This window comes from Actinoplanes sp. TBRC 11911 (assembly GCF_012933445.1).
Classification (GTDB): Bacteria; Actinomycetota; Actinomycetes; order Mycobacteriales; family Micromonosporaceae; genus Actinoplanes.
The window spans coordinates 629,028-681,460 of sequence record NZ_JABBNC010000001.1; the positions used below are offsets into that span (position 1 = coordinate 629,028).

The 52,433-nt window shown below is 69.0% G+C and carries 50 protein-coding genes, 1 tRNA gene and 2 pseudogenes (1 of these 53 only partly in view); 23 read left to right on the top strand and 30 right to left on the bottom strand.

The genetic code is table 11. From position 1 onward, the window contains the following. Positions 1-447: the 3' portion of an ABC transporter permease gene (locus tag HH310_RS02715; RefSeq protein WP_169173730.1), read on the top strand. Its footprint begins 357 nt before the window's first position; the window shows 447 of its 804 coding nt (coding positions 358-804); the start codon falls outside the window, past its left edge; it ends in the stop codon at positions 445-447. Beyond that, a complete protein-coding gene (locus tag HH310_RS02720; RefSeq protein WP_169173731.1) occupies positions 448-1,398 on the top strand; it encodes an ABC transporter substrate-binding protein in 951 nt (316 codons plus the stop codon). Between the two features lie 29 nt (positions 1,399-1,427). Here the strand turns inward: HH310_RS02720 and HH310_RS02725 are convergent, their stop codons facing one another. From HH310_RS02725 to HH310_RS02770, 10 genes and pseudogenes are all read right to left on the bottom strand, one after another. Continuing rightward, positions 1,428-3,107, bottom strand: a complete 1,680-nt coding sequence (locus HH310_RS02725) for an MOSC and FAD-binding oxidoreductase domain-containing protein (protein ID WP_169173732.1) — start codon at positions 3,105-3,107, stop codon at positions 1,428-1,430. Continuing rightward, positions 3,100-3,528, bottom strand: a complete 429-nt coding sequence (locus tag HH310_RS02730) for a VOC family protein (protein ID WP_169173733.1) — start codon at positions 3,526-3,528, stop codon at positions 3,100-3,102. The genes HH310_RS02725 and HH310_RS02730 overlap by 8 nt, the downstream gene beginning before the upstream one ends. Before the next feature lie 2 nt (positions 3,529-3,530). Next, positions 3,531-4,391: a DUF427 domain-containing protein gene (locus HH310_RS02735; RefSeq protein WP_169173734.1), complete on the bottom strand. Its 861-nt coding sequence runs from the start codon at positions 4,389-4,391 to the stop codon at positions 3,531-3,533. A gap of 12 nt (positions 4,392-4,403) precedes the next feature. Beyond that, positions 4,404-6,296 carry a Na+/H+ antiporter NhaA gene (locus HH310_RS02740; protein WP_248293562.1) on the bottom strand — a complete coding sequence of 631 codons (1,893 nt, stop codon included), beginning with the start codon at positions 6,294-6,296 and terminating at the stop codon, positions 4,404-4,406. Then, positions 6,296-7,171 (bottom strand): alpha/beta fold hydrolase, encoded by an 876-nt coding sequence (locus HH310_RS02745; RefSeq protein WP_169173735.1) that lies wholly within the window; start codon positions 7,169-7,171, stop codon positions 6,296-6,298. Before HH310_RS02745 ends, HH310_RS02740 begins: the two co-directional genes overlap by 1 nt. 150 nt (positions 7,172-7,321) lie before the next feature. Next, a pseudogene (locus HH310_RS02750) lies at positions 7,322-7,444 on the bottom strand (MqnA/MqnD/SBP family protein); the annotation flags it as partial. A 43-nt stretch (positions 7,445-7,487) separates the two neighbouring features. Further along, positions 7,488-7,886 (bottom strand): glycine cleavage system protein GcvH, encoded by a 399-nt coding sequence (gene gcvH / locus HH310_RS02755; RefSeq protein WP_169173736.1) that lies wholly within the window; start codon positions 7,884-7,886, stop codon positions 7,488-7,490. A gap of 337 nt (positions 7,887-8,223) precedes the next feature. Continuing rightward, complete coding sequence (locus tag HH310_RS02760; RefSeq protein ID WP_169173737.1) at positions 8,224-8,604, bottom strand: nuclear transport factor 2 family protein; 381 nt, start codon at positions 8,602-8,604, stop codon at positions 8,224-8,226. Between the two features lie 35 nt (positions 8,605-8,639). Further along, a complete protein-coding gene (locus HH310_RS02765; protein WP_169173738.1) occupies positions 8,640-9,545 on the bottom strand; it encodes an esterase-like activity of phytase family protein in 906 nt (301 codons plus the stop codon). Between the two features lie 195 nt (positions 9,546-9,740). Next, complete coding sequence (locus HH310_RS02770; RefSeq protein WP_169173739.1) at positions 9,741-10,382, bottom strand: sigma factor-like helix-turn-helix DNA-binding protein; 642 nt, start codon at positions 10,380-10,382, stop codon at positions 9,741-9,743. Positions 10,383-10,642: 260 nt separating this feature from the next. Between HH310_RS02770 and HH310_RS02775 the strand changes: the two genes are divergently transcribed. The 4 genes from HH310_RS02775 (at position 10,643) to HH310_RS02790 (ending at position 14,995) form a co-directional block, all read left to right on the top strand. Next, positions 10,643-11,242: a sulfite oxidase-like oxidoreductase gene (locus tag HH310_RS02775; RefSeq protein ID WP_169173740.1), complete on the top strand. Its 600-nt coding sequence runs from the start codon at positions 10,643-10,645 to the stop codon at positions 11,240-11,242. 62 nt (positions 11,243-11,304) lie between these two features. Further along, entirely contained in the window at positions 11,305-11,934 is a 630-nt protein-coding gene (locus HH310_RS02780) for a TetR/AcrR family transcriptional regulator (protein WP_169173741.1), read from the top strand. Between the two features lie 134 nt (positions 11,935-12,068). Continuing rightward, positions 12,069-12,524 (top strand): GNAT family N-acetyltransferase, encoded by a 456-nt coding sequence (locus HH310_RS02785; protein WP_169173742.1) that lies wholly within the window; start codon positions 12,069-12,071, stop codon positions 12,522-12,524. 68 nt (positions 12,525-12,592) lie between these two features. Further along, positions 12,593-14,995 (top strand): bifunctional diguanylate cyclase/phosphodiesterase, encoded by a 2,403-nt coding sequence (locus tag HH310_RS02790; protein WP_169173743.1) that lies wholly within the window; start codon positions 12,593-12,595, stop codon positions 14,993-14,995. Here the strand turns inward: HH310_RS02790 and HH310_RS02795 are convergent. Both HH310_RS02795 and HH310_RS02800 read right to left on the bottom strand, forming a co-directional pair. Further along, on the bottom strand, positions 14,981-17,212 hold the full coding sequence (locus HH310_RS02795) for an FtsX-like permease family protein (protein WP_169173744.1): 2,232 nt from the start codon (positions 17,210-17,212) through the stop codon (positions 14,981-14,983). The genes HH310_RS02790 and HH310_RS02795 overlap by 15 nt on opposite strands. Continuing rightward, complete coding sequence (locus HH310_RS02800) at positions 17,209-17,865, bottom strand: ABC transporter ATP-binding protein (protein WP_169173745.1); 657 nt, start codon at positions 17,863-17,865, stop codon at positions 17,209-17,211. The genes HH310_RS02795 and HH310_RS02800 overlap by 4 nt, the downstream gene beginning before the upstream one ends. A 133-nt stretch (positions 17,866-17,998) precedes the next feature. On the opposite strand from HH310_RS02800, the gene HH310_RS02805 reads away from it, so the two are divergent. The 4 genes from HH310_RS02805 (at position 17,999) to HH310_RS02820 (ending at position 25,183) form a co-directional block, all read left to right on the top strand. Then, positions 17,999-19,318: a histidine kinase gene (locus HH310_RS02805; RefSeq protein WP_312033780.1), complete on the top strand. Its 1,320-nt coding sequence runs from the start codon at positions 17,999-18,001 to the stop codon at positions 19,316-19,318. Continuing rightward, positions 19,311-19,961, top strand: a complete 651-nt coding sequence (locus HH310_RS02810; RefSeq protein WP_169173747.1) for a response regulator transcription factor — start codon at positions 19,311-19,313, stop codon at positions 19,959-19,961. Before HH310_RS02805 ends, HH310_RS02810 begins: the two co-directional genes overlap by 8 nt. Positions 19,962-20,077: 116 nt before the next feature. After that, entirely contained in the window at positions 20,078-22,393 is a 2,316-nt protein-coding gene (locus HH310_RS02815) for a transketolase-like TK C-terminal-containing protein (RefSeq protein ID WP_169173748.1), read from the top strand. A 75-nt stretch (positions 22,394-22,468) separates the two neighbouring features. Continuing rightward, entirely contained in the window at positions 22,469-25,183 is a 2,715-nt protein-coding gene (locus HH310_RS02820) for a LuxR C-terminal-related transcriptional regulator (RefSeq protein ID WP_169173749.1), read from the top strand. 218 nt (positions 25,184-25,401) lie between these two features. Here HH310_RS02820 and HH310_RS02825 read toward each other — a convergent pair whose 3' ends face one another. Genes HH310_RS02825 through HH310_RS02835 form a run of 3 tightly spaced genes read right to left on the bottom strand, consistent with a single transcriptional unit; the run spans position 25,402 to position 27,910 of the window. Next, a complete protein-coding gene (locus HH310_RS02825) occupies positions 25,402-26,586 on the bottom strand; it encodes an MFS transporter (protein WP_169173750.1) in 1,185 nt (394 codons plus the stop codon). A 2-nt stretch (positions 26,587-26,588) separates the two neighbouring features. Further along, positions 26,589-27,107 (bottom strand): cupin domain-containing protein, encoded by a 519-nt coding sequence (locus HH310_RS02830; RefSeq protein WP_169173751.1) that lies wholly within the window; start codon positions 27,105-27,107, stop codon positions 26,589-26,591. Between the two features lie 29 nt (positions 27,108-27,136). Then, on the bottom strand, positions 27,137-27,910 hold the full coding sequence (locus HH310_RS02835; RefSeq protein WP_169173752.1) for an SDR family NAD(P)-dependent oxidoreductase: 774 nt from the start codon (positions 27,908-27,910) through the stop codon (positions 27,137-27,139). 275 nt (positions 27,911-28,185) lie between these two features. Between HH310_RS02835 and ctaD the strand changes: the two genes are divergently transcribed. Together ctaD and HH310_RS44675 are read left to right on the top strand one after the other, a co-directional pair. Next, positions 28,186-29,778 carry a cytochrome c oxidase subunit I gene (gene ctaD / locus HH310_RS02840; RefSeq protein ID WP_248293653.1) on the top strand — a complete coding sequence of 531 codons (1,593 nt, stop codon included), beginning with the start codon at positions 28,186-28,188 and terminating at the stop codon, positions 29,776-29,778. 93 nt (positions 29,779-29,871) lie between these two features. Beyond that, complete coding sequence (locus HH310_RS44675; RefSeq protein ID WP_282438366.1) at positions 29,872-30,006, top strand: hypothetical protein; 135 nt, start codon at positions 29,872-29,874, stop codon at positions 30,004-30,006. Positions 30,007-30,008: 2 nt separating this feature from the next. Here HH310_RS44675 and HH310_RS02845 read toward each other — a convergent pair whose 3' ends face one another. Genes HH310_RS02845 through HH310_RS02855 form a run of 3 tightly spaced genes read right to left on the bottom strand, consistent with a single transcriptional unit; the run spans position 30,009 to position 32,847 of the window. Further along, positions 30,009-31,520 carry a GMC family oxidoreductase gene (locus HH310_RS02845; RefSeq protein ID WP_169173754.1) on the bottom strand — a complete coding sequence of 504 codons (1,512 nt, stop codon included), beginning with the start codon at positions 31,518-31,520 and terminating at the stop codon, positions 30,009-30,011. A gap of 30 nt (positions 31,521-31,550) precedes the next feature. Beyond that, positions 31,551-32,141 (bottom strand): TetR/AcrR family transcriptional regulator, encoded by a 591-nt coding sequence (locus HH310_RS02850; protein ID WP_169173755.1) that lies wholly within the window; start codon positions 32,139-32,141, stop codon positions 31,551-31,553. A 4-nt stretch (positions 32,142-32,145) separates the two neighbouring features. After that, positions 32,146-32,847, bottom strand: a complete 702-nt coding sequence (locus tag HH310_RS02855) for an alpha/beta fold hydrolase (protein ID WP_169173756.1) — start codon at positions 32,845-32,847, stop codon at positions 32,146-32,148. Between the two features lie 218 nt (positions 32,848-33,065). Between HH310_RS02855 and HH310_RS02860 the strand changes: the two genes are divergently transcribed. Next, the gene (locus HH310_RS02860) at positions 33,066-34,325 is read left to right on the top strand and encodes a serine hydrolase (protein ID WP_169173757.1); all 1,260 of its coding nucleotides are present in this window, start codon (positions 33,066-33,068) and stop codon (positions 34,323-34,325) included. A gap of 18 nt (positions 34,326-34,343) precedes the next feature. Here the strand turns inward: HH310_RS02860 and HH310_RS02865 are convergent, their stop codons facing one another. The 3 genes from HH310_RS02865 to HH310_RS02875 form a co-directional block, all read right to left on the bottom strand. Next, positions 34,344-36,335 carry a M3 family metallopeptidase gene (locus tag HH310_RS02865; RefSeq protein WP_211191630.1) on the bottom strand — a complete coding sequence of 664 codons (1,992 nt, stop codon included), beginning with the start codon at positions 36,333-36,335 and terminating at the stop codon, positions 34,344-34,346. 10 nt (positions 36,336-36,345) lie between these two features. Then, positions 36,346-37,767, bottom strand: coding sequence for a sensor domain-containing diguanylate cyclase (locus tag HH310_RS02870; protein WP_169173758.1), 1,422 nt, complete (start codon positions 37,765-37,767; stop codon positions 36,346-36,348). 135 nt (positions 37,768-37,902) lie between these two features. Next, positions 37,903-39,153, bottom strand: a complete 1,251-nt coding sequence (locus HH310_RS02875; protein ID WP_169173759.1) for an EAL domain-containing protein — start codon at positions 39,151-39,153, stop codon at positions 37,903-37,905. Between the two features lie 449 nt (positions 39,154-39,602). Between HH310_RS02875 and HH310_RS02880 the strand changes: the two genes are divergently transcribed. The 3 genes and pseudogenes from HH310_RS02880 to HH310_RS02890 form a co-directional block, all read left to right on the top strand. Beyond that, the gene (locus HH310_RS02880; protein WP_169173760.1) at positions 39,603-39,929 is read left to right on the top strand and encodes a plasmid stabilization protein; all 327 of its coding nucleotides are present in this window, start codon (positions 39,603-39,605) and stop codon (positions 39,927-39,929) included. A 34-nt stretch (positions 39,930-39,963) separates the two neighbouring features. Continuing rightward, complete coding sequence (locus HH310_RS02885) at positions 39,964-40,584, top strand: TetR/AcrR family transcriptional regulator (RefSeq protein ID WP_169173761.1); 621 nt, start codon at positions 39,964-39,966, stop codon at positions 40,582-40,584. Positions 40,585-40,697: 113 nt separating this feature from the next. Continuing rightward, a pseudogene (locus tag HH310_RS02890) lies at positions 40,698-40,910 on the top strand (SDR family oxidoreductase); the annotation flags it as partial. A 33-nt stretch (positions 40,911-40,943) separates the two neighbouring features. On the opposite strand, the gene HH310_RS02895 reads toward HH310_RS02890, so the two are convergent. From HH310_RS02895 to HH310_RS02910, 4 genes are read right to left on the bottom strand one after another with little or no spacing between them, the layout of a single operon-like run. After that, a complete protein-coding gene (locus tag HH310_RS02895) occupies positions 40,944-41,609 on the bottom strand; it encodes a response regulator (protein ID WP_396027485.1) in 666 nt (221 codons plus the stop codon). Continuing rightward, positions 41,588-42,667 carry a histidine kinase gene (locus tag HH310_RS02900; protein ID WP_169173762.1) on the bottom strand — a complete coding sequence of 360 codons (1,080 nt, stop codon included), beginning with the start codon at positions 42,665-42,667 and terminating at the stop codon, positions 41,588-41,590. Before HH310_RS02900 ends, HH310_RS02895 begins: the two co-directional genes overlap by 22 nt. A gap of 38 nt (positions 42,668-42,705) precedes the next feature. Next, positions 42,706-43,293 carry a hypothetical protein gene (locus HH310_RS02905; protein ID WP_169173763.1) on the bottom strand — a complete coding sequence of 196 codons (588 nt, stop codon included), beginning with the start codon at positions 43,291-43,293 and terminating at the stop codon, positions 42,706-42,708. Continuing rightward, positions 43,290-44,306, bottom strand: a complete 1,017-nt coding sequence (locus tag HH310_RS02910; protein ID WP_211191631.1) for a hypothetical protein — start codon at positions 44,304-44,306, stop codon at positions 43,290-43,292. The genes HH310_RS02905 and HH310_RS02910 overlap by 4 nt, the downstream gene beginning before the upstream one ends. Before the next feature lie 686 nt (positions 44,307-44,992). Here HH310_RS02910 and HH310_RS02915 point away from each other — a divergent pair. The 3 genes from HH310_RS02915 to HH310_RS02925 all read left to right on the top strand — a co-directional run bounded on the left by HH310_RS02915 (position 44,993) and on the right by HH310_RS02925 (position 46,677). Further along, a tRNA-Leu gene (locus HH310_RS02915) sits at positions 44,993-45,079 on the top strand. 258 nt (positions 45,080-45,337) lie between these two features. Beyond that, the gene (locus HH310_RS02920) at positions 45,338-45,658 is read left to right on the top strand and encodes an AbrB/MazE/SpoVT family DNA-binding domain-containing protein (RefSeq protein ID WP_169173764.1); all 321 of its coding nucleotides are present in this window, start codon (positions 45,338-45,340) and stop codon (positions 45,656-45,658) included. Beyond that, positions 45,655-46,677: a site-specific integrase gene (locus tag HH310_RS02925; protein ID WP_169173765.1), complete on the top strand. Its 1,023-nt coding sequence runs from the start codon at positions 45,655-45,657 to the stop codon at positions 46,675-46,677. The genes HH310_RS02920 and HH310_RS02925 overlap by 4 nt, the downstream gene beginning before the upstream one ends. Before the next feature lie 239 nt (positions 46,678-46,916). Here the strand turns inward: HH310_RS02925 and HH310_RS02930 are convergent, their stop codons facing one another. After that, positions 46,917-47,123, bottom strand: coding sequence for an AlpA family transcriptional regulator (locus HH310_RS02930; protein ID WP_248293563.1), 207 nt, complete (start codon positions 47,121-47,123; stop codon positions 46,917-46,919). 519 nt (positions 47,124-47,642) lie between these two features. Between HH310_RS02930 and HH310_RS02935 the strand changes: the two genes are divergently transcribed. Beyond that, positions 47,643-47,873: a hypothetical protein gene (locus tag HH310_RS02935; RefSeq protein WP_169173766.1), complete on the top strand. Its 231-nt coding sequence runs from the start codon at positions 47,643-47,645 to the stop codon at positions 47,871-47,873. Positions 47,874-47,962: 89 nt separating this feature from the next. Here the strand turns inward: HH310_RS02935 and HH310_RS02940 are convergent, their stop codons facing one another. Continuing rightward, positions 47,963-48,568, bottom strand: a complete 606-nt coding sequence (locus HH310_RS02940) for a hypothetical protein (protein ID WP_169173767.1) — start codon at positions 48,566-48,568, stop codon at positions 47,963-47,965. 2 nt (positions 48,569-48,570) lie between these two features. Then, complete coding sequence (locus HH310_RS02945; RefSeq protein ID WP_169173768.1) at positions 48,571-48,972, bottom strand: hypothetical protein; 402 nt, start codon at positions 48,970-48,972, stop codon at positions 48,571-48,573. Between the two features lie 3 nt (positions 48,973-48,975). On the opposite strand from HH310_RS02945, the gene HH310_RS02950 reads away from it, so the two are divergent. Beyond that, entirely contained in the window at positions 48,976-49,221 is a 246-nt protein-coding gene (locus HH310_RS02950; RefSeq protein ID WP_169173769.1) for a hypothetical protein, read from the top strand. Between the two features lie 61 nt (positions 49,222-49,282). Further along, positions 49,283-49,441, top strand: coding sequence for a hypothetical protein (locus HH310_RS02955; RefSeq protein ID WP_169173770.1), 159 nt, complete (start codon positions 49,283-49,285; stop codon positions 49,439-49,441). 488 nt (positions 49,442-49,929) lie between these two features. Here the strand turns inward: HH310_RS02955 and HH310_RS02960 are convergent, their stop codons facing one another. Further along, complete coding sequence (locus HH310_RS02960) at positions 49,930-50,271, bottom strand: hypothetical protein (RefSeq protein ID WP_169173771.1); 342 nt, start codon at positions 50,269-50,271, stop codon at positions 49,930-49,932. Further along, positions 50,261-50,665, bottom strand: coding sequence for a YbaB/EbfC family nucleoid-associated protein (locus tag HH310_RS02965; protein WP_169173772.1), 405 nt, complete (start codon positions 50,663-50,665; stop codon positions 50,261-50,263). Before HH310_RS02965 ends, HH310_RS02960 begins: the two co-directional genes overlap by 11 nt. A 673-nt stretch (positions 50,666-51,338) precedes the next feature. On the opposite strand from HH310_RS02965, the gene HH310_RS02970 reads away from it, so the two are divergent. Continuing rightward, on the top strand, positions 51,339-52,433 hold a 1,095-nt coding region (locus tag HH310_RS02970), incomplete at its 3' end, for a hypothetical protein (protein WP_211191632.1).

Below are 52,433 nucleotides of genomic sequence, written 5' to 3' on the forward strand. Positions count from 1 at the left end.
ATCCTCGCCGTGCCACCGATGCTGACCAACACGTACGCGGGCATCCAAGCGGTCGACCCGCGGGCGGCCGACGCGGCACGCGGCGCCGGGATGAGCCCGCTGCAGGTCGCGCTGCGCGTGGAGATCCCCTGCGCGATGCCGCTGATCCTCGCCGGCCTGCGCAGCGCCACCCTGCAGGTCATCGCCAGCCTGACCGTCGCCGCCTACGCCCCGCTGGTCGGCGGGCTGGGCCGGCTCATCGTCGACGGCCAGCAGAATCTCATCGACCCGAGCCTCGGCTATCCGGCCATGCTCGGCGCCGGCATCACCGTCGCGGTCCTCGCGCTGGTGGCCGACGGCGCCTTCGCGCTGGCCGGGCGCTACGTCATCTCGCCCGGTGTCAGCGGACGCCGGATCCGCGGCCGCGGCACCGCCGCACCCCAGCAATCGACACTTACGGAGTCATAGATGAAGCGCCCGGTCCTGGCCACCGCTACGGCCCTCGTCCTCGCCACCACCACGCTGAGCGCCTGCGGCAGCCCCGGCAGTTCCGCCGCCCCACCGGCCCAGGCCGGCACCGGTTCCGCGGTGGCCGCCGGCCCGTTGCCGAGCCAGCCCGGCTCGATCACGCTGGGCTCGGCCGACTTCCCCGAAAGCGAAATCCTCGCCTACCTCTACGCGGACGCCTTCAAGGCCAAGGGCGTACAGGTGAAGGTGCACGCCAACATCGGCGAGCGGCCGGTCTACACCGCCGCCCTCAGTGACGGCTCCATCGGCGGCGTCGTCGACTACAGCGGCGCCATGCTCGACTACCTCAACCACGGCAACCCGGCGCACACCCCGCAGGACGTGTACACGCAGCTCCAGAAAGCCGCGAGCGCACACGGATTCGCCGTCTCCGCGTACGCCCCGGCACAGGATGTCGACACCATCACCGTCACCCGCGCGACGGCGACCAAATACCACCTGACCACGATCGCCGACCTGCAACCGGTGGCGAGCAAGCTGGCCCTCGGCGCACCCGCGCCGTTCCAGACCGTGTCGTACGGAACGAAAGCCCTCGCCGCCTCCTACGGCGTCAAGTTCGGACGCTTCGTCGCCCTGCAGCCCAGCGGCAGCATCACCCAGACGGCCCTGAAGAACGGCACCGTCGACGCCGCCGACATCTTCTCCACCGACCCGTCGATCAGCCGCGACAACTTCGTCACCCTCACCGACCCGAAATCCATCTTCGCCGCCGAGAACGTCGTACCCGTCTTCAAAAACAACGCCCTGACGCAGCCGATGGCCGACGCCGCGAACGCCGTGTCGGCGCAACTCACCACCGACCAACTGCAAAGCCTCGACACCGCGGTGGCCGGCGGCAAGGACCCCGCCACGGTCGCCGCCGCATGGGTCGCCGCGCACGGTCTCGGCTGAGACTCCATCGGGGAGCCCACGACCAACCGTCATAGGTCGAGCACGACGTCCTCGGTCGGCCGGGCGCAGCACACCAGGATCTGCCCGGCCGCCGGGGCCTCCAACGGGTCGGGGTCGTACGAGACCGAGCCGCTGACCAACGGGGTGACGCAGGTGTGGCAGACGCCGGTCCGGCAGGCGAATCGGGTGGGCACGTCACACGCCTCGGCCAAGTTGAGCAGCGACGTCTGCGAGTCGGGCCACCGCACCGAAAGACCCGCCCGCGCGAACGTCACCTCCGGGCCGGTGCCCACCGGACCGGGCGGTTGGTGCGGGGCGACCGCCCGCGCACCGACCAGCCCGGGGTTGATGGCCGAGCGACCACCGAAAAGCTCCGTGTGCACGCGTCCCGGGTCAAGACCGGCGCCGACGAGAGCCTTCGTCATATCGTCCATGAAGGACGGTGGCCCACAGATGTACGCGCTCGCGCCGGCCGGCAGCCCCAGGGCGGCCACGGCTTCGGCGGTGAGGCGACCGCCGTCGCTGCTCAGGAAGACCCGCTCGTGCGCGTCGGCAAACGACGCGAGAAGCTGATGCGACTCCCCCGCGAACGCCTGCTGCTTCTCATCGTGGGCGGTGTGCAGCCACCAGACCTCGCGGCCGGTGTGCTCGGCCGCCAACTGGTGGAGCATCGCCAGCACGGGTGTCACACCGACCCCGGCCGACATGAGAACGACCGGTTCGCTCCCGTCCTGCAGGACGAACTCGCCCCGGGGCGCCGCCACCTCGATCGTGTCGCCCTCGATCAGCTTGGTGTGCAGGTATGTGCTGACCCGGCCGTCCAGCTTGACGCTGATGCGGTAGGTCTTCTCCCCCGGTCCTGAGGACAGCGAGTAGCTGCGTACGGGAGCCGGGTCGCCGGGCACGCGAACCGTTATGTAGTAACCCGGCTGAGGCGTCGGCAGCGGCCGATCGTCCGAGGCGGCGAGGCGTATCGACACGATCGTCGAACTCTCCCGGACAATTTCCGTGACACGCAACGGCCGGAACCCGGTCCACCCCGGCTCGACACCCACGGCCGGCGCGGCACCGCCGCCGATGAGCTCGCGGAACGACTGCCGCCAGCCCGGACTCAACGCCGGGATGTCCACCGCGGCCCGCAGCCGATCCGGATCCCGATCCGGCAGATACAGCAGCGCGTCGATCTCGGCAACGGTCATCTGATGCGGGCCGCGCCGGGTCCGCACGATCTCGTCGCCGGCCTCCACCGGTCCCTCGGTGATGACCCGGAAATAGAACCCCGGCCTGCGCTGTGCGACAAGCAACGACGGCAACGTGGGCGCGTTCATCCGCATGCCGAGTCGATAGCAGGTCACCCGGGGCTGCGTGACCTCGAACTCGGCACCACCGATGCGGTAGCGGTCCCCGATGCAGACCTCGTCGTCGGCGAGCCCCTCGACCGTGAAGTTCTCACCGAACTCACCGAACTCGTACGAGTCCCGCCCGAGATGCCGGCGCCAATGCTCGAGCGAATCGACCTGATAGACCATGACGGCGCGGATCTCGCCGCCGTGACCGGCGAGATCGCCCTGGCCGTCGCCGTCGATATTGAGGGTACGGGCCATCCGCGGCCCGTTCACCGGCGTCTTCACGATGCCGGTGTGCACGGTCTTGCCGCGCCATGCCAGGTCTTGAGGCATGCCGACGTTGACCGACAACAACTTAGGCACGAGCCGGGAAGCCCCTTTCCTGCAACGTCCACCGGTTGCCGTCCGGGTCCTCGAAATCGGCGAAGCTGGCGTAGTCGCGGCGATCCGGGTCCAGACCGGGTGCGTAATCGCCCTGCCAATCGGCCGAGGCCTTGTGCCGGATCGGTCCGACCGCCACCCCTCGCGCGACGAGCTCGCGCCGCGCTTCCTCGACGTCGGCGACGACAAGGCAGAGGCCCGCGATGCCGGGCGGCGCCGCGTCCAGGCCGACACCGAACTGCAGCGAGCACGACGACCCGGGCGGCGTCAGCTGAACGACGCGGTACTTGCTGTTCGGGCCGTAGTCGACATCGAGCCGGAACCCGGCCTGGTCACGATAGAAGCCGATCGAACGGTCGACGTCGCTCACCGAGATGACCACGACTTCCAGGGAGAGGTCCATGGTCACCTTCCCAGGATTTCGCCGATGTCCAAGCCCCGGTCGAGGCCGTGCGCGATCACACTCTGGCCGGGCTCGAGCCTCAGCTGCTCGTCGTCGACAAACACATCGATCTTGTCGGGTTCGAACGACAACGCGCCGGCAATCCTGGCGACCTCGGGCCAGGCCTCGGGATACCCCCACACCGCCCCGGCACGGTCGCCGATGTCGTAGTACTCCGCGATCCCCTTGTACGGGCAGAACGTCTGGGTCGCGATCTTCGTCAGCATGGTGAGGTCGACGTCGTCGCGCGGCACGTACCAGCGCGGGGCGAAACCCGACTCGTAAAGAACCATCGCCGCTGTCGAGTCGGCGATCACGCGATCACCGTCGAGCACCCGCACATGCCGCGAGCTACGGCGAATGTCGATGCGGTGGTACGGGTCGGCGGCGTGTCCGACGATGCGCTCGTCCTCTTCGTAGAAGGCATCCATGGCGCGCCACGCGAACGCCACCCGGTCACGCATTTCGTCGGCGTGTTTCGGCGGGTCGGCGTGCTGCCAGGCGGCGCGCTCGGCCTTCACGTCACCGGTTTCTACGGTGAACCATTCGGTGCGCCCCAGTTCCCGATGTTGCGTGGTGCGGGCCGTCGCCACCAGCACGCCGTCGCGGATCGAGTCGCGAGGGAAATAGGCGACCGGGTAATGGCCCGGTTCGTGCAGCAGCAGGACGTCGTCGCTTTCCGCGATCCAGGTCCCGTTGAAACGCACGCGCATCCGGCGCCGCAGACGTTCCGCGAACAGCATCCGCTCGGGCAGCGGTTCGGCGACCAGAAAGCGCCCGACCGGGTGAGCCGAAAGCGGCCCCTGTTGCCATGCGAGTCCCATTTTCACTTCTCCTTAAGAGCTTTTCGTGTACGCCTGGGCACGTGCTTCGCCGATGACGCGGTTGAGGGTGGCCAGGTCTTGCGGACCGTCGTGACGCTGACCGTTGATGAAGAACGTCGGCGTGCCGGCGACGCCGCTACGGTCCGCGGAGGAGATGTCGCGGGTGATCCGGTTCGCGTACCGATGGCTGTCCAGTTCCGTCCGGAACCGGTCCAGGTCGAGCCCGAGCCGGCCGGCGTACACGATGACGTCGTCGGGCCCCAGCCGGTTCTGGTGCGACAGCAGCAGCTCGTGCATGGCCCAGAACGCGCCCTGCCCGTTCGCCGCTTCGGCGGCCTCCGCGGCCAGCTGGGCGCGCGGGTGCACGTCGCGCAGCGGGAGGTGCCGCCACACATACCGCACATCCGCGTTGCCTTCGAGAAGCTCGTCGGTCGTCGGGCCGACCATCGCCGTCCACGGGCATTCGAAATCGCCGTACTCGACCACGGTGACCGTGGCGTGCGCGGCACCGCGCACGTGGTCGTAGCCGTCGTCCACCGGCTCGGCCAGGTCGATCAGCCGGCCCGCGCTGCCGTACAACGCCCGCGCCCGGAGCCGGGCCGGCAGTGCCCCGATCACCCGGTACACGATCAGGCTCAGCAGCGCCGCTGCCACGGCGGCCGCGAGGGTTCCGATCTTCGCCTCGTCCAGCGCGTCGCCGGTGAACGCGAGATCGGCGATCAGCAGCGATACGGTGAAGCCGATGCCGGCGATGGTGCCACTGCCGAGCACCGCCCCCCAGCCGACCGGGGGCCGCACCGATCCGCGGCTCAGCCGATCGATCAGCCAGGCCATCGCCACCACGGCAACCGGCTTGCCGGCCACGTACGCCAGGAAGATGCCGATGGTGATCGAGGAGTGCGCGGCCCGGGCCAGTAACGAGCCGTCGACGACGATGCCAGCGTTCGCGAGGGCGAACAGTGGGACGATCACGAAGCTGGTCGCGTGCTGCAGCCGCTGCCGCAGCCGGGCGTTGGCCGACAGCGTTCCGGTGAGGCTGCGCGACGCGGCCCGGGCCAGCTCCGGCGACGGCTGTTCCCGGAACAACCGGACCAGCCGCGTCGCCTCCTCCAGCTCCTGCCGGTTCGGCGCGTACGCCGAGGTAGCGAGGCCGGCCGCCAGCCCCGCGACGACCGGGTCGATACCGGAGGACAGCAGCCCCGCCCAGGTGATCACGGTCAGCACCGCGAAGGCCCAGGCACGGTACTGCTGCGGTATCTTGCGGCTGGCCACCAGTGCGCTGTACGCGATGATCGCCACGACCAGCCCGGCCGGGGTGACCTGCGTGCTGTAGGCGACAGCGATGACGATCAGCGCGACCAGGTCGTCGACGACGAAGACGGTGAGCACGAAGGTGCGGATTCGCGCCGGCGCCCGCCGCGCGACAAGGCTGAACGCGCCGAGCGCGAGGGCCGTGTCGGTCGACATGGCGGCGCCCCAGCCATGCGCACCCGGCCCGCCATGGTTCACCAGCAGGTAGATCGCGACGGGAAGCACCATGCCGGCCGCCCCCGCCAGCACCGGCAACACGATCTGCCGACGATCCCGCAGATCGCCCAGGTCGAATTCGCGGCGTGCCTCGAGACCCACGACCAGGAAGAAGAAGGTCATGAGACCGCTGTTGACCCACGTACGCAGGTCCAGGGCGGCCGACCAGGGGCCGACCCGCACGGTGCCCACCCACGCCCAGACCGCCTCATAGCGCAACGCCGGGATGTTCGCCCAGATCATGGCCAGCACCACGGCCGTGACCAGGACCGCCGCGCTCGTCGAGCCGCCGCGCAGCAACGCCCGCGGCGGAACGGCGCGGGGTCCCATGGACATGCCCATCGGCATGTCCATGGACGTCATGGTCTCCGATTGCATCAGCTCGAAACCCTGAGCCGGCGGCCCAGGAAGTCCCGGATGATCGCGGCGGCCTCGTCACCGGCGCTCTCCAGCAGGAAATGGCCACCTTCGAGCAGATGGATCTCCGCGTCGGCCGCGTCGGCGGCGAACGCCTCCGCACCGGCCGGGCCGAAGATCTCGTCGCCACGGCCCCACACGGCCAGCACCGGCACGCTGCTGGACCGCAGGTATTCGTGCAGGCGCGGGTACAGCGGCGGGTTGGTCGCGTAGTCACGGAACAACGCGAGCTGGATCTCGTCGTTGCCGGGCCGGCTGAGCAGGTCGAAGTCGTGGTGCCAGGCGTCCGGGCTGACCAGCGTCTCGTCCGGCACCCCGGTCACGTATTGCCAGCGGGTCATGTCCAGCGTCAGCGCCTGCCGGATCGCGGCCTCGGTCTCCGGGGTCTGCTCCTTCTGATACGCCCGTACGCCGCTCCAGAAGCTCTCGACGAACCCGGCGTCGTACCCGTTGCCGTTCTGGGTGATGAGCGCCGTGACCGCGGTCGGCTGACGCAACGCCAGCCGGAAGCCGATCGCGGCACCGTAATCCTGGACATACAGCGCGTAACTGGCGACGCCGAGCTGTTCGAGCAGGCCGGCGGTGAGGTCGGTCAACGCCTCGAAGGTGTAGTCGAACTCTTTCACCGACGGGGCGTCCGACAGACCGAACCCGAGGTAGTCGGGCGCAATCAGGTGATATCGGTCAGCAAGCGCGGGGATGAGATTGCGGAACATGAAGGACGACGTCGGGAATCCGTGCAGCAGCACGATCACCGGCGCGTCCTGGGGGCCGGCCTCGCGGTAGAACAGCCGCTGACCGTCAACGGTGAGGTATCGATGATGAACCTTCGACATCGCGGCTCCTTCAATCTGTGCCATGAATCCGGCCGTAAGCGTCGCCCCAGGCTGGTTTGTTCGCTTCCGAAGGACTACTGGTCAACCCCGGGCACGACCCCGGGTCTATGAGTCCCGCCTAGAGATGGACGAATGCCGGGCCGTCGGCCGGAGGTCCTTGGACCGCTGGAAGGCCTCGTGAACGTCCTTGACCTGACCCGAAAAGGCTTCGGCGAAGTCCCGCCGCACCGCCCAGACCGCGAACACCATGGGCAGCCCGGTCCACTGCTTCCATGGTCACCATCCGGTGACCCGGTGGCCTCTCTCACGTCAGGGCTCAACTGCCGGAGCTCAGCTTGAAGTACTCCGCGGCGCTCAGCAGACCCGGCGTGGCCTCGTCACCCTCTCCGCCGGTCACCGAGACCTCGAAGAGCCACCCTTCCCCGTACGGATCGGTGTTGATCAGCTCCGGCTGGTCGACCAGCGCGTCGTTCACGGACGTGACGATCCCACTGACCGGGGCGACGAGGTCACTGACGCTCTTGGTCGACTCGACCTCGCCGCACGGCTGGCCGGCCGCGATGTCGACGGACACCGCCGGCGGGTCCACGGCGACGATGTCGCCCAGCGATTCCTGGGCGAAATCGGTCAGCCCGACGACAGCCTTCCGACCCGCCGCCGCCCGGACCCACAGGTGGTCACTGCTGTACCGGATACCCTCTGGCGTTTCTGTCACGGTCCATCTCCTTATCGCGTCCGTACGCCTTTGCGAGCCACCATGTGGCCAAGGATCCCGGCGAGTTCACCGCCTCGAATCCGTGTCTTCACTGGTGGGCCCTCGGGGTCGCCGGTGATCGATGGGGAAATCCGTACATGTGATAGCGCCCCACCTCGTGGAAACCCAGCGCACGGTAGACGGCGGTTCCCTCAGCGCTGCTTCAAGGCCTTCGCCCGGCTCGGGATCACGTCACGCGCCAAGCTCAGAGGCGTGATGAGCGGGCGTCCAATTGGCCGATAAGTCGCGTGTCCCTGGCCGGGATCGATGCCGACCAGGGACACTGCCGATCAAGAGGTCAGGCGCCGGGGGCGATCGCGCAGGCCGCGACGCAGAGCCAGGTGCCTTCGCGCTTCTGGTACACGTCCGTGTACAGCGCCTCGCGCTCCTCGCCGCTGTCGACCATGAAGTAGGTGACCCGGCCGTGGATCAGCGCGACGTCGCTGAGGATGCGGATATTGGCGTCGTGCAGGGTGATGTTCCGGATGGGGCGCGGCTTGGCGATGTATTCGAGGTACTCGTCGCGGTTGCGCGTGATACCGGGGGTCTGGGTGAGGAAGTCGTCGGACAGGAATTCGCTGAAGCGCTTGGCGTCGCTGTTCTCGTCCGAGCGGATGTAGTCGAGATTGAGCTGTTCGAGGATTGCCAGATCCTCGTCGTGCTGCGTGTTGTCGTTCACTTCTTGCTCCTTTTTCCTTACGGGAGACGGTTTCGTTACGGGAGACGGGCGGACAGGGTCAGCACCCGCGTGATCTGCGTGGCACCGAAGTTGTCGTCGCTGATCACGTGCACGGTGTCCGCGGTGCCGCCCGGCACGATCGCCATGCCCTCGTAGTTGTCCATCAACGGATTGGTCTGGAACTCCTTGGCCGTCGCGCCCAGCGTCGGGCACTTCACCAGGTCGGCGACCAGCGTCTTGCGCACCGACGGGCGCTTTCCCGCGTCGGCCACCTTCGTGATGTCCGGCGACGCGGAGAACTTCGGCACGGCGTACAGGGAAATGGTGTTGCCGGTCTCGGCGGTGAATGCCGCCTCCATGACCAGAACCGAATCCCTTCCGTACGCCTGGACCTCCGCGACGCGGTTGCCCGGCGCCGTGCGGTAGGCCGTTTCCTTGGCGAGTGACCAGCGTCCGTGCCGGTCCTTGTCGTAGGTGAGGAAACGGTGCAGCGTCGCGTCGGTGTCGCCGGAGAGCGGGCCCTCCATCGACGCGATGATCCGGTTGCCGCCGTCGGTGACGGTCAGGCCCTCGAAGGTGGCGTTCGCGGTGGACTGGCCGGCCGGCGCGACCACGAACCGGGCGGGCACCGGAAGCGAGGCGCGCTGCACGCCGTCGCGACCGAAGACCCGGATCGACGGCTCGGTCTCGGAGCCGACCAGGTACTCGCCGTCGGGCAGCACGGCGAGGCTTTCGTTGTCCGCGGTCAGCCCGTCGTAGGGGGTGCCGTCCGGCTTTTTGAGCACCAGTGGGGCACCGACGACGTGGGCGTGCGCCGGATCGCTCCAGAACCAGATGCGCGACGGGTCGGTCGTGTGGTTGTCCACGGTGGACGCCCACGCGTGCCGGCGTGGATCCCACGCCATGTCGGACAGGCCGCCGACGGTCGTTCCGCCGATCACCGCCTTGTCCAGGCCGTCGCTGAACGAAACCGCGGTGGCGCGCGGCGAACAGGCCGCATTGTTCGCGGCCAGAGCGGGTGCCGCCGGAATCGCCAGAGCGGGGCGAGCAAGGCTGGAACAACCAGCAGCTTGCTGATTCGCGCGTGCATTGGGGTGACTGTCTCCTTGAGTTCGTGAATGGTGTCATCGGGGGACTCATCCGGTTTCCGGCTGCCATGCCTCCTGAATGTCGGTGGGGACCACCGCGTCGACGAAGGCGGTCATGTCGGACCGCCCGTCTTCCGCGGAGCGGGTGGCATAGAGGAACGCGGCCAGCAGACGCCGCTGCTCGTCGCTCGAGGGCGACCGGCTGGGCTTACCCCGCAGCCGCAGGCGGGCCCGCCGGATCATCTGCCGGGCGTTGGCCTCGGTGCAGCCGACGAGATCGCCGATGTCCGGGTAGGGAAAGGCGAACGATTCGCGGAGCACGTACGCGGCCTGCTCGCGCGGCGTGAGCCGGTGGACCATGAGGTACGTCGCCTCGCGCACCCGCTCCATGCTTTCCACGGTCAGCGCCGGGTCGGCGTCGACATCCGGCTGGTCCATCGGTAGCTCGTACGGGCTTCGATGCCGTACGTGGGCGGACCGCACCGTGGTGAGCGCCAGCCGGATGGTGATCTGGCAGAGGAAGGCCGTCGCGTCCCGGACGACGTCGCGATCGGTGCGGTTCCAGCGCAGCCAGGCGTCCTGGACGACGTCCTCGGGGTCGGCCGCGTCCCGCACGATCTTGTTCGCGATTCCGAGCAGCAGGGTGCGTACGGAGAGGAACGTGTCGGTGTGGGTGTCGGTTGTCAGCATCTCTCCTGCTCCCGGATCTGGGGGCGCGCCGCACACCTCGGGGAGTCCGCGAGGGTTGGGTCGGCCGCGTGTGAAGCCGCCGAGCCCTCGGCTGGCGGTCCTGGCCAGCTGGCTGCCAGAAGCAGTGACCACGCCCGAGTCTCCGGTCGTCAAACTGGTCTGTCAAGTCCAGTTACGGTGGCGAAGAACCCATTGTGGGGCAGGTGACATGACCTATTTTAATTGGACCTAAGAGTCCGCGAAGAGGTTAGTATCCGAGCATGGGCATTATTTCCCGAGGCTTCGGGGGCCGGCGCCGCGAGTCCGTGCCAGGCCTACCACCGGGCCAATACCTGACCTACGACTTCCCGGTGCTCTCCGCCGGGCCCACACCGCGGATCCCGCTGGAGCGCTGGCGGTTCACCCTGACCACCGAAACCGGTGCGCAGAAGAGCTGGAACTGGCAAGAATTCACCTCGTTGAAGACCGAGGACATCAGCACCGACATCCACTGCGTCACCAAGTGGTCAAAACTCGGCACGTCCTGGCGCGGCGTCTCCCTCGACACCCTCTTCGAAGACGTCGAGACCGCCGCCGACTACACCATGGTGCACAGCTTCGGCGGCTACACCACCAACGTCCCCCTCGAGGACCTGCTCGACGGCAAAGCGTGGATCGCGTTCAAGTTCGACGGCGAGGACCTGGATCCCGAGCACGGCGGCCCGGCGCGCATGCTTATCCCCCACCTGTACTTCTGGAAGTCCGCGAAATGGGTCAACGGCCTGCAGATGATGCACGACGATGAGCCCGGCTTCTGGGAGGCGGCCGGCTACCACATGTACGGAGACCCATGGCGCGAACAGCGGTATCAAGGCGACTGAACCGCGCGGGACACCGGCCTCGCCAGGGCGGGAACCAGCGGCCCGGCAAGTAGCATGGGCCCATGGTGACGACCGCTGAAGCGCGCGATGGCAGGCGCCTGACGGCGCGCGGCGCGAAGACGAAGGCCCGGATCATCGCCGCGGCGGCCGACCTGATGTATGTCAAGGGCGTCGCGGCCACCACGCTGGACGACGTGCTGGCCGCCAGCGGGGTGAGCAAGTCGCAGCTCTATCAGCACTTCGCCGGCAAGGACCCGCTCGTCCGGGCCGTGATCGAGTTCATGGGTGAGCGGGTCATGGAACGGGAGCGCAACGCGCTCGGCCGTGTCTCGACGATGCGCGGCCTGCGCCGGTGGCGGGACGCGTTGGTGCAGGCCAACGCCCTGCGCCACGGCGCCTACGGCTGTGCGCTCGGGTCACTCGCCTCGGAGGTCGCCGACCACGACGATGTCGCCCGTCTCGCCCTGTCCCGGCTTTTCGCCGAATGGCAGGGACTGCTGGCGGACGTGTTGCGGCGGCTTCAGGACGCCGGTTCGCTTCCGGGCGAGGTGTCGATCGATGACCTGGCGACCGGGCTCATGGGCGCGCTGCAGGGCGGATACTTGCTGGCCCAGACCGCGCGCGACGTGACGCCGATGGCCACGTCGATCGACATGGCGCTGGCGCATGTCGAGAGCCTCTCCGCTCGTTGAACTTCAGGGTAAGGGGACCATGGCGTCCAGTCTGTGATGTGCATCGCCCCCATCGCTCGCGTGGACTTTATAGTCCATATCGCGGTAAGAATGCGATAGCGCAGGCGGAAAATCTGGAGCGAGGGACCACACGCATGACCGACGTAACCGGGCGGGGCGGCCACACCATCGAGTCGCCCGGCGATGCCGAATACCCCGACTGGGCCGGCACCGTCACTCAGGACCGGGCCGTCCTCATCGACGAGGTGCTCGACGACCGCCGAGCCCCGGCGTTCGAGTTCGACCTCGTCAACGACGAGAAAGCCGGCATCTACGTGGCCATCGTCGAGGACGCCGAGGTGGGCGGGCTGACCTACAACGTCGCCGGCCAGGATCGGCTCGAGTTGCTCGCCACCTCGGTGTTCCCCGAGTTCCGCAGGCGGGGCATCGCCACCGAGCTGATCCGGCGTGTCCTGGACGATGTGCGCGCGCGGGGAAAGACGGTCACCAACATGTGCCCGATCGTGCGCGCCTTCATCGGGCGCAACCCCGGATACGCCGACCTCCTCGACCCCACGAACCCGGGAGCGACCAAGGGGTCACACCGGTAAACCTTCATTTCCGCTATCCGTGGCCGATAGACGTAGGGGAGCAACAGCGGCGACTTGGGGCGCGGGGTATGAACGTACGGCAGAAACTGCTCGGCGGTCTTCTCGGGTTTCTGGCTTTGCTGGTCTTGACCGGCGGGGTCGTGCTACACGCGGCCGGTCAGTCGGCGCGGCTCGCGGCTGTCACGGAAGCCGAGCAGGTCGCCCGCGGCATCGTCAAAGACATAGTGGCCGGCCCGCAGCTGAGCGGCGGCGGGTCGTTGCTGGATGATCCGCCGGCGCTCACCGCGTACCTGAACCGCCTTCACGATGTGCAAGAGCGGGACATCGTGGTGGTCGACCGCCGCAAGATCATCCAGGCGGACGCGGTCCCGGCCAACGTCGGGCAGCCGTTCGACCACGACTTGGACAATCAGGTCGGAAAGACGATCCTGGACGGAAAAGTCCGCACGTTCGTCGAGACCAGCGCCGACTACCCGGACGGCATCAAGCAGGTCGTCGTGCCACTATCTGGCGAGACCGGGACCACCGCCGGGGCGGTCATCCTGGAGTACACGCCGATCTATGACCAGATGATGGCGCGAACCAGCGGCGCCCGCACCACGATGATCGTCGCCGGCGTGGTGTGCATCGTCCTGGTGCTGCTGCTCGGCCTGACCGCCGCGGAGTCGGTGACCCGCCGGATCCGGTCGCTGACCCGGGCGGTCGAGAACATCGGGGACGGCGACTACGCGCAGCGGGTCAACTCCGGCGGCCGCGACGAGATCAGCCAGCTGGGCGCGGCCTTCAACGACATGGCGGAACGCCTGGAACGCTCGGCCCACGAGATCCTCGCCAAGGAGTACACGGACAGCATCCTGGACAGCGCCGGCGAGGGCATCTGCGGAGTGGACGCGCAGGACCGGATCACGTTCGCGAACACGGCCGCCGGACGTATCACCGGGCTCGGGGTCGAGGGGCTGCTGGAACGGGACGCGTCGGCGGTGCTGCCGGACGACGACCGGCGGGCGGGTGACTCGGCCGAGCGCGAAGGCCTGCTGCAACGGCCGGACGGCACGTCGGTGCGGGTCGCCTGCACGGTGAGCCCGATCGCGAAGAACGGAACACCCGCCGGCGCGGTGATCATGCTGCGCGACGTCACCCGGCAGCGGGCGCTCGAGCATGATCTGCGGCATCAGGCGACCCACGACGCGCTGACCGGCCTGCCCAATCGCGTCCTGCTGCACGAGCACATCGGCGGTGTGGCCGCCGCCGGGCAGACCGGGGCCGCCCTGCTGCTCATCGACCTGGACCGGTTCAAGGAGGTCAACGACACCCTGGGCCATCACTACGGCGACCAACTGCTCATCGAAGTCGCCCGGCGCGTTCAGAGCCTGCTACGCGTCGGCGAGCTCGTCGCCCGTCTCGGCGGTGACGAGTTCGCCGTCCTGCTGCCCGGCCTCACCGATGAGAACGACGTCGCCTCCGTCGCGGCCCGAATCCACGACGCGCTCGACGAACCGTTCCCGCTCGGCGGCATCAACCTGACCGTGGGCGGCAGCATCGGGGCGGCGCTGTGCCCCCAGCACGGAACCACCGCCGACGAGCTGCTGCAGCGCGCCGACATCGCGATGTACGCCGCGAAGTCGAGCCACCGTGGATACATGCTCTTCAACGCCAGCCAGGACAGCAGCGACCCGCGCAAACTCACGCTCGCCAGCGACCTGCGCCACGGCATCGAGCACGGCCAGCTCCTGCTGCACTACCAGCCGAAGGTCGACGCCCAGACCGGCGCGCTGCTCGGCGCCGAAGCACTGGTCCGCTGGCAACATCCCGAGCACGGCATGATCCGGCCGGACGAATTCATCCCGCTCGCCGAACACACCGGCCTGATCACCCCGCTGACCACCTTTGTGCTCGACACCGCGCTCCAGCAGTGCCACTCCTGGCTGGAGGGCGGCCACCGCATCCCGGTCGCCGTCAACATCTCCACCCACCGGCTGCTCGACCTCAATTTCCCGACCGAGGTCAGCAACCAGCTGGCCCGCTGGCAGGTGCCGGCCGCGCTGCTCACCCTGGAGATCACCGAGAGCGCCATCATGGCGGATCCCGAGCGGGCGTTGCTGGTCGTCCAGCAACTCCACGATCTCGAGATCCACCTTTCGATCGACGACTTCGGCACCGGGTACTCCTCGATGGCATACCTCAAGAACCTGCCGGTGCACGAGCTGAAGATCGACCGCTCGTTCGTCAGCAACATGACCACCAACGAACGCGACGCGGTCATCGTGCGCTCCACCGTCGAACTCGGCCGCAACCTGGGACTGAAGGTCATCGCCGAAGGCGTCGAGGACAGCGAGACCTGGACCGAGCTCGACGCTGTCGGGTGCCACGCCATCCAGGGGTACTACGTCTCCCGGCCGGTGACACCCGACGCTTTCCAGGAATGGCTCGACCGGCAGGCCACCCCCGCGGCGCCGTTACTCGGTGCGTAGCGCGACCGCTGTCCGGGTCCGCGCCGCCCACCCCGCCGGGAGCAGGGCACCGCCGGCGGCGATGACCACGCCGGCCAGGGCGAGGGCGGCGAGCAGGCCCGTGGCGTACACGTCAATCGTGGTTTGCGGCAGGCGGATGCCGGCGCCGTGGGCCATGGCGGGCACGGCCCAGTGGTGCAGCAGGTATCCGGCCGGGACTCCGGCGATGCCGCCGATCAGGCCGGGGACGGCGACCGAGGCGACGACCATCGCGGCGGTCTGCTTCGGTGTCATCCCCAGGGACTTGTGTACGCCGATGTCGTGCACCCGATCGCGGGAGTCGAGCACGACCGCGTTCAGCACGCCGAGGCCCGCGACGGACACCAGCAGCACGGTGAGCAGCGCGGTGATCGAGTCGAGGAGAACCAGGGTCCCGTCCGGGCCTTCGGCGCGGGTGGCCTCGGCATGCAGGTTCTGGTTCTGCAGCGTCGCGAGGTAGGCGCCGCGGTCGGTGCCGGGCTGGAGCTTGACGTACCACTCCAGGAACGTTCGCTGACCGGGGACGCTGGCGACGTCGGTGTAGAGGTGGTTGTTGGCGCTGCCGTCGAACACCTCGCCGACGAGCGTGAGCGGTCCGTGGCCGGCGCCGGTGACCACGTCGCCGACGTGTTTGCCGGTGGCGGTGAGGAAGCCGGTCGAGACGACCGCCTCGCCGGGTCGGGTGTACCAGCGGCCGTCGAGCATCTCGTATCCGGCCCAGTGGGCGTCGCCGGTGGTGACGGTGCCGCGGGCGGCGTCGCGCAGCCCGTCGACGGCGATGTCGGCGGGTCCGCGCCCGTAGTATGCGGCGGTCCCCGGCGTGGCCGCGATGACGGCGCTCGGGTCGGTGGCGTCCAGGGCCGGCGCGACGACCACATCGGCGGAGGTGGCGGGTTTCTGGTCGGCGGCCTGGACGTGGCGCAGCGACGTGGACAGACCGATGGCGAACGTCGCCGCCGCGGTGCCGAACGCGACGGTGAGCAGCATGGCCAGCAGCCGCGCGGGTTTGGTGAACGGCTGGGCGAGCCCGAGGCTGAGCGGCCGGGGCAGCCGGGTGCGGGCGGCGAGACGGGCCGCGACGCGACCGCGGCCGTCGTGCGGGGTGCGGCCCACGGCGAGCGCGTCGACCGTGCGCAGCCGGGCCGCCCGCCACGCGGCCGGTGCCGCGGTCGCGGCGATGACCAGCACCGCGACGGCGATCGCGGCGGCGTCGACCCACGGCGTGACCGACATCGGGACGGTGCCGAACAGGTCGGCGACGTCGGACATCAACGGGATGGCGAGCACGTCGCCGGCGGCGATGCCGAGGACCGTGCCGATCAGGCCGGGAATCAGGGCCTGGGCCAGGCATGCGCGCACAACCTGCGACGGGGTGAGCCCGAGCGCCTTCATGACGCCGATGCGGCGGGTGGCCGAGGCGACCGTGCCGGCAGTGACGTTGCCGATGACCAGGGCGGCCAGGGCGAGGCCGATCAGCCCGAACGCGCTCAGCAGCGGCACGTAGAGCTGGGTGCGGTGCGCGGCGTCGTTGCGCACGTCCAGCCACGATTGCGTCTGTACGCCCGTACCGAGCGCGGTCTTGTGTGCGCTCATCGCGGCCTCGGTTCCGGCGTCGGCGTACCGGTAAAGCATCTGCCAGCCGGTCTGCCCGAGCGCGGCGGCCTGCTCGGGGGTCACCCAGCCTTGCGCGGTCTGGCTGATCGAGCGAGCCTGGCCGACGACCGTGAGCGTCGACCCGTCCGGCAGGTGGAGGGTGGTCCCGGTGGGGATCATCAGGTCGGTGCGGGCCAGCACGATCTCGCCGGTGGTCCGGGCCCAGCGTCCGGCCAGCAGGGTGACCTTGTCGATCGGGTCGCTGCCCGGGTCGGCGCGCCCGGCGACCGTCAGCGGCGGGAGGGGCGGGGTGCCCGGGCCCGGTCGGGAGCTGACCGATGCCACCGGGAACGGGCCGATGGCCTGGCCGGCCTGCGACGCGGTGGCCGCGGCCTGCTCCTTGGTCGTGGTCGCGGCGTCGAACAGCGCGGTCAGGTGCGCGCCGTGCTGCTGGGCGAACGCGTTGGCGAACGGCGCCGACGACGCGGCCAGCAGCAGCCCGGCGAGGACGGTCGCGGTCACCGCCATCGTGGTCGCCGCGATGATCACGATGGTGGAGACGCGGCGGCGCTGTGCCCCGCGGACCACGGTCCGGATGGCGCTCACGCCGCCACCTGCCCGTCGACGAGGCGTACGGTCCGGGTGGCGACCGCGGCCGCGAGGGTCTCGTCGTGGGTGACCAGGACGATGGTCTGGCCGTCGGCGTGCAGGTCGACCAGCAGCTTGCGCACCTCGGTGCCGGACGCGGTGTCGAGCGCACCGGTCGGCTCGTCGGCGAGCAGCAGCGGTGGCCGGTTCATCAAGGCCCGGGCGACCGCGACCCGCTGGCGTTCCCCGCCGGACAGGCGCCCGGGGTAGGCGTGGGCGTGCCGGTCGATGCCCAGCGTCTCCAGCAGCTCACCGGCGCGCCGGCGGGACTTGGCCGCGGGCCGGCCGGCGATCTGGGCGGGCAGCAGCACGTTGTCGGTGACGGTCAGGTCGTCGAGCAGGTTGAAGAACTGGAAGACGAGGCCGATGGTGGCCCGGCGGTAGCGCGCGGCGGCGGCCTCGCTCAGCCGGTCCACGCGGGTGCCGCCGACCGTGACGGTGCCCTCGGTGGGGCGGTCGAGGCCGGCGATCAGGTTGAGCAGGGTCGACTTGCCACTGCCGGACGGGCCGAGCAGCGCCAGGCATTCGCCCTCGCTCACGTGCAGGCTGAGGTGGTCGAGGGCGGCCTGGGCGTCCCCGTAGCGGCGGCTCACATCTACGACGTCAATCATGGTTGCGGACGCTATGGACACCCGGGCGCGGTGGTCGTCGGCCGTAAGAGCGGTCCTCGGCGGCCGGTGTCATCCTTGCGGCGTAGTCGAGCGATGGATGCGCGCCGCCCGCTGGTCCGGACACAATGGGCCGGTGACTGTCTCTGGGTGGAGCCGCTTCCCGCTGGTCGCGCGGGCGCTTCGCCGATCCGGCCCGCAGCCGCGGCTGACCCGCCGCAACTGGGCTTTCGACGGTTTGCTCGTCGCGGTGTTCATCGTGGCGGCGCTCAGTGGCACCGACATCACCGGCCACCTGTTCGACACCACCAGCGACGCGGTCCAGGTCCTCCCACCGCCGGACCTCCCGGGCCTGCCCCCGGTGCCCATCCCGTACGGCGTGGGTGTTCCGACCGATCCGCAAGGCCCCGGGTGGATCGCCGTCGCCGCGATCCTGCCGCTGCTGGTGCGCCGCCGATACCCCCTGGCCACGCTCATGGTCATTCTCGGGATCACGGTGCTGTCGCTGCGCGGCGAGTCCCCGGGCACCGACATCCTGCGGGTCTCGTTCTACGCCTGCGTGATCGCCGGGTACAGCGCGGCGGCGTACTCCCCGTACCGGATGTGGGCCCTGGCGGCGCTGCCGTTCGCGGCGCTGCTCTACAGCTCGTTCCACGACCTGGCGGTGCCGATCGTGCCGGTCGGCTGGGTGCCGTTCCTGGTGCTGCTGCCCATCGGGCTGGCCATCAACGGCATGCGCACGTGGCGGCAGCGCGCCGACCGGCTGCGCCGCGAACGGGCCGAGGCGCTGCGTGATGCGGCCCGCCAGGAACGCGCGCGTATCGCGCGTGAGCTGCACGATGTGGTCACCCACAACGTGTCCATGATGGTCATTCAGGCGGGTGCGGCGCGGAAGGTTCTGGACAAGGCCCCCGAGGCGGCCCGCGACGCGCTGCTGGCCGTCGAGGAGGGTGGTCGTGCCGCGCTCGGCGAGCTGCGCGGGGTCATGGGCCTGCTGACCACGAAGGACGACGACGCGGAGGCGCTGAGCCCGCAGCCCGGCCTGGCCCAGCTGCCGCCGCTGATCGACCGGGTGCGCGACGCCGGCATCGACGTCACCGTCACCGGCAGTGGTGTGCCGTGCCCGCTGCCCGCCGGCCTGGAGCTCGCCGCCTACCGTGTCGTGCAGGAGGCGCTCACCAACACGGTCAAGCACGCGTCCGGTGCCAGCGCCACGGTCGACGTCTCGTACTCGCCGGACGAGCTGCGCATCACCGTCACCGACACCGGCGGCCAGCCCACCCCGGACGCCGCCGTCTCCACCGGCCGTGGCCTGGCCGGTCTGCGCGAGAGGCTCGCCGTCTATGGCGGCACCCTGCAGGCCACCGCGCGTCTCACCGGCGGCTATCGAGTTCAAGCCCACCTTCCCGTACGCCTCCCGTCCGCTCCCGGCGCAGGGGTGACGGCCGATGGGTGAGCCGTTGCGGGTCGTGATCGCCGACGACCAGGCGCTCGTGCGCGCGGGCTTCCGGATGATCCTCACGGCCGACGGCATCGACGTGGTCGGCGAGGCCGAGAACGGTGCCGAAGCGGTCGAAGCGGTCCGGCGCACCCGTCCCGACGTGGTGCTGATGGACATCCGCATGCCGGCCATGGACGGCATCGAGGCGACGCGCCGGGTCCTGGCCGGGACCGATCCGCCCCGGGTCATCATGCTGACGACATTCGACCTGGACACGTACGTTTATGCGGCCCTCGGGCTGGGCGCGAGCGGCTTCCTGCTCAAGGACGTCACCCCCGAGTATCTGGTCGCCGCGGTGCACATCGTCCGCGACGGGGACGCCCTGCTCGCGCCGAGCATCACCCGGCGCCTCGTCGAACGCTTCACCACGCCGGAGTCGCCCTTGCACCGTGACCTTTCCGCGCTGACACCCCGGGAACGTGAGGTGCTGACGCTGGTCGCGCAGGGCTTGAGCAACGTCGAGGTCGCCGGACGCCTGTTCCTGTCCGAGGCGACCGTGAAGACGCACGTGGCCCGGATCCTCGCCAAACTCGGCCTCCGCGACCGGGTCCAGGCCGTGGTCGTCGCCTACGAGACCCGCCTGATCACGCCGTCCTAGTCTCGTGTTCGGCCCTCCGGGAGTCCGGGCTGTGACGTTCGCCCTGACTCTTGCGTCACTCGGCGGACGACGGTCAGAGTATCCGGGCAAACCAGCACGAGGAAGGCACCCCGGACATGACAGTGACCCACCGGCCGCAGACCAGCACGTCGCCCGGCGAGGCGGCGTTACGCGAGGTGGCCGACCGGGTGCGGTGGCTGTCGACCTCGATCGTCGACGCGGCCAACCACGGGCGGCCGAACACCAGCGGCATCAAGGTGGGTGGCCATCAGGCGTCCAGCGCGTCGATGGTCGACATCATGGTGTCGCTGTGGTTCTCCGAGCTGACCCGCCACGACCGCGTCTCCGTCAAGCCGCACGCCTCGCCGGTGCTGCACGCCATCAACTACCTGCTGGGCGACCTCGACGCGAAATATCTGAGCACGTTGCGGTCGAAGGGCGGACTGCAGTCGTACCCGAGCCGTCTGAAGGACCCGGACACTGTCGACTTCTCCACCGGTTCGGTCGGGATCGGGGCGACGGCGGCGCTGTGGGCCGCCGTGTCGCACCGCTATCTGGCCGGCCACTTCCCGACGTCGCCGCCCGCCGGCCGCTTCATCAGCCTGCTCGGCGACGCGGAACTCGACGAGGGTGCCATCTGGGAGGCGGTCGCCGACCCGGCGGTGGCGCAGCTCGGCGAGATCCTGTGGATCGTCGACCTGAACCGCCAGTCGCTGGACCGTGTCGTGCCGGACATCCAGATCAACCGGCTGGCCGGGATGTTCGACGCCGCCGGGTGGCAGGTGATCACGCTCAAGTGGGGCCGGGCGATCAGTGCGCTTTTCGAGCGGCCGGGCGGCGCTGAGCTGCGGGCCCGGCTCGAGTCGATGCCCAACGAGGAATACCAGCGAATGCTGCGGGTCGACGCCGGCCGGGTCGCGGACTGGATCGTCGGGGACAACGGCTCAGATCAACTGCGTTCCCTCGTACGCGCGATTCCCGCGGCCGATCTCGCCATGGCTGTGCGGGATCTCGGGGGCCATGACGTGGGGCTGCTCGTGGACACCTACACCCGGGTCGAGTCCACCCGGCCGACCGTCGTGTTCGCGTACACGGTCAAGGGTCGTGGTCTGCCCATCGAGGGGCACCCGAACAATCACTCGGCGCTGCTCACCGACGCGCAGATGACGGACCTCGCCGCATCGGTGGGCGCCGATCGCGACGACCCCTGGCGTACGTTCGAGGCGGGTTCGCCGGCCGCGCGGCTGTGCGCCCAGCGAGCCGCCGACCTCAAGCGCGTCCCGGTGCCGACGCGCCCCGCGGACGTCCTGCCCACGTCGTTGACGCGTACGTATCGGTCGGCGATCTCCACGCAGGCCGCCCTCGGAAAATTCCTTGCCGATCTCGTACGCGACGCCCCGGCCGCCGCCTCCCGGGTGGTGACGTGCAGCCCCGACGTCGCGTCGTCCACCAACCTCGGCGGGTGGATCAACAAGACCGGGGTCTGGTCGGTGGCCGACCGCCGCGACTGGTTCGCCGACGATGCCGAACGTGTCCTGAAATGGGCCGAGGCGCCGACCGGCCAGCACATCGAGCTGGGCATCGCCGAGGTCAACCTGGTCGGTCTGCTGGGCGAACTCGGGGCGACCTGGTCGCGGTGGGGTGAGCGGCTCATCCCGATCGCGACGCTCTACGACCCGTTCATCAGCCGGGCACTCGAGCCCTGGTCGTACGGGATCTACGCCGGCGGCCAGTCCATCATCGTCGGCACCCCCTCCGGCGTCACGCTCGCCCCCGAAGGCGGCGCCCACCAGTCGATCACCACACCGTCGATCGGGTTGGAGCAGCCCGGCTGCGTGGCCTGGGAACCGGCCTTCGCGCAGGATCTGGAATGGTGCCTGCTGGAGGCCATGCGCCACGTGGGGGTGCCCGGCGGTACCTCGGCGTACTTCCGGCTGTCGACCCGGCCGATCGATCCCGCCCTGGCCAACATCCCCGGCGACGAGGTCCTGCGCGAGCGCCGGCGGCGGCAGGTGATCGCCGGCGGCTACCGGCTGACCGACCACGCGCCCGGCACCGAACAGGTGACGCTCGTCGGCGTCGGGGCGATCATGCCCGAGGTCATCGCCGCGGCGAACCACCTGAGCGGCCTGGGTGTGACCGCCGGGGTGGTCTGTCTGACCAGCCCCGACCTGGTCTTCTCGTCGGCTCAGGGCACGGGTGGCGACATCGCGCGGGTGCTGTTCCCGGACGCCCACCGGGCTCCGCTGGTGACCGTCCTCGACGGGCACCCGCACACGCTCGCCTTCCTGGCGGGACTGCGCGGCGACCGGACCCGCAACCTCGGCGTCACCGAGTTCGGCCAGTCCTCCGACCTCGACGACGCCCACCGTCTGCACGGCATCGACGCGGTCTCGATCGTCGACGCCGCGCTGACCGTCACCGGACGATGAAGTGGGTGTGTGAGGTGCCGGCCGCGTTACCTTAGGGTCGAGAATGATGTCTCCGACCACACTTACCATACGGACATGACCGGACGAAGACGGCACAACGGGACCTTGTTAGGCAGGGATGCCGAGGGTGCGGAGCTCGACCGCCTGCTGGCCGATGTGCGGGTCGGCGTGAGCGGGGCGCTGGTGTTGCGCGGCGAGGCGGGAATCGGCAAGACCGCGCTGCTCGATTACGCCGCCGCCCAGGCCGAGGACTGCCGGACCGTCCGGATCGTCGGGGTCGAGGCCGAGCGCGAGCTCGCCTTCGCCGGCCTGCACCAGGTCTGCGCGCCAGCGCTCGACCGCCTCGACAAGCTGCCGGTTCAGCAGGCCGGCGCGCTGAGCACGGCATTCGGCCTGAGCGCCGGCGCGACACCGGACCTCTTCATGGTCGGTCTGGGCGTGCTCAGCCTGCTCGCCGACTTCGCCGGCGATCAGCCGGTGGTCTGCCTCATCGACGACGCGCAGTGGCTGGACGCCGCATCGGCCAAGGTCCTCGGACTGGTGGCCAGGCGGCTGCGGACCGAGTCCCTCGCCATGATCTTCGCGGTGCGCGGCGACCTGCCGGAGCTCAACGGCCTGCCGGCGCGGACCGTCGGCGGCCTCTCCCCGGAGCACGCGCGCGAGCTGCTCGCTTCGACGATCCTGCGCCGGGTCGACGAGCGGGTGTTCGACCGCATCATCGCCGAATGCCACGGCAACCCGTTGGCGCTCACCGAGCTGCCGCGCGGCTTCTCGTCCGGTGAACTGGCCGGCGGCTTCGGCTTTCTCAGCCCGGAAGCCGTGCCCCGCCGCATCGAGGAGAGCTTCCGGCGGCAGATCTCCGCGCTCCCCCCGATCGCCCGCACGATGCTCCTGGTCGCCGCGGTCGAGCCTCTCGGCGACCCGGTCCTGGTGTGGCGCGCCCTGGACCGGATGGGTGTGCCGGTCGACGACCATCTCGAGGCGTCGCGGGCCGCCGCCGAGTTCGTCGATTTCGGGCTCCAGGTCCGGTTCCGGCACCCGCTGCTGCGCTCGGCGGTCTACGGTGCCGCAACCGGGGCGGAGCGGCGCCAGGCCCACGCCGCGCTCGCCGAGATCACGATGGACGGCACCGACCCGGACCGGCGAGCCTGGCACCGGGCGCAGGCCGCCGCCGGGCCGGACGAGGACGTGGCGGCCGAATTGGAGAACTCGGCGGCCCGCGCGCAGACCCGCGGTGGCTTCGCGGCCGCCGGAGCGTTCCTGGAACGAGCTGCCGAATTGACCCCGGATCCGGCGCGGCGGGCATCGCGGCTGCTGGCCGCGGCCCAGGCACGCCACCTGGGCGGTGCGCCCGAGGCCGCGCTCCGCCTGCTCGCCATGGCCGAGGCGGCCCCGTTGTCCGAGCTGGACGCGGCACGCGCCGATCTGCTGCGGGCCGACATCGCCTTCATGGTCGACCGTGGCCGGGCGACGGCCGACCTCTTTCTCCGGGCGGCGTCCCGGCTCGAGCCGCTGGACGTCGGTCTCGCTCGCAGCACCTATCTCGACGCGTTGCGGGCGGCGTGGTACGCGTCCGACTCCGGGAGCAGCGGCACCCTGCCGGATGTGGCACGAGCGGCCGCCGCGGCGCCCGCCGCCACGCCCCCGGCCCGGCCGGCGGACCTGCTCCTCGACGGCCTGGCGGTGCGATACACCGCGGGCTTCGCGGCCGGCGTGCCGAAGATGCGCGAGGCGCTGACGGCGTTCCGGGAGAGTCCGGACGGCCTGCGGTGGATGTGGTTCGCCAGCTCCATCGCGACCGATCTGTGCGACGACGATGCGGCGGACGCGCTCACCGGCGACTATGTGCGGCTGGCGCGCGAGACCGGGGCGCTGGCCGCGCTGCCCTTGGCCCTGACGACACGGATCCTGCATCACCTCTTCAGCGGTGACCTGTCCGAGGGTTCCGCGCTCATCACGGAACTCGACAATGTCGCCGACACCACCGGAATCCCCGTACCGGCGTACATGGCTCTGCTGCTGGCGGCGTGGCAGGGTGATGAGCGCCGTACGGCCGAGCTGGTCGAGGTCTGCACGGCCGATGCCCGTCGCCGCGGCGAAGGACTGGCCCCGGCCATCGCGGGCTGGGCCCAGGCCATGCTTTACAACGGCTTGGGCCGGTTCGACGAGGCACTGAAGGCCGCTCAGCAGACGATTCAGTCGAGTGTGGAGCCCGGCGTGCTGACCGGGGCGCCACTTGTCGAGCTGATCACCGCGGCCGCGCACGGTGGACAGTCCGAGATCGCGGCCGAGGCGTTGGACCGGTTGTCGATATCGACGCGGGCGTGCGGCACCGACTGGGCGCTCGGCATGGAGGCAAGCTGCCGAGCCGTGCTCACCGGCTCGGAGGCCTTCTACGCCGAGGCGATCGAGCGTCTCGACCGTACGAGGATTCGCCCGCTGTCGGCCCGCGCACGCCTCTACTACGGCGAATGGCTGTGGCGGTCGGAGCGGCGCGAGGATGCCCGCCAATACATTCGAGCGGCCTACGAGATGTTCACCGACATAGGCATGAGCGCCTTCGCCGCCCAGGCCGCTCGCCGGCTCGGAACGAACGTCCGCCAACGGTCCGGCGCGGGCGCCGGGCCGCTGACGGCGCAGGAGTCGCACATCGTGAAGCTGGTCCGTGGCGGGCTCTCGAACGCGGAGATCGCCGCCCGGTTGTTCCTCAGCCCGCGGACGGTCGAGTGGCATCTGAGCAAGATCTTCGCCAAGCTCGGCGTCTCGTCACGGCGCCAGTTGCTTCGCTGACGTCTCAGACGGCGGCGATGGCAGCCCGAATCACGTCGGCCACCTCGGGCCATGGACCGCTGGAGCCCGATCGGAATGTTGCGGTCCACAGTGACCGACGACGATGATCGATAGGCCCGGGCCGGCGGGCGGTGATTTCACCCGTCCGTCACCATCTGGTCGATCTGGATGACCCGCGTTGACGAGCACGACGCCGACTCTCCTACGGCACCGTCGCGCTAGGTCCGCACGTGCGCTCCCCGGCTACGCACGGCGCTCGCGGTGAACGCGGTGGCCACCAGAGCGAGTGCGCCGTACCCGAACGCGATGTGCGGCACCGAGAGCACGCCGGAGAGCTGGGCGGAGATGAGGCTGGGAATGGTCGCGCCGCTGTAGCTCAGGAGGTAGACCACGGCGAAGATCGGCGCCCGGTCGGCCAGCTCGCTGCCGGAAAGCAGGCCGCGGGTCGCGGCACTGATGGCAATTCCTTGAGCGGCCCCCGCCACGATGGTCGCGCCGATGAACAACGGCAACGCGCCGCTGGTGATCGCGATGAGGATGCCGATCCAGCCGGCCAGGAAGCCGGCCATGCCGACGCGTTGGGCTGCCGCCGGCGGAAACCGGCCCCCGAGGGGCGCACCCAGCGCGCTGGGACCCATGTAAGCGGCGAATACCAGCCCCAGAATGAGCGAATTGCCGGTGTGCAGTTGATCTTTGACCAGCGCGGGCACGAAGGCCTGGTAGAAGGCCCCGGTTGCCCAGGTGGCCAGGAACACCGCGGCCGCGGCGGGAACCAAATGCCGGACCCGGGCCGGCACGCGAACGTGCGGGCGCAATGATTGCCGGCCGCCCGGCGCCGGCGTCACGGTCTCCGAGCTGATGGCGACGAGCCCGGCCGACAGGATCAGCAGACCGATGACCACCAGGAAGATGAGGTCGCGCCGCCAGGGCCCGTACTGGACCAATGCGCCGGAGGCGATCGCACCGACCGCCAGGCCGAGCATGACCGTCTGGCTGGAGGCGACCGACGCCAGCCAGGCGGGCCGAGCCGGTGCGGCGTCGACGATGTAGGCGGTGAGGCTGCTGCTGGCCAGCCCGGCGCCGAATCCCATCAGCAGCCGGCCCGCGATCAGGATGCCGATGTGGTGCACGTCCAGCAGCAGCAGACAACCGAGGACGAGCAGTCCGAGGCTGGCGATCGCCACCGGACGCCGGCCCACATGATTGGACAGCCGTCCCAGCACCAGAAGGGTGCTGAGAGTGGCTGCGGAATAGGCGACGACGGTCAGCGAGATGCCCGCGTTGGTGAACCCGTCCTCGGCCCGGTAGATGTTGAAGAGGGGGATGGTCGAACCCACCGCGGCAAACACGGCCACCAGGGAGACCACCGCGGACACGAACGTCAGCCGGCGCGTTCTCTGCATCGCTAGGGCCGGCCGCCCTCGGGTTTGAAGAGATAGTTGAGCTCGGTGTGGTATTCGAGATCGAGGTTCCGTTCCGCGACCGTGGCCATGACCTCCGCGGTGCGGTCGGCGTCCCAGATGATCGGCGCCGAGCCCGGCTTCGGTTCGTCACCGCCGTAGAGGAACATCAGCTCGGGGCCGCCCGGAGTGAAGAAGAACAGCAGGCGAGCCTCCTCGTCCCCGACGTTCATGAACCGATGCAGCGTCCCCCTCGGCACGTGGACGAAACCGCCCGCCTCCGCGGTGACCGTCTTTTCCCCGCCGAGGAAGGCGATCGTCCCGGAAACCACGAAAAAGCTTTCGTCCGAGTGTTTGTGCAGGTGCGGGAGCGGACCGGCGCCGACCGGCACCTGTCCGTCGATGAACCCGATCGACCCGGTCCCGTCCTCGGCGGACGTCAGGACCCGATAGACGTCGCCGGAGACCCATTTGACGGTGCCACCACCGGCGGGCGTGTACAGCACCCGCCCGGAATCGAACATGCCCTTACCGTCGGGCTGAATGAGACTCATCAGTTGCGGCCGGCCATGACGCCGCCGTCCACATTCCAGATCGCGCCCGTCACCCAGTCCGTCTCGGGCGAGAGGAGGAAGGTGATGGTGGAGGCGATGTCGCGCGCCGTGCCGATCCGGCCGATCGGGTGGAACGCGTCGAAGCCGTGCAGGGTGCGCTCGATCTGGTCCTTCGGGATGAAGCCCTCGTAGAGCGGGGTGTCCACGACCGCGGGAGCGACCGCGTTGACCCGGATCTTGTGGGGCGCGAGCTCGATCGCCAGGTTGTGGGTCAGCGCGTGCACGCCCGCCTTGGCCATCGAGTACGCGGACGACGGCGTCGCCGCGATGGCCTGATGCGCCCACATGCTGCCGATGTTGACGATGGATCCGCCGCGGCCGCCGTCGACCATCGCCCGCGCCACGGTCTGGGTGAGGAAGAAGATGGCCCGGCTCAGCTCCAGGTACGAGTCGTAGAAGTCGCCGTCGTACTCGAAGAACGCCCTCGGGATGAAGAAGCCGGCCGCGTTGACCAGCAGGGTCGCGTCGGCGTGATCCTCGGCCAGCTGTCGCTGCACCCGTTCCACCTGGGCGCGGTCCGCGAGGTCCGCCACGATGCCGTACGCCTTGCCGTCGCGCGACAGCGCCGCCACGGTCTCGTCGACGCGGGCTTGCTCCCGGCCGACGATGACCACGCTGCCGCCACCCGCGACGACATCGGCGGCCGCGTCGCGTCCCATGCCGCTGCTGCCACCGATGACCACCAGTTTCTGACCTTCAAAGTTCGTAGCCATGCTCAGCCTCTCTTCGCCGTGAGTCGGTTCCGGTCGGAAACGAACAGGCCCGAGTGTCCGAGAGCCAAACTGGTCTGTCAAGTCCAGTCTTCGGGATGAAGCCGCAGGTGAGAGCCACGTAACAAAAGGCGGAAGTGATCTTTTCGCTCCGGCTAGCTTGGACGTGAGAGTCCAGTGATACCTCGGGAGACGCCGTGACGGCACTGCAACCTCAACCCATACAGACACGGCCGTACCCCGTACGCCGTCAGGTGCGTGGCTCGGCGCTGGCGGGCATGCTGCGAACGACCGACCACAAGCAGATAGGGATCATGTATCTGGGCACCGCCTTCGGGTTCTACCTCGTCGGCGGCCTGCTCGCGTTGCTGATGCGGGCGGAACTGGCCCGGCCCGGGTTGCAGTTCCTGTCTCCGGAGCAGTACAACCAGCTGTTCACCATGCACGGCACGATCATGCTGCTGTTCTTCGCCACGCCGATCATCTTCGCCTTCGCCAATTTCGTGGTGCCCATTCAGATCGGCGCGCCCGACGTCGCGTTTCCCCGGCTCAACGCGTTCGCGTACTGGATGTATCTGTTCGGTGGTCTGATCACGCTGAGCGGCTTCGCCACGCCCGGCGGAGCGGCCGAGTTCGGCTGGACGGCCTACACACCGCTCAGCGACTCGCTCAACACGCCGGGTGCCGGCGGGAACCTGTGGGTGGTGGGTCTCACCCTGTCCGGCCTCGGCACGATCCTGGGCGCGGTCAACATGATCACCACCATCCTGACCCTGCGCGCTCCCGGCATGACCATGTTCCGGATGTCGATCCTGACCTGGAACATTCTGATCACCAGCCTGCTGGTGGTCCTGGTGTTCCCGTTCTTCGCGGCCGCGCTGCTGGCGCTTGCCGCCGATCGCATTCTCGGGGCCCACGTCTTCGAGCCGGCAACCGGCGGGCCGCTGATGTGGGAACACCTCTTCTGGTTCTTCGGCCATCCCGAGGTCTACATCATCGCGCTGCCGTTCTTCGGCATCATCACCGAGGTCATCCCGGTCTTCAGCCGCAAGCCGGTCTTCGGATACAAAGGCCTGGTCGCGGCCACGCTGCTGATCGCCGCCCTGTCCATGTCGGTGTGGGCCCATCACCTGTTCGTCACCGGCCAGGTGCTGCTGCCGTTCTTCAGCTTCCTCAGCTTCCTCATCGCCGTCCCGACCGGCATGAAGTTCTTCGTGTGGATCGGCACGATGTGGCGCGGGCAGATCAGCTTCGAGACACCGATGATGTTCGCGATCGGTTTCCTGGTCACCTTCCTGCTCGGCGGCCTGACCGGCGTGCTGCTGGCCGCACCGCCCGTCGATTTTCACGTCTCGGACACGTATTTCGTCGTCGCGCACTTCCATTACGTGCTGTTCGGCACGATCGTGTTCGCCGTGTTCGCCGGCGTCTACTTCTGGTTTCCGAAGATGTTCGGCAGAATGCTCGACGACCGCTTGGGAAAGCTGCACTTCTGGCTGACGCTCGTCGGCTTCCACGGCACCTTCCTCGTGCAGCACTGGCTGGGCGCGTCCGGCATGCCGCGACGGTATGCGGATTACCTGCCCGGCGACGGCTTCACGACGTTGAACACCATCTCGACGATCGGCTCATTCGTTCTCGGCCTGTCCACACTGCCGTTCCTGTACAACGTCTGGAAGTCGTACCGGTCCGGCCAGGTGGTGACGGTCAACGACCCGTGGGGGCACGGCAACTCGCTCGAATGGGCCACCTCATGCCCGCCGCCGCTGCGCAACTTCGACCGCATGCCCCGCATCAAATCCGAGCGCCCCGCGTTCGACGAGAAGTTCCCCGAGGTCGCCAAGGCCCGATCCGAAAAGATCGCTCGCTGATTCGATCGGCGACGCGGCCGGAGACGTGCGGAAGGTCGTGCGGCACGGCTGGCCGGGACACCGATCGGATTGTGGTGCGGCCGCGACGATCCCTTGCACACGGCGGTCCGGGCACTGCCGGTCGATCCGGCGGTCAGCGGATTCGGGACCGGCCGGCACAACTTCGGCTACTGGAGCACGATCGTCGCGCCGGCCTTCGATTTCGTCGCGCGGGAGTTGTCCAGCTAGGGTCACCCGTCGTCGCGGATCAGGTCGGCGGCCTTTTCGGCAATCATCAAGGTGGCCGCGTTGGTGTTGACCGACGGCAGCCGCGGCATCACCGAGGCGTCCACCACCCGGAGCCCGTCAATCCCGTGCACGCGCAGATCGGGCCCCACGACCGCATCCGGTCCGGTGCCCATGGCGCAGGTGCCGACCGGGTGGTAATAGGTGACCGTGCCATGCGTGACGTAGTCGCGTGGCGGTGTCGCACCGGGCAGCACTTCGCGGCCGCGCCAGCCGTCGAACGGTGCGGCCGCCGCGATGCTCCGGGCCATCTCGATGCCGCGCAGCATCCGGCGCATGTCCGACTCCACGCCGTAGTAGTTCGGGTCGATCAGCGGCGGCGTCCGCGGATCGGCGTCGGCCAGCCGCACCGACCCGTGCGCGTCCGGGACGATCGCCACGCCGAGCGAGAAGCTGTTCGCCGGCACCGGGAGGCCGGGCCGGTGCGACGGCACGTGGATGAACACGATCTGCATGTCCGGCCCGGCGAGCGCCGGTTCGCTGCGCCAGGACAGCGAGCTTTCGGCCCGGTTGTTCACGCCCACCGGGATCGGCCGGGTCGCTTCGTAGATCACGCTGGTACGCGGGTGGTCGCGCAGATTGCGGCCGACGCCCGGCAGGTGCTGCGTCACCGTGACACCGGCGCGTTCCAGGTCGGCGGCGTCGCCGATCCCGGACAGCATCAGCAGGCGAGGTGAGTCGATCGCCCCCGCGCAAACCACAACCTCCGATTGCCCGTACGCCGTGACGAGCTCGCCCCCGTGGTCGAGCTCGACACCGGCGCACCGCCCACCCGCGAACAGCAGCCGCCGTGCGCGTGCCTCGGTCAGCACCGTCAGGTTCGGCCGCCTACCCGCGATCGGGTGCAGATAGGCCGTCGCCGCGCTCTGGCGCTGTCCGTCCACAATGTTCAAATCGTTCCAGCCGGCGCCCTCCGGCACGGCTCCGTTGAGGTCGTCGGTCCGCGAAAAACCGGCGGCCACCGCGGCGTCGATGAAGATCCCGGACATCGGGTTCGGATCGGCCGCCGGCCGCGGACGCATCGGCCCGCTGTCGCCGCGGAACCGGTTGTCGCCGCCCTCGACCGTCTCCATGCGCCGGAAATACGGCAGCACCGACTCGTAGTCCCACCCCGTCGCGCCCGCCTTCGCCCAGGCGTCGAAGTCGGCCGGATGCCCGCGGAGGTGCATCATCGCGTTGATGCTGCTGGAGCCGCCCAGCGTCCGCCCGCGGGGCCAGCGGTACACGAAATCGGCGCTCCCCTGCTGTGGCACCGTTTCGTAGGCGTAGTCGACGGCGGTGCCCTGCAGCGTGTGCCACGCCATCGGTTCCCGGATGGCCGGCAACGTATCGGCCGGACCGGACTCCACGAGCAGCACCCGCGCGTCCGGATTCTCGGAGAGCCGGGCGGCCAGCACACAGCCGGCCGATCCCGCGCCGACAATCACATAGTCATAGAAGGTCGATCGATCGAACAAGGTCCTTCTCCCCCGTACGGAATCGCCGCGTTACCCCATCGCGTCCCGCACGCTGCGCTCGATGCTGCGCCGGGCACGCTCGACGACCGCGTGGTCGCCGTACATCACGAGAATGTTGTTGGCGGTGCGCAACGCGGCGTGCACCTCGAAGGCCAGCTGCGCCGGGTCGGCGGCGCCCGCTTCGCGGCTGTAGCGGGTGAGCAGACCGAGCCACTCCGACTCGTACGCCGCGACACGATCGCGCACCGGGCCGGGCCGCGTGTCGAGCTCGGCCGCCACCGAGGCGAAGAAGCACCCGCCCGGCAGCTCGACGGCGTAACCCAGGTACCCGTCGGCCAGCGCGCGCAGCCGGGACAGGCCGTCCGGCTGCGCCGCCGCCGGGTCGAGCAGGTGCTCCCGGTAACGCCGGTGCACGTCGGCAACCGTCGCGAGCTGCAGCTCTTCCTTGGACGGGAAGTGTGCGTAGAACGCGCTCTTGCTCATGCCGATGTGCGTGGTCAGGTTCCCGATGGAGAGCCCGTCGATGCCCTCGGTGGCAGCTAGTTCGGCCGCCGCGTCGAGAATCACCTGCCGGCTGCGCTCGCCCCGCGGCCGCTTGTGCGCGATTCGTGGCCCGGTCATCCGCTCACTCCTCGGCTAGATCCAGCTCGGCCCGCAGCAGCTCGGCCAGCTCCTTCGGCTTGACCAGGAACGGCGAATGCCCGGTCTGCAGACGATGCGTGTGCTGGGCACGCTTGGCGAGAAACTCCCGCGCTTGCTTCGGTACGGCGTTGTCGAGCTCACCGATGACGTACGAGCTGGGAATGGTCTTCCATGCCGCCTTGGTGATCGGCTGGTTCATGGCCGCCACCGAGTGCGCGTGCAGCGCGTCCGCGGCCGCCTTCTGCGCGGCCGGCTCCAGGTCGGCGTAGAACACGTTCTCGGCGTCGAGCATCTCGTAGTAGCCCTCGCCGACGTGGTCGGTGCCCCAGAACGGCGGCGGGGTGCCACCCACCAGACCTAGGAGCGACTCGCCCTCGTCGAGCATGAAAGCGTTGAGGTAGACGATGCGCCGGACCTTGTCCTCGAGCCCGGCGAGGGCCTCGGTGGTGGGCGCGCCGCCGTAGGAGTGGGCGACCGCGACGACCGGCCCGTCGATGGACAGCGCGGCGTCGCGGATCCGGCGGGCGTCGGCGTACATGTCGCCCAGCTGATTGGCCGGGACCGGGGCACTGGACGGGTTCTGGATGCGGCGGATCTTCTCGTCCGGCATCTCCGTCATCAGCTGGTCCCACATCGCCTTGTCATGCCACGCCCCGTGAACCAGCAGAAGGGTGGGTCGCATCATGCTTCTCCTCGCTAAAAAGACCGACCGATCGGTCTTACTAATGACGACAGTAGCCACGGCGGCGCGCCTTAACAAGACCGATCGGTCGTTCTTTGACGTAATCCGCGTCTCAGCGCAGCGATGAGTTCCGGGCCGCGCGGCGGTCTGCACTGATGTGAGTCGCCCCGGCGACCGCTTTGTCGGCATTCGCGCATCCTGCTCCCGAAGGTGAGGACGACATGCAAAGGCGAACATTGTTCAAGGGTGTCGGGGCGGCCGGTGCTTCGGCGTTAGCTCCGAGCGGTTTGGTCCACCCGTCCGGGTTCCGGCCCCTGCACGATGCGATGGCCGCTCGGGTTGCGAAGGGTGAACTCGTCGGCGTCGTGTACGCCGTCGCCCGCGGCAATCAGGTGCACATCGACAGCGTCGGGACGTTGACCCTCGGCGGCGGCGCGCCGATGCGGCGGGACACCCCGTTCCGGATCGCGTCGCTGACCAAACCGATCATCGCGACGGCCACGATGATGCTGGTCGAGGACGGACGGCTCCGGCTGGACGAGCCGGTCGACCGGCTCCTGCCCGAACTGGCCGGCCGGCGGGTGCTCACCCGCATCGACGGGCCGCTCGACGAAACCGTGCCGGCGGCGCGGCCGATCACCGTCGAGGACCTGCTGACGTTGCGGATGGGGCACGGCATGATCTTCGAGCCGGAGTTCCAGCCCCGGTATCCGGTCGTCACCGAGGCCGAGCGCCTGCAGCTGGTGATGGGGGCACCCGACCCGCGCACGTCCCTGCGGCCGGACGAGTGGATCCGGCGGTTCGGCACCCTTCCGCTGATGGATCATCCCGGCCGGCGGTGGCGGTACAACAGCGGCTTGCTGGTGCTGGGGGTCCTGATCGCGCGGGCCTCGGGGCGGCCGCTGGAGGACTTCCTGCGCCGGCGTCTCTTCGGGCCGCTCGGCATGAGCCACACCGGATTCACGCTCGCGCGCGCGGACGCCTCGCGGTTGCCGGGCCTCTACGCGGCGAATCCGCAGACCGGCGGGCTGGAGTTGCAGCCGGGGTCGGCACCGGACGAGTGGACCCGGCCGCCGGCCTTCCCGTCCGGTGCCTCCGGTCTGGCCTCCACCATCGACGACTACCTCGCGTTCAGCCGGATGTTGCTCAACCGGGGAGTGCAGCACGGCCGGCGCCTGCTGTCCGCCGAGTCGGTGCGGCGGCTCACGACCAACCACCTCACGCCGCAGCAACGCGCCGGCGCGGGTCAGTTCCCGCTCACCGGGCGCGGCTGGGGCTACGGCATGGCGGTCAGCGTCGAGGCGGACCAGATCTCGGCGCCGGGGCGTTACGGCTGGTTCGGCGGGTACGGCACCACCTGGTACAACGACCCGAACCGGGAGCTGACCGCGATCGCGCTGACGCAGACCATCGACTTCAACTTCAACGGCGGGTCCGAGGAGTTCGAGCGCTTGGCTGCCGCGGCCGTGGCGCACGGGTAGGCGTACGGGGGAAAGGGTTTAGGCGAAGCCACGCAAGCGCATCAGGGCCTCCGTGTCGACGTCGCGGCCGCGGAAGGTGCGGAAAGCCTCGTCCGGCGCGACGGCGTTGCCGACCGACAGAATGTCGTCACGGAACGCCGTGGCGGTGGCGGGATCCCACACACCCTTTTCCTCGAACAGCTCCCACGCATCGGCGGTCAGCGCGTCCGCCCACAGATAGACGTAATAGCCGGCCGAATAGCCGTCGCCCGAGAAGGTGTGCCCGAACTGGGTCGGGCGGTGGCGCATGACGATTTCCCTCGGCAGGCCGATCTCGGCCATGCTGCTCTTCTCGAAGGCGCCGGGATCGATGGTGCTGTCGGGTGTCGCGGCCAGGTGGATGCGCATGTCGTAAATCGCCGAGGCGAGGAACTCGACGGTGCTGAAGCCCTGGTTGAACTTCAGCGATTTCTGGATTTTGGCGAGCAACTCGGCCGGGATGGGCTCGCCGGTGTCGACGTGCAGGGCGAACCGGTTGAGCAGCTCCGGCGTCGGGAACCAGTGCTCGTTTATCTGGCTGGGGAACTCGACGAAGTCGCGCTTGACCGCGGTGCCGGCGACGCTGGGATAGGTGACGTTCGAGCTGAGGCCGTGCAGGGCGTGGCCGAACTCGTGGAACATGGTGACGGCGTCGTCCCACGAGATCAGGACCGGGCCGGAGCCCGACTTCACGAAGTTCGCGTTGTTCGAGACGATCGGGGTGACGTCGTCCTGGAAGCGCTCCTGGGTGCGGTATTCGTTCATCCACGCGCCGGAGCTCTTGCCGGCCCGGGCGTACGGGTCGAAATACCAAAGGCCGGCGCGTTTTCCGTCGCGCGTCACCTCGTAGACCGACACGTCCTCGTGATAGACCGGCAACCCCTCGAGCTTGGCGAAGCGCAGCCCATAAAGCTTTTCCGCGGCCCAGAACATGCCGTCGCGGATTTTGTCGAGCTGCAGGTAGAGCTTCACCTCGTTCTGGTCGAGGTCGTACGTCGCCTTGCGCACCTTCTCCGAATAGAACCGGTGGTCCCAGGCCTCGATCGTGATGCCGGCGTTCTCCCGGTCGGCGATCGCCTGCATGTCGGCGATCTCCTCCTTGGCGCGCCGCACGGCCGGGTCCCAGAGCTTCATCATCAGGTCGATGGCCGCCTGCGGCGTCTTCGCCATGTTGTTCGCGACGGACCAGTCGGCGTGCGTGGCGAAGCCGAGCAGCCGGGCCCGCTGGGCGCGCAGCCGCAGGATCTCGCTGATCACGGCCTTGTTGTCGGTGGCGGTGCCGTTGTCGCCGCGCATGATCCACATGCGCCAGCCCCGTTCGCGCAGGTCGCGCCTGGTGGAGTAGGTCAGGAACGGCTCCATCGAGGAACGCGTGTTGGTGAACACCCACCTGCCGTTCGACTCGGCCGCCCGGCGCAGCGACTCGGGCAGCCCGTCGAGATCCGCCTCGTTCTCGATGGTGAGCGTGTAGCTCTCCTCGTCGGCAAGCTCGTTCTGGCCGAACTTGGTGTAAAGCGAGGCGAGCTTCTGATTGAGGTCCTTCAGGGTGGCCTGCTCGGCGTCGTCGAGCGCCGCACCCTGCCGGGTGAAGTTCTGGTAGTACTCCTCGACGAGGCGGTTCTGCTCCGGCGACAGGCCGGCGGTGGCCCGGCCGTCATAGACCGCCTTGATCCGGGCGAAGAGCCGGGCGTTCTGGATGACGTCGTCGTCGAAGGCCGAGAGGACGGGCGACATCTCGGTCTCCAGAGCCTGCATCGCCTTGTCGTTCATCGTCGAGGTGAAGATGCCGAAGAAGCGCCGGGCGCGGTCCAGGGCGCGGCCGCTGTCCTCCAGCGCGGCGATGGTGTTGGCGAAGGTCGGCGTCTCGGCGGTGCCGGCGATGTCCGCGATGTCGGCCCTGCTGAGCTCCATGCCCTCGTCGAGGGCTGCCTTGATCGAGGCCGGGTTCACCTTGTCGAAGGCGGGGTAGCCGCCATGCTCTCCAGTCCACACCCCGATCAGCCTAGCCGCCGGCCGACACCGCGGGGTTGTCGCTGTGCATCGCCCAGCCGGTGTCCTTGGCTCGCTTGGCCTGGTACATGGCGGCGTCGGCGCGCCGGAGCAGTTCGTCGACGCCGATGCGGTCCGGGCCGGTGTCCGCGATGCCGATGCTGGCCGAGCAGCGGATCGCCGTCGCGCCGATGGTGATGGGTTCGCTCAACGCGCTCAGGATGCGGGTCGCCACCGCGATCGCGTTGTCCGGTGCGGTGATGTCGCCGAGCACGACGGCGAACTCGTCGCCGCCCAGCCGGCCGACCACATCCGCCCCCAGCACCGACCGTTGCAGCGCGTGGCCGACGGCGATCAGGAGGTTGTCACCGGCCTCGTGGCCGAGGGTGTCGTTTATCGGTTTGAAGTCGTTGAGGTCGATGAACAGGACGGCCAGCCGCCGGCCGGCGGGCAGGGCGTCCACCGCCTGATCGAGAGCCTTCAGCAGCGCCCCCCGGTTGAGCAGGCCGGTCAGCACGTCGTGGGCGGCCTCATGTTGCAGCAGGTCCTGGAACTCGCGCCGCTCGGTCACGTCGCGGTGGCTGATCACGATGCCGCCGACCGCGGGATTGTCGGTCAGATCGCGAAGGGTCACGTCGTGCCAGTGCCAGGTTCCGTCGGCGTGCCGGGTCCGGACCTCGGCGCGCCGCTCGGACGCACCGCTGCCGTGGAACGCCTGCATGGCGGTCAGGTCCTCGGGGTGGATGAGGGCGTGGTAGCTGGTTCCCTCCAGGTCCTCCGGCCGATAACCCATCACCACCTGTACGGCAGGGCTGACCGACTCGATCACGCCGTCGCGGTCGACCACGCTGATCACGTCGCAGGAGTCCTGCACCAGCGCCCGGTAGCGTTCCTCCCGCCGGCGCAGCTTCTCCGCGGCCCGTTCCTGCACGCTGTGCGTCTCGTCCTCGGCCCGGCGGATGAACCGCCAGTACGCGAGTTGCACCGCGCACATCGCGAGCACGAAGACGGCGTGCAGCAGCCCGAAGAACACCGGGTGCTGGAAGGCCTGCGTCTCGGAGAACACCAGCTCGGGCACGATGATGCCGACCACGATGTGGTGGGCCGCGACCAGTGCCACGGACAGCACCAGCGTCAGCCATTCCTGGTAGAGGCTGATCAGACCGAGCACGACGAAGAACGAGAAATGCAGGTCGGTCAGCCCGCCACCGGCGTGCACCAGCGCCGCCGAGGCCAGCAGCAGGCCCAGCGACACGACGAGGGAACCGGCCCGCCGCGAGCTGATCAGGTTCGCCGCGGCGGTGCACGCCACGGTCGCGCCGACCATCGCCCACATGATCACGTCGCCGCGCCCGTGCCCGTTGTGCGGCTGCTGGAGCAGGACCGCGATCCGCTCCTCGAACGCGGCCATCCCCACGATCACCGGGAGCAACATCGTCAGGACGGTGCGCAGCATGCGGTGCCGGACGGCGAATGTCTCCTCCGATAGCCGGATGTCCGGTATCACCCTGCTGACCCACGTCCCCACACCTATCTGATCGGACGTAGCCGGTAAACCTGAGCAGGAACGTCACGGCACGGTGAGGCGCCCGACCATGGAGTGCGCCGCGGCCGTAACCAGCGCACGGTCGTAACTGACGATGAATTCGAACTGCCGATCCCCGTCGGCGCCGGAATCACCGAGGTCGCGGGCCATCAACGCCGCCGAGACGTGGGCGCCGAGCACCACGACGGTCCACTCGCTGGCCAGCGGGTCTTGAATAGACAGGTTGCCGCCGCGGACCCCCGGCGCCGGCGACGGAGGCATGTCGACGCCGAGCGCGGCCACGAACGGCAGCCGGGCGGCGAGCTCGACAAACCGGCGAGTGGTCGACGGCCGGAAGAACCGCACGTGCTCAAAGGCGGCCAGCACCACCGGCGGGACGGTGGCCTGCATCGCCATCAGTTCCAGCGTCTTCGACACCGGCACGAGCAGGTCCTTCGGCGCATGCCGGATTCGACGGCCGGCACCGACCAGCTCGTACGGCGTCGCCCGCAGCGCCACCCCGATCGGGCGGGCGGCGAACCTCTCCGGCCGAAACGTCGACGGCCGGAACTGTCGTTCGCCACGGGCCCACAGCCAGCCCTGACCCAGGGTCGCACCCAGCACGAGCGCGCGCGTCAGATCCTGCGGAGTCTCGATACCTTCGGCGACGACTTCGGCGCCGGCTTGTTCCGCGTACGCGCGTACGGCCCCTGCCACCGCAACGGTGGCCGGATCCTTGACCGTACGCAGCAGCCGCAGGTCGAGCTTGACCACCTCGGGTCGCAGCAACGGGATGAACGCGAGCGACGCCGGCTCGGCTCCCACGTCGTCCAACGCGATGGCATACCCGGCGGCACGCAGGCGTTCGGCGGCGAACAACACACCGGCCAGGTCGGCGGCCAGCGCGCGTTCGGTGATCTCCACGACGACCTGAACGTGCGGGGCTCGAGTGGCGAGCGCGTCGAGGACGACATCCAGCCGCTGGGTCACCGTGCTGGGCTCGAGGTTGACGAACAGCGTCACCGGCCGGCCCTGCGAGAAGAGTGCGGCGTCGGCGAGCGAGGCCCGCAGCGACGCCCGTTCCAGGTCGGCAAGCCGGTCGGCGGCCCGGGCCGCGTCCAGCAACACCATCGGTGACTGCCAGCCCGACCCTTCGGGACCGCGCAACAGCGCCTCGAAGGCCAGGACCGCGCCGGTGTCCACGTCCACGAACGGCTGGTACACGCAGTGCAAGCCGCCGTCGCGCAGCAGGTCGTCGAGGCTCAGGTCCGTCTGCTGCGCGGGTAAATCACTCACCTCGGTCGTTTCGGCAGCCCGGAGATAAGTCTGAGCGCCGGGCGCGTCACGTGGCGGGGTGGAGCAGGACCTTCGTCCAGCCGTCCTCGCGGTTCGCGCGGCCGTTGATGACCGGCACGTCCTTCATAGACGACGGCCTTCATTGCTTCCTGCCAGCCTGGGCGGGTCGTTGCGGCGCGAGCGTGCCGACGTGAACCGCCGGGCCGTCCCGTACCAGCCTGTTCCCGATTTCATTTCGCCGGTCGATTCCCTGCGGTTGCGGCATGGTTTGCCGTCGGCTGGCGCGACGCGTGGCACAACTTCCTCCTCGAAGATCGCTTCCTTAACGGCGTTCCCGCGTCAGCCGGGCCCAAACGGGGTATTGCCCTCGTTATCGGATCGTCAGCACTTATCAGCAGTCATCAGCAGTCATCGGCAGTCATCAGCAGTCATCAGCAACGGAGGCGATCATGCCCGCAGGTTCGAGCCCGAAGAGAGAACGCCAGTACGAGCACATCAAGGACAGCGTTGAGCAGCGCGGCGGCTCGACCAAGCGGGCCACGGAGATCGCCGCCCGTACGGTCAACAAGGAACGCGCCCGCTCCGGCGAGTCGAAGACGGCCAGCCGGTCGTCGATCCAGGATGTGTCGTCCGGTCACCGCGGCGGCAAGCGCTCGCACACCGGCGCCAAGGGCCGCACCAAGGCGCAGTTGTACAACGAGGCCAAGCAGCGGAACATCGCCGGCCGCTCGTCGATGTCGAAGGCCGGGCTAGAAAAAGCACTCATAAAGGGATAAATGGATATATTTGGCCGACAGTACCATGGACCCCATGGTGACGACCGCTGGCACACGCCGGCTGACGGAACGCGGTGCGAAGACACGCGCGCGGATCGTCGCCGCCGCGGCCGACCTGATGTATGTCAAAGGCGTCGGCGACACCACGCTCGACGACGTGCTGGCGGCGAGTGGAGTCAGCAAGTCCCAGCTGTACCACCACTTCAACGGCAAAGAAGCACTCGTGCGGGCCGTCATCGAGCACATGGGTGAGTTCGTCATCAACCGCGAGCGCGACGCCCTCGGCCGCGTCTCGACGATCCGCGGCCTGCGCCGGTGGCGGGACGCATTGGTGCAGGCCAACGCGCTACGGCACGGCGCGTACGGCTGTGCGATCGGCTCACTGGCATCCGAGGTCTCGGATCACGACGACGTCGCCCGTGCGGCCCTGTCCCGGCTTTTCCTCGAATGGCAGGGCCTCCTGGCGGCCGTGCTGCAACGGATGCAGGACGCTGGCACGCTTCCGCCCGAGGCATCGGTCGACCAACTAGCGACCGGGCTCATGGCCGCCCTCCAGGGCGGGTATCTGCTGGCCCAGACGGCGCACGATGTGGCACCGATGGCAACGTCGATCGATATGGCACTGGCGCATATCGAGAGCCTGTCCGCCGGGTAATCCCCCGCATAAGGGGTATGCGGTCCCACTATGACCGACGACGAGCCCCAGCAGCAGCCCCCGGCAGCACCACACGGATGCACCGCCGACCCGACCACGGCGAGGACAGCTAGGTGAACGCGGTCGCCCCGGGCCCGATCTGGACGCCGCTGATCCCCTCGACCTTGCCGCCCGAGCAGGTGGCGGAGTTCGGCAAGAACACTCCCCTCGGCCGCCCCGGCGAGCCCAAGGAGGTCGCACCGGTCTACGTGCTGCTCGCCTCGGACGAGGCCAGCTACATCTCCGGCGCGGTCGTCCCGGTCACCGGCGGCAAGCCGATCCTCTGACAAAGGTGCCGTCCCGCCGTCGTTTCTGACCCGTCAGGCGACGAGGCCGTTGCGATAGGCGTAGGCGACCGCCTGAGCACGGTCGCGGGCACCGGTCTTGGCGAACAAGTGGTTGATGTGCGTCTTCACGGTCGCCTCGCTCACCATGAGGTGGGTAGCGATGTCGGCATTGGACATCCCGGTGGCCACCAGTTCCAGCACCTCGAGCTCCCGCTCGGTGAGGTTGTCCGGCGGCCGGTCGGCGCGCACCGGGCGATCCGGCGTCAGCATCTCCAGCAGCCGGTGCTGCACCTCCGGCGCCAGGTCGGCCTGACCCGAGGCGACCCGGCGCACCGCTTGCACCACTTGGTCGGCGTCGGCGTCCTTGGTCAGGTACCCGCGCGCACCGGCCCGCAGGGCGGCCAGCATGTCGGCGTTCTCGGCGAACGTCGTCAAGACCACGATCTGGGTGCGCGGAAACTCGGCACGGATCCGCCGGGTCGCGGTCACTCCGTCGCAGCGCGGCATTCGCAGGTCCATCAGAACGACGTCGGGATCGTGCTCAGCGACCGCGGCGACCGCCTCGTCGCCGTCGCTCGCCACCGCGACCACCTCGACACCGTCCATCAGGGACAGCATCAGCCGCATGCCGTCGCGGATCACCCGCTGATCGTCGGCGATCACCACCCGGAGCATCGTCACCTCGGTATCGTCAGCCACACCCGGTACCCTTCGCCCTCGTCCACCGGACCCGCGTCCAATTTGCCGCCGAGCAGCTCGGCCCGCTCCCGCAACCCGGTCAGACCGTAGCCGGTGCCGGTGTCGTGCAACCCCGAGCGCGTCACGGAGCCGCTGTCGTGGACCTCGACCTCGACCCGGCCCTCGCGGTACGCCAGCCGGATGCGCACCGCCGCCCCCGGAGCATGCTTCCGTACGTTCGTCAGGGCCTCCCGGACCGTCCGCTCGACCGCCAGGCCGGTCTCCGGGGCGAGCGGCTCCGGCCTGCCCTCGACCGAAAGCGTCGCGTTCGCACTCTGAGCCAGCTCCGCGACGGCCTCGGCGGTCGGCCGGGTGTCGCCGCGCAGGGACTGCACAGCCTGGCGGGTCTCGTCGAGGCCTTCCCGGGCGAGCTTCTGCGCCCGGTCGATCTGCTGGAGCACGGCATCATCCAGCGCACCCTTGCGCATCAGCAGCCGGGCGCTCTCCAATCCGACGATCTGCGCCGAGAGCGTGTGGGCCAGGATGTCGTGGATCTCCCGGGCCAGCCGCGCCCGTTCCGCGTACACCTGCGCCCTGGCCTCGGCCTGCCGGGCCGCGTGCTCGCTGACCAGCAGACGCTCGGCCTGGTCGGCCCGCTGCCGGGACGCCCCCACGACCGCCCCGAGCACCGCGAACCCGGTGCACCCAGCGAGCAGCGGCACGATCGCGGCCGGGTTGCGCAGCTCGGCGATCAGGGCACCGGTGCCCGCCGTGACCACCACGAACGGCACCGCGACCGGCAACGGCAGCACCGCCAGCGCAACCGAGATCGCGATACCGGCCAGCAGCCAGCCGGGCGACGACGGGTCGACCACGTACAGCGCGTGGCCGCCGGCCGCCATCACCACCAGGCCGATCACCCGGCGCACCGGCTGGTCTATCCCGGCCCGCCAGCTGTACGCGGCCCCGGCAAACGCGACCGCCGTGCAGAGCAGCGCGACCCACCGCAGATGCGACGGCACCACAACGACGGCGGCCACCGCGTACGCGATGGTGGCGGCGGTCCTCCCAAGCGCCACCGCGGAGACGGCCGGAAGACGCCGCCGAGGCCACGACATCAGACGGTTTCCAGGGGCCCGGCGGCCGGTTCGCCGGCGCGGGTGGCGCCCGGGTCGGTCGCGCACGTGGCGGCCGGGTCGCCCGCGCGAGCGGCAGCCGGGTCCCCCGCGCGAGCGGACGCCGTGGAGAACAGAAGCGCGCGCCGGGCCAGCGCCACGTTCTGCACGCCGAGGGTCACTGCCACGAACACCATCGCCTCGCCCGCTCCTTCGTGTGCGCCAAGTTTCGCCGCGAGGAGGAACATTCCCACACGAACCACGATCGTGGCGATCCACAGGCCCCCGGTACGCCAGTCGCCTTCGCACATCGGGCCGCTCTCGCTACACCAGACCCGAAGGGTGGCCGACCGTGCGACGCCCATGCCGACCGCGAGCGCGACGCCGGCCGCGAAGAACCCGATCGCGGCCGCCGAATGCAGCCGCGAGACCATCCGGTGATCGGAGAGGACCGAGAGGATCAGAAACCACACCGGCAGGACGATCAGGCACCGCAGTGTGACGGCACGCCGACGGACCTGCCGGCTGATCACAAAAGCGGCGAACGCCGTGCCGAGGCCGACCGAGGCGAGAATCTGCACGCTGCTCATCGCTTCGGAGCCTCACCGGCGGCGACAAGCACGGGAGCGGAGCCCGCGGTGTCCACAGCGGCTGGTTGGTAGGCCCGGACCCTTCGGTACGCCCGCCAGGCGAGCACCGCGGCGGCAACGGCGAAGACCACGTGGCTGACCATTTCGACGATCCGCTCGCTGATGGTGACGCCGTTCATCATGAAGGCGTGCCAGGCATACGTGAACAGCCCCGCGACGGCCAGAGCGTAGCGATGCCAATGTCCCCAGCTCATCCGCTTCGCCCAGCGGGACACGAGGACGGCGAGGACGGCGACCGCGACCGGCCCGGCGAACAGTCCGGAGTAGTGCGGCAGGAACGTCATGCCGATGAACAGCGCACCGGCGATCGCGGCGGCCAGGAAGACAACCCACGGCCGCGGGACGTCACCCAAGGCAGCCTGATTCGACCGGCGGGGCAGCGCAAACGCGACAACGACAAGAATCATGGTGATCGAGGCGGCCGAGATCAACTGGGCCGGCGAGGCCAAGAAGCCGTCGCTCATCTGATAGGAGATGGCGAAGAAGACCACCCACCCGACAACGAACAGCCCGCCGGTCACCCATAGCCCACGCCGACCCAGCCACGGGAGCTCACGGCGGAACCCGCTCGACTCCTCGACCAGCGCGATCGGCGTGGCCATACTCCACAACACATGAATACCGAGCACGTACGGCGTCCACAGGCCCCCGATGCCCAGGGCGGGGATGTACGCGTACTGAAGCAGATGTTCGCCGGCGTAGTTCGGGTTGAACAGCGACTGCGTGAGCAAGCCCTCCTCCAGCACCGCGAAGGCCAGCGCAAGCGTGAGCATCATCGGCCAGCCGCGGCCGCTACGCCGCGCGACCTCGCGGATCAGCAAGGCGCCCCCGCCGTACATCGGCGCGAACGCCAGCAGGACCGGCAGCATCACGACGGGCAGGTCACCGAGCAGGAACTCGGCGACGAACGGCGCTACGAAGAACAGACTGACGACCGGACCCATGCGTCGCATCCAGCTTCCTTCCGATACCGGGGAACGTCGATGCCGCAGACGTTAAGCCTGTTCACCCCTCGGTCGCGTCGGCGCCAGAATTGATCCGCGGCCTCCACCCGTGGGTGGAGACCGCGAGGGTCAGGTGGAGCCAGACGGTGCGGGCAGCGGCCATCATGTCGACCGCCGGGCTGACGCCGGACCGCATCCGAACCGATACATGCGTGGTGGGAAAGCGCATGCATCGCCCCAATCCGGATCCCGCTGCACGTGCGGTGGAACGGAAACACCGCAACATCAGGGCGTTCCGTGCCGGGCTGGAGCCGGCTGAGCACCCAGCGCGCCGAGTCAACACTCCAAGCCCGTACGCCGTACGTGAATGTCCCTACGCTTCCTTCCGGGTTGCCTTTCCCGAGCTCAACGCACCTCAACGACAGCCCGCGCAGCCGCGAGGCGACCATTGCTCGCCCACGCTGCCGAGCAGGCACAAATGGCGGCCCCACCGACACGAGGACCCCGCTGCCCAATACCTGGCGCCGACGCCACCCTCGCACGTTTCAGATCGCCCCGAATGCCCAGATTGTCCGCCCCGACCCTCCCTGCGCGGCGGAAACGGGCCCGTGTACAGTTCTCTCCTGTGCGGCCGACCGGCCACGCCAATCCCCGGCATGACCCGGAGGCGGCAGACCGGTAAGCTGGCAGTGCAGGTCCGGGTGGCGGAATGGCAGACGCGCTAGCTTGAGGTGCTAGTGCCCGTATAGGGCGTGGGGGTTCAAGTCCCCCCTCGGACACCAATTATCCGCATTGGTGCGCAGTTTTCGGTGTTCGTGTTCATGGGTGTCTGAACACGAACTTGCTGCTCAGATGCCGCGGCCGCAGGCCGCTCTTCGGTGGAAGTGGTCGTCATGACCACTCCGTCTCTTCCTCCTCTCATCCCTGGCGCAAGCAGGCCGGTCGGGATCAATGCAGCGTTGCCTTCGCGGACGCGACGGCCGCTGCCTCTGCCCCGGTTGAGCGCGGACGTCGCCCGGCACAGTGGCGTCGTCTATGCGATGAGCACGGTCGACAAGGCGGGCCGCGTCGCTGACCGCAGCGTCATCCGAGCTCTCGACTGGCCGCCGGGAACCCGCCTGACCATCCGCGAAGAGGCCGGGTCCTTAGTGGCCCTTCCTGCGGATGGCGGCACCTGCCGCGTCGACCGGCAGGGGCACATGATTCTGCCGCTCGCGGCCCGCCGCTGGTGCCATCTGACAGCCGGTGACCCGCTTCTCCTTGCCGCGGACCCTGCCTGTAGTCGGCTGGTGGGATACCCGGTCGCAGTGCTTGATCGAGTGCTCGGCGCGGTGTTGCTCGACGGGGGTGAGCCGGCATGACCGCGAGCACGCGCGAGGCCGAGCTGGCGGCGGCCCGGCTGCTGCTTGAGCGGATGGGCATCTCGCTCGACGACCTCATCCAAGCAGGACCGCGGGCGCCGATGCCGACGTTCGCCGAGTACGTGCCGAAGGTGCGGGTCGCCGTGTCAGCGGGCCTGCTCAAGGCGTACGGCACGTACTGGGACAAGGTTGTTGCCGCGTGGGGTGAGCGGCGCCTGGACGAGCCGACCCCGACCGAGATCGAGCAGCTGCGTGGACGGGTGCAGTCGACCGTGGTGGCACGCCGCAACGCCCGTGGCGGCAGGTCCGCGGCCGAGCATCTTGTCGCGGCGTTGCGGTGCCTCTACCGGCGGGCGGTTCTGGACGGCCTGATCCGCGAGGCCGACAACCCGGCGGCCAAGGTGGCCAAGCCGCGACGGCTGGCAAGTACCCGCCAGGCCCTCGCCGACGGCCGGCTCGTGGAGATCAACCAGGTAGCCGCGTCGACGGGCAATGACCCGCAGTTGGATTGCCTGCTGTTACGGCTGCACACCGAGACCGCATGCCGCCGCGGCGGTGCCCTCGGACTACGCCCGCGTGATCTCGACCCGGATCAGTGCCTGATCTTCCTACGGGAGAAAGGAGGCACTTCGCGCTGGCAGCCGGTCTCGCCGACGCTGATGCGTCACCTGCTGCAGCATCACGCCGAGCGTGGCGGCGGCGACCGGGAAGGGCGTCTGCTGCGTTACCGCAACGGCCGGCCGTTGACCTATCGCCGTTACGACAACCTGTGGGTGCGGCTCGGGCAGCACCTGCCGTGGGTGCGCACCCAGCAGATCAGCACCCACTGGCTCCGGCACACCACCTTGACTTGGGTGGAACGCCGCTTCGGCACCGCGATTGCCCGCGCCTACGCCGGGCACACCGACGGTTCTGGTAGCGGCTCGACCGCGTTGTATGTGAAGGCCAGCCTGGCTGAGGTTGCGTCAGCTCTCGCTGCGCTCACCGGGGAGGCGCATCCCGCCGCCGTCGATCAGTAGCGACAGCCACTGATCAGCCGATGGCAGGGCCCAGGTCCTGTCATCGGCGGCATCTCTGACCCGACAGACGCACATAGACCTACGCCCGGTCGCCGCCGGGTTGGAGAAGGGCATGCTGTTCGGCTCAGTCGACCGGCCAGTTGCGCGAAGGTCGGCAGCGCGACAGGACGGCCGCCGAAGCACCGATGACTCTGGTTCAAGCGCGACGAGCTGTCGATCCCCGTCGTCGGGGCCCTGGCCTAGTCGCTTTCCGGGTCCTCAGCCCGTTCTGGTCGGTGCTCTTTAATCCATGCCTCGACATCGCGCTCGTCCCATATCGAACCCATCGCGAGCGTCTGGTACGGCTGCGGGAAGTCGCGGTCACGGGTGATGGCGTGTGCCCGCGATCGGCCGACGCCGAGGCGATCGCCGATCTCCTTCGCACCCATGAACCGGATCTTGTCCATGAGCTGAGGCTATGGGTAACAGCTCTGGACATATGTCCGTAGTCACATTCCACAGACATATATCTGTACTGTGTCTATGGATAGTTGTACTCTTCAGGAAGAGGAAGCGGCAGGTAGCGCGCGTTAGCCGTGGCAAGCCGCTTCCCCACGACAACCGCAGCAGACGAGATACGCGGGCCGGCCGTCAGTCCACCCCGCAGGACTTTCAGCCGGCTTGCGCCGCGAGCGGCCCAGAATCCTTTTTGCGATCATGAACTACCACGCTGTAGTTCACCTACCACCCTTGTTGCCGCACTGACCTGTGGGAACTCTGGAATCACGGGGCCCGAGCGTGAATGGCCGACGAGCCGAATCGGCTCCGACGAACCCTCTCTGACGAAGCAATGCGCCATAACTGTCACAGACATGCGCACCGGCGCTCGGGCCATCTACACCGGTTCGCGACGATTCATATGAGCAGGTCGTTTGGGGTTGCGCCCGTACACGGCAGAGCCTGGCGTCGAGTCGTACACTTGTTCGATGTTCGAGCCGGAAGCTGACCGCCTTGTGTCGCTCCTTCGCGAGCGGTGGGGGGACGAGCCGGGCTGGGCACTTCGAGCGAACGGAACCTACGGGTTCTTCCTGCTCTTCCGAACCGATCTGGTCCCGATAGGCGAGGTTCGCGACCTCATCGTTGACACTTTCGGCTTCGCAAGCGGACCGACGTTCATCCTGGGGCACTTATACGACAGCGAGTCGGACGCCAGCTAGCCACATGTCCGCAGGCATGCAGGGACGCGGCTCCACGGTGTATCTCATTCGCGAGCGGCACCATCGACACCGTATGACCCCGGCATTGCTTAGATGGCGACGATGTCGTCTCCACGGAAGCCAGTTAGGTCGCGGAAGTGGGCGATGACGTCGGCAGGTCGGTCATGGCCGCGGTGCAGCAGTGTGAAGGACATCGAGCGGGGGTCGACGGATCCCATGATCGCGATGACGTCGCCGGTACGCAGGCGCAGGATCAGCACCGGCAGTTTCGCTTCGCCCGCGGGAACATGGTCGAAGGAGTATCCGACGACACCGGTGATCTGATGGGTGGGCCGCTCGATGCGGGCGATGGCTGGGGCGTCGCCGAAGGTGTCCCATTGCGACACGTCGAGCTTGGTGAACCGCGGTGCTGGCCAGGGCCGGCGTGCGTCGAGCTGGCGCGCTACCCGGCGCAGGAACTCGAACAGTTCCGGTTCGGTGTATCGCCGGCTGGTCTCGGCCGTTTGCGGGTGCAAGGCGCCCGCCTGCAGCGTCTGGTCGATGGCCGCGGCGAAGTCGGCCACCGAGGCGGAGAACAGGCGGCCTTCGATCATGTTGTCGACCAACCGTGCGGCGGTGGCGTCGCTGAGGTCGGGTGCGCCGTCGATCGGGTAGAGGAGCTGGTTGAGGACGCCACGCGCTTGGTTCTGGTCCATGGTCACCGTTCCTGCCCGCTCCATCCGTACTGTTTGAAATCGGCGCCGGGCGTGAAGCCCTGGTCCCGCAGGCTCTGCAGAACGCGGTCGTTCATGTGTGGCTCTGGCCGGTAGTGCCCGCTTTGGTCGGTTATCGCGACCAGCTGTCCGTTGGTCACCTCGATCTCACCCGCACCGACCACTGAGTCGCCGGCGAGCAGCGACGAGTGATGGGTGTGACCGACACGTTGGTCGAGGGTGGCATACAGGTTACCGCTGCTGTCCATGACGAAGATCGCCCGGCCGCCGCCGGACCAGTGCGTGGTGCCGCCCGCGGTGTCGAACAGGCTGCCGTCCGCGGCGCTGCGCAGGTTGCCGTCGGCGTCGACGAACAGCCGGTGCGCCTCCCGCTCGGCCGGCGTCATGTAATGGACGGTGTCCGGGTAAAAGGCCCGATTCGGATTGGTCGGATCGTTCTCGCCGACGTATCGCTGGCCCAGATGGGCGTCGGTCGGCAGGTCGTTGCCGCCACGTGGCGGCGGCACCTGGTCGCCGTCGCGCCAGCCACCGCGCGCCGGCGGGCCGGGCGGCCCGTCGCCGCCTTTGCCGCCGGAGACGGAGCGGAGCAGCTTGGCCAGCTCGTCCTTGAGGCCGGTGAGGATCTCGCCGAGTGAGTTGACCTTCGGCAGCAGTCTGCGCAGGCTGTTGAGCAGCGCCCGGATGAAGGTTTGGATCTTGTCGACCCATTTTTGCGACCAGCGTGGCGACCTGCCCGATCACCACCGGGGTGGCCAGGCCCAAGGTCAGGCCCGCTTCGGCGAGCCATTGCGGAAGCCGCGCGGCGAGGGTTCCGACGAACTGGGCGATCAGATCCCGGACGATCCCGCGGACTAGGCCGACGATCAGACCGGCGCCCTCCACCGCGTAGGAGATGCCGCCGGAAGCGGACGAGATGCCCTGCATCACCTGCGTGACGATGCCGGCGTGCTGCCGGTACGCGTCGCCGGACCCGCCCTGCCAGCCAGCGATGTCCTGGGCGAGCGCGTCCGTGTACTGCGCTCGCGCGTCGGCCGTGAACGATGCGACGTTTTTCCAGGTTGTCGCGTGCGCCGCGATCGCGTCCGGGTTGCCGGCCAGCCAGTCCAGCGCTTCCTTGAGGGGCTGGACGTGCTCCATGAGCCACGACACGCCCCAGGAGACCAGCGAGCCCAGCGGGTCGATCACCATGCCGAGCACGTCGAGGCTGCCGCCGACCGTGCCGAGCGTCCCGTCGACCCAGCTGTCGTCTTGAATGCCGCTGGATACCTGCGCGGCGCTGTCGACCAGGCCGAGACCGGTGTACCAGGTGGTTGAGCTCTGCTCCGCGGCGACCAGGGGATTCGTCACAGCGGCAGCTCCATCGCCTCGCGGCCACTGTCACCCGCCCGGGTGATGCGCTGACCGCTGGCCGCGTCCGTGGCCGACATGCTCTCCGCGGTGGTGCGCAGATTCGCGGCGGTTTCGCTGAGCACGTCGACGCTGGAGTAGAGCGCGTCGAGACCGAGGTCGAAGACCGGGCTCAAGATCGCGGGCAGGAACTGGCACAGCTGGCCGCAGGCGCCGCGGTCCATCGTGACCTCGTGCACCGCGGACCGTGCGAGTCCCATGGCATGGCCGACCTGCTCGACGCTGCCCGCATGCCGTTCGACCATGGCACCCGGGAACTGGACGTGATCAGCGGCCACCGCCCGTCCCCTCGCCGTCTTCTCGTTTCGGGGCGGGGAAGCGGGACTCGAACCAGTGGATCACAGCGCGGCCGGTCTCGGTGTCCGCGCCGACCGTGCGTTCCACCTGCACCGCGACCTGCTCGGCCAAGCGCGTCTGCGCGCTGCGCATCACCGCCATGATGCGGCGCGACAGCTCCGCCCCGCGCAGCCGCTGCACACGATCTGCGAGTTCAAGCGACTCCATCTGCCCCGACGAGCCAACCGTCACTCTGATCGAGGAATCCGAGTTCTCCGCGCTGCCGCTCAACGCCGACACCCGGCGCGACAGCGCAGCCGCACGCTCAGCCTGTGCGCTCACCCCAGCGGTCCAGCTGTCCAGCCAATCCTGCGCGGCATCGACGTCATCAGGCATGATTTCCTTCCCTATATCGAAGGCCGCGCACAGGGTATACAGCGCTGTCACTATCCGATGTCGTGGACGGGTCAGCTATCGCTGCTCCTCTGGCGTGATGGCGCTCGCACCCCAAGGTGGCCGCCCGGAGCCACTTCGTCGCGATCTCCCAACCCGAGCGTGCCGATCGAGCGACGAGCAACGCCTGCGCGACGAGGTCGAAAGGACCGAAGGTCGGGATTGCTGCGGCGCCGAGAGTGCAGTCACCACCAAGCCGGTGCAGCACACCAGCAAGATTCGCGTCCTGTCCGCAGTCAACGGGGCTTGCCCCTGGGTCAATGGACGCTGCCTCCCAGCCCACCCACCGAGCGACGGAACTGCCGACGGCACTGGGCCAGCGAGACCGATCGGACGGACGAGCGTGCAAACATTTCTTCTCCGTTGGGCCAGCGACAGCGTGGACCGGCCAGCGGGGAAGGCGGCCGCGGAACCCAAGCCGGACCTTTCGCCTACGCCCCCATGACCGCTTGGAGCGTAGGGGCGCGGATCGCGGCGTGAGTCCTTACGCCGCGATCCGCATTCACCTCAAGCACGGTCGATGGTCGGCCGGCGCAGTTGTGACACGGATGCTGCGCCACGACTGCGACAACGTGCCATCCGGATGCCCTATCTTGAGACAGCAAGGGGGCGTCCGATGATCGAGTTGTTGACCGGGACTGATCTGGAACAGTGGTCGGAGCGAAACGACTCGCGCGAGCACCTGCCGACGCTGGTCAGGCGTCTCATCCTCGCGGTGGCCGCGCCGGAGACGCTACGCATGCCAGCTGCCGAAGCCGTCGGACTGCCTGGCCTCGACGGCGAAGTCACGAGCTCGTCCGGCGCGCCGCCGTTCCTGCCTGCGGGCCGCTCCGTCTGGGAGATGGGTACCAACGGCGACCCTCAGGATAAGGCGCAACGCGACTACCGGAAGCGGGTTGTCGGGTCATCTCGCGATGAGCGATCTGGACTCGTGTTTGTGTTCGTGACGAGCCGCCGATGGCCGGACTCGCGGGACTGGATCGATCGCCGCGCGGAGGACGACGATGGCTGGGCAGGCATCCGGGTGCTCGACGCGGAGGACCTTGCTGCTTGGCTGGCGTTGTGCCCGGGAGTGCATCGGTGGTTGGCGTCCGAGCAACTCCGGCGAGACCCGCTCGGGGTGATCGGTCTTCGCGACTGGTACCGGAACTGGGCCGAACGCACACAGCCTGCTATACCGGCTGCGCTGTTACTGGCGGGCCGCGACGAGCACGTTCGCCGTATTCGGGACCGGCTCCGCGCCGACGCGGGCGAGCAGGTCGTGGCGTCGGCGAGCCGCGACGAGTCCGTTGCCTTCATTGCTGCCAGTCTGATGGCGGAACCGCCGCAGGACGCAGGCAGCACTCCGCGCATTACGTCGGGGGATTTGTCGACCGATGTATCCAGCGAGCCAGAGGAGGCGATCGACGCTGTTGCGGACTCGGAGCCGGCCGCTCCCGTCGGACTATCCACCGCGGAGGAGGGTGACGTCGCGACGGAGCTCACCTGCGCCGTTGGTGTTCCGGCTGAGCTAGAGGCGCTCCTCGAGCGAGCCCTCGTCGTCGAGGACGTGCGGGCGTGGCGGCGAGTGGCCACTCACGAGAGTCCGACCGTGCTCGTGCCTACGTTCGCCGAACCTGAGATCGGTGACGCCCTCCGCGCGGGCCATCACGTCCTATTGCCCCGCGCGGGCCCGACTAGCGACGACAGGCTTCCACGGCTACATCGGCAC

Bases quoted from the DNA above. Each gene is read 5' to 3' on its own strand.
- HH310_RS02720 (WP_169173731.1), top strand. From the start codon at position 448: ATGAAGCGCCCGGTCCTGGCCACCGCTACGGCCCTCGTCCTCGCCACC.
- HH310_RS02730 (WP_169173733.1), bottom strand. From the start codon at position 3,528: ATGGACCTCTCCCTGGAAGTCGTGGTCATCTCGGTGAGCGACGTCGAC.
- HH310_RS02735 (WP_169173734.1), bottom strand. From the start codon at position 4,391: ATGGGACTCGCATGGCAACAGGGGCCGCTTTCGGCTCACCCGGTCGGG.
- HH310_RS02740 (WP_248293562.1), bottom strand. From the start codon at position 6,296: ATGCAATCGGAGACCATGACGTCCATGGACATGCCGATGGGCATGTCC.
- HH310_RS02745 (WP_169173735.1), bottom strand. From the start codon at position 7,171: ATGTCGAAGGTTCATCATCGATACCTCACCGTTGACGGTCAGCGGCTG.
- HH310_RS02770 (WP_169173739.1), bottom strand. From the start codon at position 10,382: ATGCTGACAACCGACACCCACACCGACACGTTCCTCTCCGTACGCACC.
- HH310_RS02775 (WP_169173740.1), top strand. From the start codon at position 10,643: ATGGGCATTATTTCCCGAGGCTTCGGGGGCCGGCGCCGCGAGTCCGTG.
- HH310_RS02780 (WP_169173741.1), top strand. From the start codon at position 11,305: ATGGTGACGACCGCTGAAGCGCGCGATGGCAGGCGCCTGACGGCGCGC.
- HH310_RS02785 (WP_169173742.1), top strand. From the start codon at position 12,069: ATGACCGACGTAACCGGGCGGGGCGGCCACACCATCGAGTCGCCCGGC.
- HH310_RS02790 (WP_169173743.1), top strand. From the start codon at position 12,593: ATGAACGTACGGCAGAAACTGCTCGGCGGTCTTCTCGGGTTTCTGGCT.
- HH310_RS02800 (WP_169173745.1), bottom strand. From the start codon at position 17,865: ATGATTGACGTCGTAGATGTGAGCCGCCGCTACGGGGACGCCCAGGCC.
- HH310_RS02810 (WP_169173747.1), top strand. From the start codon at position 19,311: ATGGGTGAGCCGTTGCGGGTCGTGATCGCCGACGACCAGGCGCTCGTG.
- HH310_RS02815 (WP_169173748.1), top strand. From the start codon at position 20,078: ATGACAGTGACCCACCGGCCGCAGACCAGCACGTCGCCCGGCGAGGCG.
- HH310_RS02820 (WP_169173749.1), top strand. From the start codon at position 22,469: ATGACCGGACGAAGACGGCACAACGGGACCTTGTTAGGCAGGGATGCC.
- HH310_RS02825 (WP_169173750.1), bottom strand. From the start codon at position 26,586: ATGCAGAGAACGCGCCGGCTGACGTTCGTGTCCGCGGTGGTCTCCCTG.
- HH310_RS02830 (WP_169173751.1), bottom strand. From the start codon at position 27,107: ATGTTCGATTCCGGGCGGGTGCTGTACACGCCCGCCGGTGGTGGCACC.
- HH310_RS02835 (WP_169173752.1), bottom strand. From the start codon at position 27,910: ATGGCTACGAACTTTGAAGGTCAGAAACTGGTGGTCATCGGTGGCAGC.
- ctaD (WP_248293653.1), top strand. From the start codon at position 28,186: ATGCTGCGAACGACCGACCACAAGCAGATAGGGATCATGTATCTGGGC.
- HH310_RS02850 (WP_169173755.1), bottom strand. From the start codon at position 32,141: ATGACCGGGCCACGAATCGCGCACAAGCGGCCGCGGGGCGAGCGCAGC.
- HH310_RS02855 (WP_169173756.1), bottom strand. From the start codon at position 32,847: ATGATGCGACCCACCCTTCTGCTGGTTCACGGGGCGTGGCATGACAAG.
- HH310_RS02860 (WP_169173757.1), top strand. From the start codon at position 33,066: ATGCAAAGGCGAACATTGTTCAAGGGTGTCGGGGCGGCCGGTGCTTCG.
- HH310_RS02870 (WP_169173758.1), bottom strand. From the start codon at position 37,767: ATGTTGCTCCCGGTGATCGTGGGGATGGCCGCGTTCGAGGAGCGGATC.
- HH310_RS02880 (WP_169173760.1), top strand. From the start codon at position 39,603: ATGCCCGCAGGTTCGAGCCCGAAGAGAGAACGCCAGTACGAGCACATC.
- HH310_RS02885 (WP_169173761.1), top strand. From the start codon at position 39,964: ATGGTGACGACCGCTGGCACACGCCGGCTGACGGAACGCGGTGCGAAG.
- HH310_RS02905 (WP_169173763.1), bottom strand. From the start codon at position 43,293: ATGAGCAGCGTGCAGATTCTCGCCTCGGTCGGCCTCGGCACGGCGTTC.
- HH310_RS02910 (WP_211191631.1), bottom strand. From the start codon at position 44,306: ATGCGACGCATGGGTCCGGTCGTCAGTCTGTTCTTCGTAGCGCCGTTC.
- HH310_RS02920 (WP_169173764.1), top strand. From the start codon at position 45,338: ATGAGCACGGTCGACAAGGCGGGCCGCGTCGCTGACCGCAGCGTCATC.
- HH310_RS02925 (WP_169173765.1), top strand. From the start codon at position 45,655: ATGACCGCGAGCACGCGCGAGGCCGAGCTGGCGGCGGCCCGGCTGCTG.
- HH310_RS02930 (WP_248293563.1), bottom strand. From the start codon at position 47,123: ATGGACAAGATCCGGTTCATGGGTGCGAAGGAGATCGGCGATCGCCTC.
- HH310_RS02935 (WP_169173766.1), top strand. From the start codon at position 47,643: ATGTTCGAGCCGGAAGCTGACCGCCTTGTGTCGCTCCTTCGCGAGCGG.
- HH310_RS02940 (WP_169173767.1), bottom strand. From the start codon at position 48,568: ATGGACCAGAACCAAGCGCGTGGCGTCCTCAACCAGCTCCTCTACCCG.
- HH310_RS02945 (WP_169173768.1), bottom strand. From the start codon at position 48,972: ATGACGCCGGCCGAGCGGGAGGCGCACCGGCTGTTCGTCGACGCCGAC.
- HH310_RS02950 (WP_169173769.1), top strand. From the start codon at position 48,976: ATGGACGGTGTCCGGGTAAAAGGCCCGATTCGGATTGGTCGGATCGTT.
- HH310_RS02965 (WP_169173772.1), bottom strand. From the start codon at position 50,665: ATGCCTGATGACGTCGATGCCGCGCAGGATTGGCTGGACAGCTGGACC.